The organism is Streptomyces sp. NPDC059909 (assembly GCF_042730885.1).
In the GTDB taxonomy this organism is placed as follows: domain Bacteria; phylum Actinomycetota; class Actinomycetes; order Streptomycetales; family Streptomycetaceae; genus Streptomyces.
In genome coordinates this window covers 1-51679 of the sequence record NZ_JBHWKX010000049.1, presented here as the reverse complement: position 1 = coordinate 51679, position 51679 = coordinate 1, and the positions used below count along the sequence as shown (strand labels likewise).

The 51679-nt window shown below is 70.4% G+C and carries 46 protein-coding genes and 7 pseudogenes; 26 read left to right on the top strand and 27 right to left on the bottom strand.

Annotated elements, in window-relative coordinates; all coding sequences use genetic code 11:
* Window positions 1–100: 100 nt before the first annotated feature.
* Together ACFV9O_RS27935 and ACFV9O_RS27930 are read right to left on the bottom strand one after the other, a co-directional pair.
* The gene (locus ACFV9O_RS27935; protein ID WP_385422485.1) at window positions 101–880 is read right to left on the bottom strand and encodes a hypothetical protein; all 780 of its coding nucleotides are present in this window, start codon (window positions 878–880) and stop codon (window positions 101–103) included.
* Complete coding sequence (locus ACFV9O_RS27930) at window positions 880–2184, bottom strand: VWA domain-containing protein (RefSeq protein ID WP_385422483.1); 1305 nt, start codon at window positions 2182–2184, stop codon at window positions 880–882. Before ACFV9O_RS27930 ends, ACFV9O_RS27935 begins: the two co-directional genes overlap by 1 nt.
* Before the next feature lie 155 nt (window positions 2185–2339).
* Here ACFV9O_RS27930 and ACFV9O_RS27925 point away from each other — a divergent pair, with 155 nt between their 5' ends.
* Window positions 2340–3953: a hypothetical protein gene (locus tag ACFV9O_RS27925; RefSeq protein ID WP_385422481.1), complete on the top strand. Its 1614-nt coding sequence runs from the start codon at window positions 2340–2342 to the stop codon at window positions 3951–3953.
* A 256-nt stretch (window positions 3954–4209) separates the two neighbouring features.
* On the top strand, window positions 4210–4683 hold the full coding sequence (locus ACFV9O_RS27920) for a carboxymuconolactone decarboxylase family protein (RefSeq protein WP_385422479.1): 474 nt from the start codon (window positions 4210–4212) through the stop codon (window positions 4681–4683).
* A 141-nt stretch (window positions 4684–4824) separates the two neighbouring features.
* Here ACFV9O_RS27920 and ACFV9O_RS27915 read toward each other — a convergent pair whose 3' ends face one another.
* Window positions 4825–6081 carry a ricin-type beta-trefoil lectin domain protein gene (locus tag ACFV9O_RS27915; RefSeq protein WP_385422477.1) on the bottom strand — a complete coding sequence of 419 codons (1257 nt, stop codon included), beginning with the start codon at window positions 6079–6081 and terminating at the stop codon, window positions 4825–4827.
* A 444-nt stretch (window positions 6082–6525) separates the two neighbouring features.
* On the opposite strand from ACFV9O_RS27915, the gene ACFV9O_RS27910 reads away from it, so the two are divergent.
* Window positions 6526–7266, top strand: coding sequence for a DUF1275 family protein (locus ACFV9O_RS27910; RefSeq protein WP_385422475.1), 741 nt, complete (start codon window positions 6526–6528; stop codon window positions 7264–7266).
* A 170-nt stretch (window positions 7267–7436) separates the two neighbouring features.
* Here the strand turns inward: ACFV9O_RS27910 and ACFV9O_RS27905 are convergent, their stop codons facing one another.
* Both ACFV9O_RS27905 and ACFV9O_RS27900 read right to left on the bottom strand, forming a co-directional pair.
* A complete protein-coding gene (locus tag ACFV9O_RS27905; protein ID WP_385422473.1) occupies window positions 7437–8255 on the bottom strand; it encodes a family 1 encapsulin nanocompartment shell protein in 819 nt (272 codons plus the stop codon).
* Complete coding sequence (locus ACFV9O_RS27900; protein WP_385422471.1) at window positions 8236–9306, bottom strand: Dyp-type peroxidase; 1071 nt, start codon at window positions 9304–9306, stop codon at window positions 8236–8238. Before ACFV9O_RS27900 ends, ACFV9O_RS27905 begins: the two co-directional genes overlap by 20 nt.
* Window positions 9307–9575: 269 nt before the next feature.
* Between ACFV9O_RS27900 and ACFV9O_RS27895 the strand changes: the two are divergent.
* Together ACFV9O_RS27895 and ACFV9O_RS27890 are read left to right on the top strand one after the other, a co-directional pair.
* Window positions 9576–9959: pseudogene (locus ACFV9O_RS27895) on the top strand (HD domain-containing protein); the annotation flags it as partial.
* Window positions 9947–10381, top strand: coding sequence for a hypothetical protein (locus ACFV9O_RS27890; RefSeq protein WP_385422469.1), 435 nt, complete (start codon window positions 9947–9949; stop codon window positions 10379–10381). The pseudogene ACFV9O_RS27895 and the gene ACFV9O_RS27890, both read left to right, overlap by 13 nt.
* 217 nt (window positions 10382–10598) lie before the next feature.
* Here the strand turns inward: ACFV9O_RS27890 and ACFV9O_RS27885 are convergent, their stop codons facing one another.
* The gene (locus tag ACFV9O_RS27885) at window positions 10599–10865 is read right to left on the bottom strand and encodes a hypothetical protein (RefSeq protein ID WP_385422467.1); all 267 of its coding nucleotides are present in this window, start codon (window positions 10863–10865) and stop codon (window positions 10599–10601) included.
* 228 nt (window positions 10866–11093) lie between these two features.
* Entirely contained in the window at window positions 11094–11903 is an 810-nt protein-coding gene (locus ACFV9O_RS27880) for an N-formylglutamate amidohydrolase (protein WP_385422465.1), read from the bottom strand.
* A 243-nt stretch (window positions 11904–12146) separates the two neighbouring features.
* Between ACFV9O_RS27880 and ACFV9O_RS27875 the strand changes: the two genes are divergently transcribed.
* From ACFV9O_RS27875 to ACFV9O_RS27865, 3 genes are all read left to right on the top strand, one after another.
* Entirely contained in the window at window positions 12147–15344 is a 3198-nt protein-coding gene (locus ACFV9O_RS27875) for a M36 family metallopeptidase (RefSeq protein ID WP_385422463.1), read from the top strand.
* On the top strand, window positions 15341–15814 hold the full coding sequence (locus ACFV9O_RS27870) for a protease inhibitor I42 family protein (RefSeq protein WP_385422461.1): 474 nt from the start codon (window positions 15341–15343) through the stop codon (window positions 15812–15814). The genes ACFV9O_RS27875 and ACFV9O_RS27870 overlap by 4 nt, the downstream gene beginning before the upstream one ends.
* Window positions 15815–16020: 206 nt before the next feature.
* Window positions 16021–16329 carry a hypothetical protein gene (locus ACFV9O_RS27865; protein ID WP_385422459.1) on the top strand — a complete coding sequence of 103 codons (309 nt, stop codon included), beginning with the start codon at window positions 16021–16023 and terminating at the stop codon, window positions 16327–16329.
* Here ACFV9O_RS27865 and ACFV9O_RS27860 read toward each other — a convergent pair.
* Window positions 16326–16481 (bottom strand): annotated as a pseudogene (locus ACFV9O_RS27860) (IS110 family transposase); the annotation flags it as partial. The gene ACFV9O_RS27865 and the pseudogene ACFV9O_RS27860 sit on opposite strands and share 4 nt — an antisense overlap.
* Before the next feature lie 189 nt (window positions 16482–16670).
* On the opposite strand from ACFV9O_RS27860, the pseudogene ACFV9O_RS27855 reads away from it, so the two are divergent.
* Window positions 16671–16826, top strand: a pseudogene (locus tag ACFV9O_RS27855) (RNA-guided endonuclease TnpB family protein); the annotation flags it as partial.
* A gap of 61 nt (window positions 16827–16887) precedes the next feature.
* Here the strand turns inward: ACFV9O_RS27855 and ACFV9O_RS27850 are convergent.
* The 4 genes from ACFV9O_RS27850 to ACFV9O_RS27835 form a co-directional block, all read right to left on the bottom strand.
* Window positions 16888–19707: an NHLP bacteriocin export ABC transporter permease/ATPase subunit gene (locus tag ACFV9O_RS27850; RefSeq protein ID WP_385422499.1), complete on the bottom strand. Its 2820-nt coding sequence runs from the start codon at window positions 19705–19707 to the stop codon at window positions 16888–16890.
* Between the two features lie 43 nt (window positions 19708–19750).
* A complete protein-coding gene (locus ACFV9O_RS27845; protein ID WP_385422497.1) occupies window positions 19751–21868 on the bottom strand; it encodes an NHLP family bacteriocin export ABC transporter peptidase/permease/ATPase subunit in 2118 nt (705 codons plus the stop codon).
* Window positions 21869–21984: 116 nt separating this feature from the next.
* Window positions 21985–22863, bottom strand: a complete 879-nt coding sequence (locus tag ACFV9O_RS27840; protein WP_385422457.1) for a hypothetical protein — start codon at window positions 22861–22863, stop codon at window positions 21985–21987.
* 94 nt (window positions 22864–22957) lie between these two features.
* The gene (locus tag ACFV9O_RS27835) at window positions 22958–23185 is read right to left on the bottom strand and encodes a type A2 lantipeptide (protein ID WP_385422455.1); all 228 of its coding nucleotides are present in this window, start codon (window positions 23183–23185) and stop codon (window positions 22958–22960) included.
* A gap of 579 nt (window positions 23186–23764) precedes the next feature.
* Here ACFV9O_RS27835 and ACFV9O_RS27830 point away from each other — a divergent pair.
* Together ACFV9O_RS27830 and ACFV9O_RS27825 are read left to right on the top strand one after the other, a co-directional pair.
* Window positions 23765–24220 (top strand): hypothetical protein, encoded by a 456-nt coding sequence (locus ACFV9O_RS27830; protein WP_385422453.1) that lies wholly within the window; start codon window positions 23765–23767, stop codon window positions 24218–24220.
* Window positions 24217–24756 (top strand): nuclear transport factor 2 family protein, encoded by a 540-nt coding sequence (locus tag ACFV9O_RS27825; RefSeq protein ID WP_385422451.1) that lies wholly within the window; start codon window positions 24217–24219, stop codon window positions 24754–24756. The genes ACFV9O_RS27830 and ACFV9O_RS27825 overlap by 4 nt, the downstream gene beginning before the upstream one ends.
* A gap of 6 nt (window positions 24757–24762) precedes the next feature.
* On the opposite strand, the gene ACFV9O_RS27820 is transcribed toward ACFV9O_RS27825, so the two are convergent.
* Entirely contained in the window at window positions 24763–26361 is a 1599-nt protein-coding gene (locus tag ACFV9O_RS27820; RefSeq protein ID WP_385422449.1) for a sigma-70 family RNA polymerase sigma factor, read from the bottom strand.
* Window positions 26358–26936, bottom strand: coding sequence for an NUDIX hydrolase (locus tag ACFV9O_RS27815; protein ID WP_385422447.1), 579 nt, complete (start codon window positions 26934–26936; stop codon window positions 26358–26360). Before ACFV9O_RS27815 ends, ACFV9O_RS27820 begins: the two co-directional genes overlap by 4 nt.
* Before the next feature lie 132 nt (window positions 26937–27068).
* Here ACFV9O_RS27815 and ACFV9O_RS27810 point away from each other — a divergent pair.
* From ACFV9O_RS27810 to ACFV9O_RS27795, 4 genes and pseudogenes are all read left to right on the top strand, one after another.
* A pseudogene (locus tag ACFV9O_RS27810) lies at window positions 27069–27841 on the top strand (VOC family protein).
* A gap of 523 nt (window positions 27842–28364) precedes the next feature.
* Window positions 28365–28625 (top strand): hypothetical protein, encoded by a 261-nt coding sequence (locus tag ACFV9O_RS27805; RefSeq protein WP_385422445.1) that lies wholly within the window; start codon window positions 28365–28367, stop codon window positions 28623–28625.
* Between the two features lie 86 nt (window positions 28626–28711).
* A pseudogene (locus tag ACFV9O_RS27800) lies at window positions 28712–28986 on the top strand (helix-turn-helix domain-containing protein); the annotation flags it as partial.
* Window positions 28987–29042: 56 nt separating this feature from the next.
* The gene (locus ACFV9O_RS27795) at window positions 29043–29276 is read left to right on the top strand and encodes a hypothetical protein (RefSeq protein WP_385422443.1); all 234 of its coding nucleotides are present in this window, start codon (window positions 29043–29045) and stop codon (window positions 29274–29276) included.
* Between the two features lie 11 nt (window positions 29277–29287).
* On the opposite strand, the gene ACFV9O_RS27790 is transcribed toward ACFV9O_RS27795, so the two are convergent.
* Window positions 29288–29854: a TetR/AcrR family transcriptional regulator gene (locus ACFV9O_RS27790; protein ID WP_385422441.1), complete on the bottom strand. Its 567-nt coding sequence runs from the start codon at window positions 29852–29854 to the stop codon at window positions 29288–29290.
* A gap of 50 nt (window positions 29855–29904) precedes the next feature.
* Here ACFV9O_RS27790 and ACFV9O_RS27785 point away from each other — a divergent pair, with 50 nt between their 5' ends.
* Window positions 29905–30867, top strand: coding sequence for an NmrA/HSCARG family protein (locus tag ACFV9O_RS27785; RefSeq protein WP_385422439.1), 963 nt, complete (start codon window positions 29905–29907; stop codon window positions 30865–30867).
* A gap of 124 nt (window positions 30868–30991) precedes the next feature.
* Window positions 30992–32089, top strand: coding sequence for an NADH:flavin oxidoreductase (locus ACFV9O_RS27780; RefSeq protein ID WP_385422437.1), 1098 nt, complete (start codon window positions 30992–30994; stop codon window positions 32087–32089).
* 326 nt (window positions 32090–32415) lie between these two features.
* On the opposite strand, the gene ACFV9O_RS27775 is transcribed toward ACFV9O_RS27780, so the two are convergent.
* The 5 genes from ACFV9O_RS27775 to ACFV9O_RS27755 all read right to left on the bottom strand — a co-directional run bounded on the left by ACFV9O_RS27775 (window position 32416) and on the right by ACFV9O_RS27755 (window position 37600).
* Window positions 32416–32790, bottom strand: a complete 375-nt coding sequence (locus ACFV9O_RS27775) for a winged helix-turn-helix transcriptional regulator (protein WP_385422435.1) — start codon at window positions 32788–32790, stop codon at window positions 32416–32418.
* A gap of 375 nt (window positions 32791–33165) precedes the next feature.
* On the bottom strand, window positions 33166–34062 hold the full coding sequence (locus ACFV9O_RS27770; protein WP_385422433.1) for an arylamine N-acetyltransferase: 897 nt from the start codon (window positions 34060–34062) through the stop codon (window positions 33166–33168).
* A 195-nt stretch (window positions 34063–34257) separates the two neighbouring features.
* Window positions 34258–35457, bottom strand: coding sequence for an amidohydrolase family protein (locus ACFV9O_RS27765; RefSeq protein WP_385422431.1), 1200 nt, complete (start codon window positions 35455–35457; stop codon window positions 34258–34260).
* A 470-nt stretch (window positions 35458–35927) separates the two neighbouring features.
* Window positions 35928–36902: a hypothetical protein gene (locus tag ACFV9O_RS27760; RefSeq protein ID WP_385422429.1), complete on the bottom strand. Its 975-nt coding sequence runs from the start codon at window positions 36900–36902 to the stop codon at window positions 35928–35930.
* Window positions 36899–37600 carry a hemerythrin domain-containing protein gene (locus ACFV9O_RS27755; RefSeq protein WP_385422427.1) on the bottom strand — a complete coding sequence of 234 codons (702 nt, stop codon included), beginning with the start codon at window positions 37598–37600 and terminating at the stop codon, window positions 36899–36901. The genes ACFV9O_RS27760 and ACFV9O_RS27755 overlap by 4 nt, the downstream gene beginning before the upstream one ends.
* 73 nt (window positions 37601–37673) lie before the next feature.
* Between ACFV9O_RS27755 and ACFV9O_RS27750 the strand changes: the two genes are divergently transcribed.
* Complete coding sequence (locus ACFV9O_RS27750) at window positions 37674–38300, top strand: TetR/AcrR family transcriptional regulator (protein WP_385422425.1); 627 nt, start codon at window positions 37674–37676, stop codon at window positions 38298–38300.
* Between the two features lie 338 nt (window positions 38301–38638).
* Here the strand turns inward: ACFV9O_RS27750 and ACFV9O_RS27745 are convergent, their stop codons facing one another.
* A complete protein-coding gene (locus ACFV9O_RS27745) occupies window positions 38639–39385 on the bottom strand; it encodes an SDR family oxidoreductase (protein ID WP_385422423.1) in 747 nt (248 codons plus the stop codon).
* A gap of 485 nt (window positions 39386–39870) precedes the next feature.
* Here ACFV9O_RS27745 and ACFV9O_RS27740 point away from each other — a divergent pair, with 485 nt between their 5' ends.
* Both ACFV9O_RS27740 and ACFV9O_RS27735 read left to right on the top strand, forming a co-directional pair.
* Window positions 39871–40629: a hypothetical protein gene (locus ACFV9O_RS27740; protein WP_385422421.1), complete on the top strand. Its 759-nt coding sequence runs from the start codon at window positions 39871–39873 to the stop codon at window positions 40627–40629.
* Window positions 40630–40797: 168 nt separating this feature from the next.
* Window positions 40798–41172 (top strand): cupin domain-containing protein, encoded by a 375-nt coding sequence (locus tag ACFV9O_RS27735; protein WP_385422495.1) that lies wholly within the window; start codon window positions 40798–40800, stop codon window positions 41170–41172.
* 232 nt (window positions 41173–41404) lie between these two features.
* On the opposite strand, the gene ACFV9O_RS27730 is transcribed toward ACFV9O_RS27735, so the two are convergent.
* The 3 genes from ACFV9O_RS27730 to ACFV9O_RS27720 form a co-directional block, all read right to left on the bottom strand.
* Complete coding sequence (locus tag ACFV9O_RS27730; RefSeq protein ID WP_385422419.1) at window positions 41405–42226, bottom strand: metallophosphoesterase family protein; 822 nt, start codon at window positions 42224–42226, stop codon at window positions 41405–41407.
* 292 nt (window positions 42227–42518) lie between these two features.
* Entirely contained in the window at window positions 42519–42926 is a 408-nt protein-coding gene (locus tag ACFV9O_RS27725; protein WP_385422493.1) for a hypothetical protein, read from the bottom strand.
* Window positions 42927–42931: 5 nt separating this feature from the next.
* The gene (locus tag ACFV9O_RS27720; protein ID WP_385422417.1) at window positions 42932–43402 is read right to left on the bottom strand and encodes an ATP-binding protein; all 471 of its coding nucleotides are present in this window, start codon (window positions 43400–43402) and stop codon (window positions 42932–42934) included.
* A gap of 209 nt (window positions 43403–43611) precedes the next feature.
* Here ACFV9O_RS27720 and ACFV9O_RS27715 point away from each other — a divergent pair, with 209 nt between their 5' ends.
* The 3 genes from ACFV9O_RS27715 (at window position 43612) to ACFV9O_RS27705 (ending at window position 45608) form a co-directional block, all read left to right on the top strand.
* Window positions 43612–44472: a helix-turn-helix transcriptional regulator gene (locus ACFV9O_RS27715; protein WP_385422415.1), complete on the top strand. Its 861-nt coding sequence runs from the start codon at window positions 43612–43614 to the stop codon at window positions 44470–44472.
* Window positions 44473–44709 (top strand): DUF397 domain-containing protein, encoded by a 237-nt coding sequence (locus ACFV9O_RS27710; RefSeq protein WP_384237117.1) that lies wholly within the window; start codon window positions 44473–44475, stop codon window positions 44707–44709. It begins immediately after the preceding gene.
* A gap of 89 nt (window positions 44710–44798) precedes the next feature.
* The gene (locus ACFV9O_RS27705) at window positions 44799–45608 is read left to right on the top strand and encodes an SAM-dependent methyltransferase (RefSeq protein WP_385422412.1); all 810 of its coding nucleotides are present in this window, start codon (window positions 44799–44801) and stop codon (window positions 45606–45608) included.
* Here the strand turns inward: ACFV9O_RS27705 and ACFV9O_RS27700 are convergent.
* Window positions 45601–47520, bottom strand: coding sequence for a M64 family metallopeptidase (locus ACFV9O_RS27700; RefSeq protein WP_385422410.1), 1920 nt, complete (start codon window positions 47518–47520; stop codon window positions 45601–45603). The genes ACFV9O_RS27705 and ACFV9O_RS27700 overlap by 8 nt on opposite strands.
* A gap of 79 nt (window positions 47521–47599) precedes the next feature.
* Complete coding sequence (locus ACFV9O_RS27695; protein WP_385422408.1) at window positions 47600–49060, bottom strand: glycosyltransferase 87 family protein; 1461 nt, start codon at window positions 49058–49060, stop codon at window positions 47600–47602.
* A gap of 224 nt (window positions 49061–49284) precedes the next feature.
* On the opposite strand from ACFV9O_RS27695, the gene ACFV9O_RS27690 reads away from it, so the two are divergent.
* The 3 genes and pseudogenes from ACFV9O_RS27690 to ACFV9O_RS27680 all read left to right on the top strand — a co-directional run.
* On the top strand, window positions 49285–50418 hold the full coding sequence (locus ACFV9O_RS27690; RefSeq protein WP_385422406.1) for a molybdopterin-dependent oxidoreductase: 1134 nt from the start codon (window positions 49285–49287) through the stop codon (window positions 50416–50418).
* Window positions 50418–50894: a hypothetical protein gene (locus ACFV9O_RS27685; RefSeq protein ID WP_385422404.1), complete on the top strand. Its 477-nt coding sequence runs from the start codon at window positions 50418–50420 to the stop codon at window positions 50892–50894. Before ACFV9O_RS27690 ends, ACFV9O_RS27685 begins: the two co-directional genes overlap by 1 nt.
* A gap of 95 nt (window positions 50895–50989) precedes the next feature.
* A pseudogene (locus ACFV9O_RS27680) lies at window positions 50990–51138 on the top strand (IS5/IS1182 family transposase); the annotation flags it as partial.
* A 275-nt stretch (window positions 51139–51413) separates the two neighbouring features.
* On the opposite strand, the pseudogene ACFV9O_RS27675 reads toward ACFV9O_RS27680, so the two are convergent.
* Window positions 51414–51679, bottom strand: a pseudogene (locus ACFV9O_RS27675) (hypothetical protein); the annotation flags it as partial.

The following is a 51679-nucleotide window of genomic DNA, read 5'->3' as shown; positions in this document are numbered from 1 at the left end:
TAAGAATCCCTTGTCTACGTGGTGGGGGAAGCTCGTCCCTGGGGCGGTCGGCCCCCCCCTCTCCTGGTCCCCCCCTTGGGGTCCCCGCGCCCGTACGGGGTCAGGCCCCCGGCGGTACCTGTGCCGGGCGGCCGTTGCCGCGGGTGAGGCGGTAGCCCCAGATGCCGGCCAGGGCGGCGAGTGCCGCGCCGGCCGCCGTCCACAGGATGCGGGACGACCACCAGCCGGAGGCCCAGCCGCCGTCCGGCTCGACCTTCGCACCAGACGCGGGCACGAGCGGTGCGGCGAGCTTGCCGTCGACCGCGGCGGTGCCCCCGGCGTCGGACGCCGTGATCTCGACCGCGGCGTCGACCGGCTCACCGAGGTCCTCGGCGGGCGCGTCGACGACGGTCAGGCGGACGTAATACGCGCCCGGCAGCGGGTCGTTGGCCCATGGCTCCGACCAGGCCCGGACCGTACGCAGCGCGCAGGAGAGCTCGACGGAGGTGGCCTCGGCCGGGGCGGCCTTGGTGTCGCTGCCGTAGCGGCAGGCCTGACGGCGGCGCAGTCCGTCGTACACGTCGAGCCGCCAGGCGTGGGTGCCGTGGCGCGCCTCGGAACCGGGCAGCTTCACCGTCGCCCGCACCGTTGCCTGCTGTCCCGCGTCGGCCGGGAACTGCCAGTAGAGGTAGTCACCGGTCGACGCCTGGGCCGTGGCCCGCTGTCCGGGGCTTACGACGGTGGCCGTACGGAAGGACGTGCCGGCCTCGGTCGGCGCGGCGGCTTCCTCGCCCGACTCGGAAGGGGACGGCGAGGGGGTGTCCGCGGCGGCGGTTCCCGGGAAGGTGAACAGCGCCGTGGCGGCAAGGAATGCCGCGGTCAAGGTACGTACCGTCCGCATCAGTTGGTCCTCCAGACGGCGATGCGCCAGCGTGAGATCCAGCCCCACAGCAGACCGGCCACGAAGCCGGCGAGCGTGAGCAGGCCGAGCAGCCACCAGCCGCGGCCGAGGCCGAAGAAGGCGATGTCGCCGGCGTCACGGGGGCCGTCGACCACATCGATCGTCAGCTCGACGGGCAGACCCGGAGCGGTCCTGACGGAAGCCGGGGCCGAGAAGGAGTTGCTCACCCGCAGACAGACCGTCTCGGCGGCGGGCTTGACGTCGTCGTCGGCGTCCACGTCGTCGATCTCGGGCTTCGGGTAGCGCAGCCCCGTCGAGACGACATCGGTGCGCCCGTCGCCCGCGGCCTCGCCGCGTACGATCTCCCGGCCGCGCAGGGTCGATGCGCGCAGCAGCACACCGTAGTCACGGTTGACGGCACGGTCGGCGGCGATGCTCACCGAGGCGCGCAGCTCCTGCCCGGGCAGCAGGTCCACCCGGTACCAGCGGTGCTGGCCGAAGGTCTCACGGTCGGCGTAGAGACCGGCCTTCAGCTGAGGGGCGTCCTCGCACCGGTCGGTGCCCTGCGTGGCGACCGGGGTGACGACCGGCTCGGCGGCACGGTCGACCAACTGGCTGACCCGATGGGACAGTTCGTCCTTGTGCTGCACCGAGGTGTACGTACCGCCGGTGGCCTCGGCGATGCACATCAGCTGGGCGCGCATCTTGGCGTTCGGGACCAGGCCGAGCGTGTCGATGGTGATGTTGATGCCCTTGGCCGCGATCTCGCGCGCCACCTCGCACGGGTCGAGCGGCGCGCAGGTGTCCTCGCCGTCCGTGATGAGCACGATCCGACGGGTGGCGTTCCCGCCCTCCAGGTCGTCGGCGGCACCCATCAGAGCGGGCCCGATCGGCGTCCAGCCGGTGGGCGCGAGCGTCGCCACCGCCGTCTTCGCCTCGGTCCGGTCGAGTTCGCCGACCGGGTAGAGCTGACGGGTGTCCTTGCAGCCCTTCTTCTGGTCCTTGCCGGGGTAGTCGGCGCCGAGCGTGCGTATGCCGAGGCGGACCTCTTCCGGCACGGCGTCCAGCACTTCGTTGAAGGCCTGCTTGGCCGCGGACATCCGCGACTGTCCGTCGATGTCGCGGGCCCGCATCGACCCACTGACGTCCAGGACGAGTTCGACCTTGGGTGGTTCCTTCGCGGCCGGCTCGTCGGCGGAGCCGCCGGAGTCCGCGAAGGCGGTGGCAGGGGCGAGGCCGCCCCCGGTCAGGGTGACCAGCAGCGCACCGCACAGCGCGGCCGCCAGTCGCTTTCGTATGATCATCGCCGGATCATAGTGATCGCGGGGAGCGCTGCCCAATTCCGCGCGTACGTTCGCGAGTGCGGTCGGCGGAACAACGCGACGAACCCGGGGTATCGGGGACGGAACGGAGCCCCAGGGGCGAGGATTGGTCCCTCTGACCGGGCCAGGGGGGAAGCATGACCCATCCGTTGATCATTCGCCGTGTACTCGGTGACCGTCCTTTCGCCGAGGTCGGTGAGCCGAGAACTGCCGCAGAAGACCCTCGGCACGGCCACATCGTCGTGGGCGGGAACATCGGAGCGATCCGGTGGCCGTCGCTGGGAACGGCCGCCATCGACCGGTGGCCTCAGTACCGGATCGGCGTGTACCGGGCCGACGACCTGAGTTGCCGCCATCTCCACCACTCGTACTGGCCGGTGAACTCGATCGACTTCCATCCGTCCCTTCCGCTGGCGGCCGTCGGAACCGGCCGCTACGACGGCAGCTGGGATTTCGACGGAGAACTGCTCCTGGTGGACCTGGAGTCGGGGACGGTGACGACGGCGCTCGAAGAACGCCGAGAGGTGCTGGCCGTCGAGTGGCTGGACGACCGGAGGCTGCGGCTCCAGGTGTCGCCGGAGGACCGCGACTCCGACCATGCCTTCACCCATGCCTTCGAGACCGTGATCGAGCGTGAGGACTGGTCCGCGGCGGCGGACCGCATCATCGGGTACCGCCAGTTGATCGGTCCGCGCGTGCGGCGGGTGCATCCCCCGGATGCGGAACATGCCCACGACCTCCTGAGGGATCGCGGCGCCGGCGCGACGGTCGGTTGGACGCTGCGCCGACAGGTGTGGGCGGCGGAGACGCTGGACGACGGGCGGGTACTGGCCGCGCTCCAGGGTGCGCGACTGGAATGCTGGCGTCCCTCCGGCGAGCTGCAGTGGGCGGTTCCGGATCTCGACGGTGGACGGCAGATCCACGTCTGCGCCGACCAGCGCTCGGCCTGGGTACACGTGCGGCACACCGGGCGCCTCACGGAATCGGGCTGGCGGCGGGCCGGCAACCTGGTCCAGCGCATTGCCCTTGACGACGGGCGTTCCCTCGAAGAGTTCGATCCCGGCCACGCCGTGACGTTCACCGCCGGTCGCGGAGGCTGGCTCGCCGTCCGGGAGGCCTGGCCCGCGCGAGACCAGGGGCAGACCGTTCTCCTCACGCCCGACAACACCGAGGCGGCACGTTTTACCCTGCCGAACCACGACTTCTTCGCAGCCCGACGCGGCAGCGAACCGCTGTTCGTCCAGCGCCCCGAGGGACAGGCCGCCTCGGGGCGTCAATGGGTCGTCGCCATCGCCTTGGAGGAGACGGACGGCAGTCCGTCGGTCCGCCGGCTCTTCCCCCTGGAGTGGGACGGCGATCGCACCATGCACCTGTTCGCGGGCCCAGGTATTCAAGTGGGCAACGACGCACTGATATACGCGGCCACCCTGCACGACCACCGCGGGCTGCTCTCACAGAACTCGTTCGTGGTCCGCCGCCGCCTTGCGGGCGGCGCACCGCAGTGGGTGTACGGAACCGACCAGCCGGTCACGGCGCTGGACGGCGACGACGAGACCGTCTTTGCTGCCCACCGGTCCGGGAGGATCGTGGCGATCGACGCCAGCAACGGCAGCCCCCGCTGGGAAAGAGATCTCCATGTTGCAGGCCTGCCCGTGGTGCCCCTGTCGCTCACGGTTCCCCGCGCCGGCAGGCTCCTGATCGGCACGGTGGACGGACGGATCCTGGACTGTGAGACGTCGACAGGGCCCTGACCCCGGCCAGTGCGCTGCCTCAGGCCCGTGACCACGGCGAACGCGGTGTGCTCGGGGGTCGCCCCCGTACGCGGCCACGCAGACCTCACCTACGCCGCCCCGACTGCACCGGCCACCCGAACGTCGTCGTGGGTGGTCCCCCTGCCCCCTGCCGCGGTGCGACAGGGGAGACGCACGTCACATTCGACCCTGTCACGTCTTGGCGAGCCGTTCCGTCAGAGAGGTGTAACCACCAACAACGGCAGAGGAGCTCACCATGAGTGCTCGTTTGAACCTCTTCGGCAGCCCGGTCGCAGCCAAGTTCCTGAAGCACATCGTCTCGGCGGGCAAGGTGGTCTCGGACTCGACGCTGCCGGCCGCGACGCAGGAGCTGGTGAAGATCCGCGCCAGTCAGATCAACGGCTGCGGCTTCTGCACCGACATGCACACCAAGGACGCCGCGCACGCCGGGGAGACCTCGACGCGCCTCAACCTGGTCGCGGCCTGGCGGGAGGCCACGGTGTTCAGCGATGCCGAGCGCGCCGCCCTGGAGCTGACGGAGCAGGGGACCCGCATCGCCGACGCGGCCGGCGGCGTCACGGACGAGGCCTGGGCGAATGCCGCCAAGCACTATGACGAGGAGCAGCTCGCCGCCTTGGTGTCTCTCATCGCCCTGATCAACACCTTCAACCGCGTAAACGTCGTCGTCCAGCAGCCCGCCGGCGACTACCAGCCCGGCCAGTTCGGATAACAGGGAGTACCGGAGTACCGGAGTACCTGGCCGGGACCCGCTGGTGCCGTCTCGCACCAGCATCAGAACAACGCCCCGGGCCTCTCGCGCCGGACCCGGGGCGTTGTTCCGGTACGCCGTTGGCGATCCGGCACCGATGCCCTATGACACCAGTGCCCACTTCTGGTTCGCCCCGCCCGAGCACGTCCAGATCTGCGTCGGTGTCCCGTCCGCCGGGTTGTTGTCCAGCACGTCCAGGCACTTGTTCGCGGGCAGGTTGACCAGATCGTCGGTCGAGGCGTTGTACGACCATCTCTGCGCGCCCGTGCCGTTGCAGTCCCAGAGCTGGACGCGGGTGCCGTCGGCCGTGCCCGCGGCGGCGGCGTCGAGGCACTTGCCGAGGGCCCGTACGGTGCCGTCGGTGCCCACCGTCCAGCGCTGGGCGGCGGTGCCGTTGCAGGTGTAGAGCTGGACGCGCGTGCCGTTGGCGGTGTTGGCGCCGGCCACGTCGAGGCACTTGCCCGCGAGGCCGCGCAGGGTGCCGCTGGTGCCTCCGCCGCCGCTGTCGGAGGAGGTGACGCGGACGTGGTCCACGACGAGCTGCTGCGGGAAGACGGTCGAGCCGTCGGGGTCGCCGGGCCAGTAGCCGCCGACGGCGAGGTTGAGGATGAGGAAGAACGGCTTGTTGAACACCCATTGCCGGCCGCCGAGGTCGGCGGGAGTGCGGCGCTGGTAGACGTTGCCGTCGACGGACCAGGTGATCGAGTCGGGTGCCCAGTCGACCGCGAAGGTGTGGAAGGCGTCGGCGAAGGCCTGGCCGCCGGGCAGGGTGTACGCGGCGCCGATGCCACCACTGCCCGAGTAGCCGGGGCCGTGGAGGGTGCCGTGCACCGTGCTCGGCTCGAAGCCGACGTTCTCCATGACGTCGATCTCACCGCTGGCCGGCCAGCCGATGTCGCCGATGTCGTGGCCGAGCATCCAGAACGCGGGCCACATGCCCTGCCCGCGCGGGACCTTCATCCGGGCCTCGACATGGCCGTAGGCCTGGGTGAAACGACCCGCCGTGTTCAGGCGGGCCGAGGTGTACTCGCACCGTCCGTACCAGCACTGGTAGTTGCCGGGGTTCTCGCGGCGGGCGGTGATGACGAGCTGGCCCTGGCCGTTGAGCGCGGCGTTGGCGTTGCCCGCGGTGTAGTACTGACGCTCATGGTTGTTGACGTTGTCGCCGGTCTCGATCTGCCACTTGGAGCCGTCGACCGCGGCTCCCGCCGGACCGTCGAAGTTGTCCTCGAAGTTCACGGCTTGAATCGTCGGGGTGGGAGCGGCCGTCGAGCTGGGCGCCCAGCTCAGTGCGGCCGTGAGCGCCGCGACCGTCAGGGCGAAAGCGCGGAAACGGCGCCTGTGCCTCCGTAATGACATGGGGGGAGCCTCGATTCCTGGTGTGGGGACGCCGGCCCGACCGGGGGAGCGGTGGTTGGCGATCGTGCACTGGTTGGCGGGAAGTCCGGCGCTGGTCTGGACCAGCCTTCAGGGAGTGAACTCTCTTGACGGGTCCCTGTCAACGCGTGCGGCCGGGGGTACGCGCCGGTAAAGGCCCGGGCAGGCCGAGCGCCCCGTGCGGTCGCATCGATGAGCTGAGAGCGCTCTCCGGATTGGTCTACCACCCCCACCCCACCGGGACAACCGAATGCGGGCGCATCCGGTGCCACGGACCCGGCGATGCCCGGTGTCGTCCGCCACGGCCCCGGCGCCTGGAGTGCAGACTCGTCGGGACGACCGCGAAGGGGCCGTCATGAGAGGGAGATACGGCATGCGACAAGCGCAGATGAGCGACGGACCGTCCCTCCCGGAGCACCGCGAACCATGAATCGACGCAACGATGCGCCGGCAGGTGGCCGACCCGACGGCACACCGGCAGAACCGGGCGTGGCGGTCCTGCCCGAGCGACAGGTCGTACGCCTCCTCGCGGTGCTCACGGCAGCGGCCGGCAGCCTGGACGCCGTGTGCGTAACCGGGCTTGACGGAGTGTTCGCCAGCGTCATCACCGGCAACCTCGTGCAACTCGCTCGTGCGCTCGTGGCCCTGGACGGCCGACTGGCAGTGGGAGCGACGGCGGCCGTCGGGTGCTACGCCCTGGGCGTCGCGGCCGGCACCGCGGGGCTGGGCCGTCACAGCGCGGGTTGGTACCGGCGGACCAGCCTGATCGTGACGGCCGAACTGGCACTGCTCGCCGCCGTGGCCGGCGGGTGGCGGGCCGCCGAGGGGCATCCGGGCGCCGGCACCACCCTGCTGCTTCTGGCGGTGGCCGGCGCGGCGATGGGGGTGCAGAGCGCGGTGACGAGCAGCTCCGGTGTGCGGGGTGCGTCGACCACCTATCTGACCGGTACGTTGACCGGCCTCGCTGGCACTCTCGGCGGTGCGCCGCACGGTTTCGCCGCTGCGGCTGCCGCCCGGTTGGCGGCGTTCCTGTGCGGCGCCACGGCCGGCGCACTGCTGCTGCGGTTCGCGCCGTTGTGGGCGCCGATCCTGCCGATGGTGCTGGCCGGTACGGTCGTGGTGGCCGCAACGGCGTTCACTCGTGCACGGGTGAAGGAGCGCAGATGATCAGCGGCAGCGGTCGGTACGGACTCGGAACACCGCCCCGCACCATCCGGGCCGCCGTGCGGCGCCCGCCGTGGGGCTGTTCCGCCTGCTTGCCGACCCCCGCGGTGATCACCACGACGGTGGCGCGGGTGTCGCCCCGGTCACCTACGTGCCCCGGTCACCTGCGGACGTCACACGGCGGACGGCGGTGACGACGCTTCAAGGGCCACCACGGCCTCACTCGTGTACACCAGGAACGTCAGCGTCTCCTGGAAGTACAGCCGTATGCTCCTGTCGTCGTGCGACAGGTAGCCGATGGACACGTCCTGGCCGAGGTGCAGTTCGAAGTCGCCGCCCCGCGTGGACAGCAGAAAGGCACCGTCGATGGCAGGCGCCCAGATGATCTCGCCGTCCAGGAGCCGGGCGATGTGCTTGATGATGGGGTAGCCGTAATCGGCGGTCTCGCTGACGGCGGTGTACGCCTCGGCACTGAGCGCCAGGGTGTACGCGCCGCCGACACCCGCCAGCCGCAGCGCGGTCACGGCCTGGCTGATGGCGTTGGGGTACTCGCACACTTCGGCCGGCAGGGTCAGGGCGGGGTTCGACGAGCTCTCGCGCAGGCCTGCGATGCCCGCGGCCGCATAGCCTTCGAACACCGCGCGGTCCTCGGCGAACGCGATCTGCCGGGCAGCGTCCTTGACCGGCTGCCAGTCCGCGTCCTTGGCCCCGCGTGCGACGTCGTCGACCTGCCGGCGATCGACGGTGAAGGGAACGCGGAGCTCCACGATCGGCCGCGAGCGGCGCACGTGGGCGATGACCCCCTCGGCCGGTGCGTCCACGGCGTCCAGGTGCCCGGTGTCCACCGCGGACAGTTCAAGACCGCTCGGCTCGGGAACGTCGACGATCCGTCGCGCGGCCACGTGGCGCTTGAACGTGCGTCGCGCTTCCTCCTCCAAGTCGGCCCAGGCGGCAGTGGAGATGGGTGCCAGTTCACGGTGCAGATTGTTCATCGGCGGTGCTCGCCTTCATGTCGCCGATCCTCAGGGAAACGTCCGAGGGGCGCGCTCGGGCGTCGGACACCGTCGCCGTGTGGGCCTCGGAGTACGCACCCGTGCCGGGCGGATCGGGAGGATTGTCGAGGAAATCGGCGGTCGGCACGTAGAACAGCGATCCGGTGACCGCGGTGGAGAAGTCCAGGATGCGGTCGTGGGACGCCGGCGGCTCGCCCAGGAACATGCGCTCCAGCATCGTCTCGGTCACTGCGGGGGTACGTGCGTACCCGATGAAGTACGTACCGAATTCGCCCTGTCCGACGCTCCCGAAGGGCATATTGTCCCGAAGGATCTCGTGCTTCGTGCCGTCGGGGTCGACGACGGTGGTCAGGGCGACATGGGAATCGGCCGGTTTGACCTCGTCGTCCAGTTCGATGTCGGACAGCTTGCTCCGTCCGACCACCATCTCCTGCGCTTCCACCGGCAGGGCGTTCCACGCCTGCAGATCGTGGAGGTACTTCTGCACGATCACATAACTGCCTCCCGCGAACTGCGGGTCCTCGTCGCCGACCAGGACCGCCGCACTCGCCGCCCGCCCCACCGGGTTCTCGGTTCCGTCGACGAATCCGAGCAGGTCACGCATGTCGAAGTACATGAACCCGTGCACCTCGTCGCGCACGGTAACGGCACCTTGAAGTCTTTCCATGATCTCAGCGGCCAGCCCGAAGCACAGGTCCAGCCGCTCGGCACGGATATGGAGGAGCAGGTCACCTGGCGTCGACACCGCCCGGTGCCTGGCTCCGACCAGTTCACGAAAGGTGTGCAGCTCCGCCGGGCGCGGCCCGGCGAACAAGCGACCCCAGACCTGTGATCCGATGCCGGCGACACAGCTGAGCATCCCGCTGGTCGCCCGGAAGCCGAAGGCCCGCTGCAGTCCCGCCAGGTCGGACAGCAGCTTCCGCACCCCGGGCTCGCCCCCGGGATCGACCGTCACCACCAGAAAGATCGCCGCAGACGTCACGGGGGACAGCACCGGCTGGGGAACCGGCTCCTCCGGGAGTCGGGCCATGGCCATACCCCTTCCGGTCGTCGCGAGCGGGGCACGTCGGCACGGTCGAAGTCGGCGCATGTCCCCCCGGCGCTCCGCACCGTCCTGGGTGCGGACGGATCCCCTCGGCCGATCGGCGGGAGGAGGCCGACAAGCGGTGGACCTGCCGGGAAATGCCCTTTTCACTGTAAGGCGGGCACTCCAGCACCTGCCACCGCACCCAGGGTGCGACGGGTGCGCGAACGGTGCGTGTGGCCGGGTGCGTGTGGGCCGGGTAGTAGCGTGGCGCGGTGTCCCCGCCGCCACCCGACCTGCTCTCCCGAGCCCTGCGCGACCCCGTCGACCCGCCTTTGCGGCCACTGCCCGGGCCCGCGGAGCAGCTGCTGCGCAGCGTGCAGGCCCCGCCTTGCCTGGCCGCCCATCTGCGGGCCGTCCATGACGTCGCCCACCGACTCGTCGAGTGGGTCGCCGGCCGGTATCCGAACCTCGTCGTCGACCGCGAGGCCGTGCTGTTCGGGGCGGCCACCCACGACATCGGCAAGACAGTGCACATCGCCGAACTCTCCGGTCCCGGAGCCCGGCACGAGGAAGCCGGGCGGCAGCTGCTTCTGGACCACGGTTTCGCGCCGCACCTGGCCCGGTTCGCGGCGACCCACCCGTCGTGGACGGCACCGGCTGCGACCACGGCGACGGATCCGACCCCACCCGCGACCACCTGCTCACCCCGAAACAGATCCTCACCGCCGTCACCCTCCCGGATCCGCTTCCCGGCGAACGGGCCGCCTACAACCGGGCCATCAGCCGCGCCAAGGCGGAATGGCCGCTCGTCGAAGCGGTGGCCCGCGCAACCGTCTCCGACAGCATCGTCACCACGGTCGCGGTCGCCGCCGGCGGTATCGCCCACACTCCGCTGCGGCTGCCGGAGGTCGAGGAAGCCCTGCTCGGACGCGAGGCGACTCCGGAGAACCTGCTCACCGCCGTGACCGCAGCCACCGCCCGCTGCACGCCCCTGCCGGGGACCCGCTACAAAATCGAGCTGCTGCGCGACACCGTGCTGGACGTGCTCGAAAAGGCGATCCACGGCGAGCGTGCCTGACACACGCTCACCCCGAGCCGGTCCCGCTCGCCCCGCTGCTGATCGCCTGCGATCCGGCAGGCAGAGGAGGCATCCGCACGCGCCACCCGCACCGTCTCCACCGGAACCTCCCCCGGCTCCCGCGGCTGCAACGACATCGACACCCTCCCCATGCGACAACGTCGGCCTTCAAGACCACAACCACGTCTTGAAGGCCGACGTCACGCAGGGAGCCGGATCAACCAACAGCTGTCGGAGGATGGGCACCGGCCCTGGGACGGTGGGCCGACGGGCGCCAGTTCCCCAGGGCGTCGCGGCGGAGGAGGAGGACCTCGGTCCAGGTCTCGTCGAGCAGCGCGTACTCGCGCGCTTCCCGCTCCGGGAGGGAATTGGCCAGCCGTGCCGCAAGCTGCCGGGCGTTGTGCTCGTCCTTGGCGCCCCGGACGACGTAGAAGTGCCTGACGGTCCGCTCCGTACCGGTGCAGAGGCGGAACCCACCGTCCACAGATGATCGATGAACAAGAGACCGCTCCCTTCGGCGGCAGATGGTCGTCCTCCGCTCTTGGGGCCCGTAGCGCTCACGCTAGTGACTGGCCGAAATGCGCCACAGGGGCTGGATTGACAAACAGCAACGGCTGCTGCGCGATGCCGGGGCTCGGAGGCTCTCCGGTGATGACGTCGGTGCAGAGCAGGGCCATCACCTTGGCCGGACCCTCACTTCGCTGTGCGGGCTCTACCGCACCGATGGCCGCGACACCGCGGCCACCAGTTCCGCGAGTGCCACGGCCAGCGCCGTGATGCCGGGGCCCGCGGGCCCGCCGGGCTCGCGCATGTAGACGTCGCGGCGGATCTCGATCATCAGGGCGCTGACGCGGTCGTCCTTGCCGTAGTGGTCCAGGGGGACGTACGTCCCGGCGAAGGGGGAGTCGATCCCTGTGCCGCCGAAGTTCCCGAACGCGCTCTCCGCCCGGGCGAGAAGCCACGCGGGCGTGTGGAAGGAATCGGTGCCGAGGCAGATCGGCGGGCGTGGGCCATCGCCGTGGAGCTCGTACGGCAGCCGCTCGGTCGGATACGAGTGCACGTCGATGACGACCGCCCGCCCGGTAGCGGCGAGCCGGCCGGCCACCGCTGACGTCATCGCGTCCGCGTACGGACGGAAGTAGCGGTCGATCAACGGCTGCGGGTCGACGTCCGCGGGCCGGAGTTGCTCGCGGTGCGTGGTGCGCGTGTACACGGCGCCCATGCCGACGGCCAGCATCTCCTCGCGCTCGTCGGGGAACCGTTCGGGGTCGACGACGAGGCGGGAGAGGTTGTTGACGAACCGCCAGGGCGTGACGGGCGCCGCCTCGGCGGCCGCGGCGGCCAGTTCCGCGGTGTGGGCGTCGGTGATGTGGTCCAGTTCGCGCTCGAGAGCGCGGTCGTCGAGGACGATGCCCTGCCGGACCGTGGAGGGTACGGCCCGTGCGGAGTGCGGGACATGGAGGAGGACAGGGGAGTCGTCCGCGCCGGGGACGAGCTGGAACGCCTCGGGTGTCTGGTTCACGCGGGTCTTCGGTCCTCTCTTCGTACCTGCCGACAACTGTACGTACGGCCCGAAGTCGAAATCCCGTCCGAGGCGAATTCTCGCCAGCCTCCCGTGGACCCTTCCTGTGGTTTGTCATGTCCACATACCGTTGCCCGGGGTCCGCTGCCGATGGACCCGGATCAGTCAACGGGGGAACGGGGGAAGGCGATGCTGTCCACGCGCGCACGGGGTGCCCGGGCTCGGGCATTCATCCTAGGGGCGGTGTTATTGGCGCTGCCGGCGACGACGGTCGTGCCGGTGACCACCGCCACGGCCGCCGACCGGGCGGGCCGGGAGGACAGACCGGCCGCCGAGGACCGGCAGGACAGGCCGTATCCGAACATTGACGTACGAGGCGACGAACGCGTCCCGCCGCAGGCCGGACAGCTGGGCGCGGCACGGGAGTTCGACGGCGCCGCGGTCCGCTGGGGGCGGTACGGTACGCCCCGGCTCGTGTCGCCGCTCGGGAAGGGCAAGGCGCTGAGCGCCGCCAGAAGCGGCGATCCGCAGGCCATCGCGCTCGCGTTCTTGCGTGAGCACGCCGCGCTGTACGGACTCTCCGCGGCCGACCTCGACGGCCTGGAGGTCGTGAAGGCCTACCGGACGAAGCACAATTCACTGCAACACGTGTTCATCGGGCAGACCGACCGGGGCGTCCCCGTGCACGGCGCGCGGCTCCAGGTCGCCGTCGACAAGCAGGGCCGTGTCGTCACCGCCACCGGAAGCCTCGTACCGGATGCACACGCACGAGGAACGGCCGAGCTGGACAAGGGCGCCGCCGTGCGGCGGGCAGCCGGCGCCGTCGGCACGGACGAGCCGAGGACCGTCACCGCCGAGCGCGTCACCTTCCCGCTCGCGGACGGCACTGCCCGGCCCGCGTGGCGGACCACGCTCACCGCCGACAACGGGCATCTGTACGACACCGTCGTCGACGCGGAGAGCGGCAGGATCCTCCTCCGCAACGACCTCACGCACAACGAGGGCCCGGAGGGGCGCGTCCACACCGGTCAGAACCCCGACGTCTCGGACCAGCAGACCGTGCCGTTCAGCGGTCTCGGCCGGTCCTGGGTCGACGGCAGGACCACACGTGGCAACAACGCCGAGGCCTCGCAGGACCTCGACGCACCCGAGTCGCTCGGCCACCAGCCGCAAACCCCGCCGCAGGGCGACCCGGCCTATCAGCACTTCGGCTACACCTTCACCGACGCCTACCGCACCAGCGGCGGCACGGACATGACGACCGACCGGGACGCCGTCGTCACCCAGGCCTTCTACTACGTCAACAGGGCGCACGACTTCCTCTACGAGCTGGGCTTCGACGAGGCGTCGGGCAACTTCCAGGAGGACAACCCCGGCAACGGCGGAGCGGGCGGCGACCGGGTCGACGTCTACGTCGACTACCAGGGCAACAGCCAGGACCCGGGGGACTGCTGCAACGCCAACTTCTCCACGCCGGCCGACGGCGCCAACCCGACGATGCGCCTGTTCGTGTCCCGCACGTACGAGGGCAACGGCTTCCTCGACGTGCACGAGAGCATGGACGGCGAGACCGTCATCCACGAGTACGGCCACGGCCTGTCGAACCGCCTGGTCGGCGGCGGCGAACTCGGAGGCGGCGTGCAGGCGGACGCCCTCGGCGAGGGCTGGAGCGACGCGCTGTCGACGACGTACTTCAACGATCCGCTCTTCTCGGAGTACGACAACGGCCGCCCCACGGGCATCCGGCGCGTCCGCTACGACCAGAGCACCCTCACCTACGGCGACCTCTGCAACGAGGGCTGCGAGTCGCACAACGACGGTGAGATCTGGGCCACCGTCCTGTGGGACATGCGCAGCGCGCTGATCGGCGCGCACGGCTACGCCGCGGGCAAGCGCCGGCACGAGCAGCTGATGGTCGACGGGATGAAGCTGACCCCGTCCACGCCGGACTTCCTGGACGCCCGCGACGGCATCCTCGCCGCCGACCGCGCCGACAACGGCGGGGCCGACCAGTGTCTGCTGTGGGGTGTCTTCGCCCGGCGCGGCATGGGTGCGGGCGCCACCTCGCCCAGCCAGGGCCAGGCCAACCCGGCCACCGACTTCCCGGCGAGCTGCCGTCCCACCGCCGACGCAGGCGGTCCGTACACCACCAAGGAGGGCACGGACGTACGGCTCGACGCGAGCGGCAGCACGAGCCCCGGCGGAGGCGAGACGTACGCCTGGGACTTCGACGGCGACGGTGCCTACGACGATGCCACCGGCGTCAGCCCGGTGTTCGACCGCGTCGGCCAGGACAGTACGTACACCGTGGGCGTGCGGGTCGGCAACGCGGCGGGAGCGGACACGGACACGGCGACGGTGACCGTCACCAACGTCGCGCCCGCGATCAGCTTCACCGTCGCGGGGCCCCGGGAGGAGGGCGGCAGCCTCATGGTCAGCGGTACGGTCACCGACCCGGGCTGGCTCGACCCGCTGACCGCCACCATCGATCCCGGTGACGGCAAGCCCGTACCCCTGCCGGGGCAGCTGGAGAACAACCGGCCTGACGCCACCCTCACGTTCAGCAGGCAGGTCGTCTTCGGCGACAACGGCACCTTCACCGTGAAGGTGTGCGGCAGCGACGACGACACCACGACCTGCCGCGAAGCCGAGATCACCGTCGCGAACGTCAACCCGACAGCGGCGATCGACACGTCGGCGGCCGTCCAGCTGGCCGGCGGCAGAACGCTCGTCGTGCACGCGGGGGAGGACAAGACGTACGCCGCGCGCGTGACCGACCCCGGCAGCGACGACGAGACCATGACCTGGTCCTGGGGTGACGGCTCGCCGAGCACCGCGACGACCTCGCTGGTCAACCCGCCGAACCCGGACCCGGCCCGCAGCCCCAGCGTTCAGCCGCGCGATGTGACGGACTCGCAGGCGCACACGTACGACAAGCCGTGCCTGTACAACCTGTCCTTCACCGCCCGCGACGACGACGGGGGCACCGGCACCGACGGGATCCCGCTGATCGTGCAGGGCAACGCGCCGCTGTCCCTGCTCGCCGACGTCTGGTACGTCAAGTACCTGACCGGGGACCTCACCGGGCTCGGCAAGGAGCGGCTCGACTGCTACCTGAAGATCGTCGAGCACTCGAGCGCGGTCTTCTCGGAGATCGTCGACGTGTCCACGCAGGAGAAGGCGGCGAGCACCCTCTTCCTGACCCTGCTGAACCCGAAGCGGGCCTTCGACCGTCAGCTCCTCGCCGCCTGGCTGAACTTCGCCAACGGTGCCTTCGACGCGGACGAGCTGGTCGACACCGACGGTGATCTGAAGGCGGACACTCCGTTCCTGGAGGCCGTGCAGAACGCCGAGAAGGTACGGCTCGACCCGGACGCGACCAATGCGGAACTCACCACGCAGGCGGGCATCCTGACCTGCATCAACGTCCCGCTCGTATGACACAGGCACGTGTGCTGCGTGCGGCCGCCGTCACCCCGGTTCTCGGGGTGGCGGCGGCCGCCTGCACGAACGAGCCGACTCCGAGCAGCACCTCCGCGCTGCCCACCCCCGTTTCGACCACGCCCCCGCCGACGGCAGTCCCCCCGACAACACTCGCGCCGTCGCCCTCGGACTCGCCGTCCTCGGCCACTCCGCCGCCGACCGTCCTCACCGAGGCAGACAGCGGGCTGACCGTGACGCTTGCCGTGGGAGCGACGGTGCCGCTGAGACTCGACAGTCGCCTGCAGTGGGAGACGCCCACGGTCGACGGTCCGGGCGTCACGCTCGTGCCCGTCGCCTACAAGTCCGATCCCGGCTATCGCGAGTGGGAGATCCGCGCCGAGCGCCCGGGCGAGGTCGTCGTACGGACCACCGGCCCGGGGCCGTCCGGCCCGCGGGAGCTGCGTATCACCGTCCGCGTCATCGGCTGACGCCTCCGGCGGTGTGCGGGGGTGGTTCCATGCCTTTGATCAAGCTGTTCGTGTGGTCGTTCGGGGCGTCTGGAACGATGTGCTCGTGCATGCTGATGATCAGGTTGACGAGGGTGTTCCTGCGGAGCTCGCGGTGTTCCTCCGGGAAGCTGTCGACGGCCGCCCGGTGAAGATCCTCCTTCCGTCTGAGGGGGTGCGGCGGGCGGGTGTTCTTCGTGCTGGTCAACGCTTCCGGAGCGGAACGGGAGTGTTCTGGTTGCGGCAGCCGTGCGTTCGTCGCGGACAGCGAGGAGTACTGGAACGAGGAGTCCTGGGAGGACGACGAGCCCGGTGCGGCCGGTTGCCCTTGCGGGGGTGAGGAGTTCGAAGCTGCGGTCGCGTTCTTGCTTGGCGACGACGGATCAGTCCGCTGGGTGACCGTGAGCCTGCGGTGCATCAAGGACGGATTCTGTGGGGTCTATGCCGACTGGAAGATCGACTACGGCCCCACGGATCACCTCCTGCCCATGGTCTAGGTCTGATGGGCGACGGCCCGGACAGGCTGAGGTTCGTAGAAGGTCCCGTCGCGGAGCGTCGCGAAGAGGACGTCGGCCCGGCGTCGGGCGAGGCAGTGCAGGGCCTGGGTGTGGTGCTTGCCCTGGGCGATCTTCTTGTCGTAGTAGGCCCGGTGTGCCAGGGCACAGAGCTGACACATCCACGTTACGGAGAGCTCTTCCGGCTCGCGTGAAGCCGGTGCTCAAGCCCCTCTTCAGCGGTCCGTCGATGCCTCCGTAGCCGGTGACACCCCCCAGGCCCTAGCTTCAACAGCGGGGAGCAGTCATGCCGACCCCGGAGGCCAGGCGCCCCGTTGCGGGGACCGCTGGGTGAGCGCACCTACACCTGCACCGCGTGCGGAGTCTCATCCCCGAGAGACAAGAACTCCGCCCGCGTGATGCTCGTCCGGGCAGGTCTGACCCCGGCCGGCGCTGATCGCACAAGACCCGACGGGACGCCGTCCCGTAAGGCAGCGTGAGCCAGAAATCCCCACTCAGCCCTGAAGAGGAGAATCCCCTCCGCTTCAGGGAGGGGAGCAGTCAAATCATCTGGCGCCGTACCAGCCCGTGCAGACGTCCGCTCGTGTCCGCCAGGAGCTGGGCCGGTGGTCCCTCCTGCACCACTCGGCCGTCCGCCATCACGATGACCCGGTCCGCGTCCATGACCGTCGACAGCCGGTGGGCGATCACCACCCGCGTCGCCCGCAGCGCGCGCGTGCTCTCGGTGACGATCTTCTGCGTCGCGTTGTCCAGCGCGCTCGTCGCCTCGTCGAAGAACAGCACCCGCGGGCGCCTGATGAGCGCCTGGGCGATCATCAGGCGCTGGCGCTGGCCGCCGGAGACCGCGCCCGATCCGGCGATCATGGTCTGCATGCCCATCGGCATGCGGCGGATGTCCTCGGCGAGGCCCGCCATCTCGGCCGCCTCCCACGCCTCTTCCTGAGTGAAGGGCTCCGCGCCGCAGATGCAGTCCAGGATCGAGCCGGTGAAGGGCTGGGCGTTCTGCAGGACGACACCGCACTGGCGGCGCACGGCCGACTGGTCGAGGGCGGCGAGGTCCTGGCCGTCGTACAGGACGCTGCCCGACACCGGCTTGTCGAAGCCGATGAGCAGGCGCAGCAGCGTGGACTTGCCGCAGCCGCTGGGACCGACGATCGCGACGAACTCGCCCGGCCGCACCGCCAGTGAGACGTCGTCGAGGACGAGCGGGCCGTCGTCGGTGTAACGGAAGGACAATTTCCGTGCCTCGATCGCCCCGGAGAGCGTCCCGGGCTGGGTGCTGGCCCCGCGGACCTCGGGCGCCTCGTCCAGAACCGGCTTGATCTGTTCGAACATCGGCAGCACGGCGGCGGCCGAGACGAGCGCACCCGTCAGCTGGGTCACCGACGCCAGCATCATCGTGACGGCGGTGTGGAAGGTCAGGAACTCGCCGGCCGTGAGGCTGCCGCGCGCCGGACCGGCCAGCAGCATGAACATGATGAGGGCGCACAGCGGCAGATAGACGGCGTCGAGGACCGTGGTCAGATTGCGGATCCGGCCGGCCCGCTGCTGCAGTTCGCGGCTGCGGGCGAACTGCTTCGCCCACGCCGCGTACGCGAAGCTCTCCGCCGCCGCGACCCGCAGCTTGGGCAGTCCGCGCAGGGTCTGGAACGCCTGGTTGTTGAGCTTGTTGCCGAGTTCGACGAGACGCCGCTGCCAGCGCAGCTGCCACAGGCCGAGACCCAGGAACACGAGCCCGATGACGATCAGCATCCCGATCGCCGCGAGCGCGAGCGGAACGCTGTACGCGAGCAGCAGCACCAGGTTCATCGTCCCGACGGTGCTCGCCTGGACGACCACGGGGCCGACGCCCGACAGCAGGCGGCGGATCGCGCTGATGCCCATCGCCGCGCTCGCCAGTTCTCCGGTGGAGCGCTCGGCGAAGAACTTCGTCGGCAGCCTCAGCAGCCGGTCCCACACGGCCGGCTGCAGCGTGCTCTCGATCCGGCCCTCCATGCGCAGGATGGTGAGGTTCTGCAGCAGCATGAAGGCCGCGGACACGATGCCCGCGACCATGACGGCCACGGACACCTGCACGATGAGGCCGGCCTCGGCGTTCGGTACGTACACCCCGAGCACCTGACCGGTGGCGATCGGCACCAGCGCGCCGAGGGTGACCGTCACGAGGCCCGCGATCGCCAGGTTGCGCACATCGGGGCGCGTGCCGCGCAGACTGAAGCGCAGCAGCCGCCACGCGTTCATCGGCCGCTCCGGCAGCGGCCGGTAGAACATGACCGCGCGCGGCTCGATGTCCTCCGCGTTCTCCTCGTCGATGCGGATCCGCGAGCCGGTGGCCGGGTTGACCGCCTCGTATCCGCCGCGGCGCCACAACAGCGCCACCGGTGCACCGGACTTGGCCCGATGGCCCACCAGGGGACCGCTGTTCTCCTGCCACCAGTCTCCGTCGAGACGGACCGCGCGGGTACGGACACGGGAGGTGAGGGCGATCCGCTCGACGGCGCTGATGCGTTCGTTCACCGGCCCGCTCCGGGCCGGTTCCGCAAGCGTGATCCCCGCCTCCGAGGCGACCAGCCGGCAGACGGCGTACGCCGCGTCGTCGGAGGCTCCCGACGACCGGCCCGCGGCCGACGTCCGGCGCGAGCGGCCGATGGAGGCGAGCAGCGCCTGGTCGGCGCCCGCGCGCACCGCCTCGCCCGCCTTCAGGCCCGCCGCGGCCCGGTCCTCGTGGGCGCGTTCGAGCCGCTCGATCCAGCGATCGAGTCCCGACAGCAGACGGAACTGCTGGTTGACCATCTGCTGCCACAACGCGCTGTCCACGAGCAGGTCGGCGGCCGCCTGCGCGCTGAACGCGGCACCGTACTGCACGCTCCCGGGGAAGACCGGCAGCCACAGGATGTCGTCGTCGGTGACCGTCTCCTCGTCCGTCGTCCGCCCGTCCAGCGGTGCTTCGAACAGCACGCGCTGGCCGCGCCCGACGCCGAGCGCGAAGGCGTGCTCCAGCAGGCTCAGCGTCCCGTCCTGGCTGTCGTACTGACTCTGGTACGGGCTCTGGTAGGACCACTGGTCGGCGTACTCCTGCGGCCGGTACAGCTCCCGCAGCGGGATCCGGCGCAGCGCGCACCCCTGCAACGGCCTGCCGACCAGCGTGTGCCGAGGCCCCTCGACCGGGCCGAGCAGCAGCGTGCCCGTCTCCAGGCGGCCGAGGAAGTGCCAGTGCCCCTGCTGGGCCGCGTCGACCGCGAACAGATCGAGCGCCCCGCCCACGACGAGCCACAGCACCTGTGGCCCCTCCAGCGACATGCTGCGCAGGCCCGAGCAGTCGACCGGTGCGCCGAGGCCGCCGAGCGCGGCGAGCACCATGTCGTCGGGGCCCGTGGGCGCAGGGTGCTGTACGGGGATCAACTCAGTGCTCCTTGACCAGTTCGGCGTACGCGCCCCCGTGCGCGACCAGCTCCTCGTGCCGGCCGCGCTCCATGACGGAGCCGTGGTCGAGCACCACGATCTCGTCGCTGTCGCGGACGGTGCTCAGCCGGTGGGCGATCACCACGCAGGCGCAGCCGCGCCGGCGCAGATTGTCGATGATGAGCTGCTCCGTCTCGGCGTCCAGAGCACTGGTCACCTCGTCGAGGACGAGCACACTGGGCCGGCGGACCAGCGCCCGCGCGATCTCCAGGCGCTGGCGCTGCCCGCCCGAGAAGTTGCGGCCGTCCTGCTCGACCCTGCCGTGGATCCCGCCGGGCCGTCGCGCGACGACGTCGTACAGCGCCGCGTCCGTGAGGGCGTCGACCACGGCCTCGTCCGGGATCGAAGGATCCCAGAGCGCCACGTTGTCGCGCACCGTCCCCTCGAAGAGGAAGACGTCCTGGTCCACGAAGGACACGGAGGCCGCAAGTGCGCCGCGCGGAATCTCGTCCAGGCGCTGCCCGTCGATCCGGATCGTGCCCTCCCACGGGCTGTAGAGCCCGGCGATGAGCCGCGAGACCGTGGACTTGCCGCTGCCCGAACCGCCGACGAGCGCGACCTGCTGCCCCGGGCCGACCGCCAGGGAGAAGCCGGTGAGCAGCGGCTTGTCGAGCGGGCTGTAGCCGAAGGTGATCTCCTCCAGCGTGACGTGGCCCATGAGCCTGCGGGTGCTCGCGGCCGGCTCGCGGCGCGTGTACAGCGAGTCCGCGGGGAAGTTCTCGACGTCCTTGAGCCGGGCCACGTCGGCCGCGAAGTCCTGGATGCGGGACGCCATGCCGTTGAGGCGGGTGATGGGCGCGGTGAAGCGGGTCACCAGGGCCTGGAAAGCGACGAGCAGACCGATCGAGATATGGCCCTCGACGGCGCGCAGCCCGCCGATCCACAGGATCAGCGCGCTGTTGAGCGTCGCGAGGGTCGGTGCGACGACGGCGAGCACCGCGCTCGGCACCCCGAGCCGCTGCTGCTCCTCCAGGGTGGTCGCGTGCTGCCCGGCCCAGCGGCGGAAGTAGCCGTTCTCGCCGCCGGTGGCCTTCATCGTCTCGATCAGCTGGATGCCGGTGTACGAGGTGTTCGTCAGCCGGGCGCTGTCCGCGCGCAGCTTCTGCGTACGGGTCGCCCGCAGCCGTACGACCACGCGCATCGCGACCACGTTGAGCAGCGCGATCAGCACGCCGATGACGGTGAGTTGTGGATCGTAGGTCCACAGCAGGACCGCGTAGAGGATCACGACGATCCCGTCCACACCGAATGCGGTGAGGTCCCGGGCGAGGGTCTCGGCGACCGCGTCGTTGGACTGCAGCCGCTGGACGAGGTCGGCCGGGCTGCGCTGGGCGAAGAACGTCACCGGGAGCCGCAGCAGATGCCGGAAGAAGCGGGCACTGCCCAGGGTCGACGAGATGATGCGGCCCCGCAGCAGATTCGCCTGCTGCAGCCCGGTCAGGACGGCCGTCAGGGCGACCATGGCGGCCATCGACGCGAAGAGGACGCCGAGCAGCGACGTCTGACGGCCGACCAGGAACATGTCGATGTACGTACGGCTCAGCGCGGGCAGCGCCGCGCCGACCGCGACGAGGAGGAGGCTGGCGAGGAGCGCGGCGACCATCGTGCCGGTGGTGCCGCGCAGCCGGGCGGGGACGGATCGCAGGACTCCGGGCCGGCGGCCGCCCTTGCGGAACCCGGCGCCGGGTTCGAAGACCAGGACCACGCCCGTGAAGCTGGTGTCGAAATCCTCCGTCGGCACGAAGCGGCGGCCCTTGTCGGGGTCGTTGATGTGCACGCCCCGGCGCCCGAAGCGGCGCCCCATGCCGTCGTAGACGACGTAGTGGTTGAACTCCCAGAAGAGGATGGCGGGCGCCTGCACCCCGGCGAGCGCGGCGGGCTCCATCTGCATGCCCTTGGCCTGCAGGCCGTAGCTGCGGGCGGCCTTGAGGATGTTGCTGGCCCGGGAGCCGTCGCGGGACACCCCGCAGGCGATGCGCAGCTCTTCGAGCGGCACGTGCCTGCCGTAGTGGCCGAGCACCATGGCGAGCGTGGCGGCGCCGCATTCCACCGCCTCCATCTGGAGCACGGTGGGGGTGTGGACGGCCTTCTGCTTCGCGGGCTTCTGCGGCTTGGGGGCGCGCCGCGGATTCGTGTGCGGCGCGCGGGCGCGGCGCCTGGTGGGGGACGGGGCGGTCACGGCAGCAGCCAATCGATCGGACGCTGGTCGGCCAGGTGGACGGCACCGGTGGCCAGGGTCATGGAGCCGATCGCGTACGGCGGCCCGTCCTGCGACGACCATGCGTAACCCGACTTCGTACGGGGCGAGCGCTCGAGCTGCACCAGGACGGGCACCGGCCTGCCCTGCTTCGAGAACTGCTCGGCGAGCTGGCCGTCACCGAGGAAGCCGGTGATCTGCCGCCGCGTCTGCGAGGTCCGGCCGACGGCCTTGACCCGGCCCCGCAGCACTCCGTACTGCTGGGCCGGCACGGACTGCACGCTGAGGTCGACGCGGGCGCCGACGGGGACGGTCGAGCCGTTGTCGGCCGGGAGGTAGAGCATCACCGTCAGAGGGGCGTCGGCGTCGTCGACCCGCTCGACGACCGCCACGTCGGAACCGGTCGTGACGACGGCGCCGATCGTGGCGACGAGCGAGGTCAGGCGTCCCGCGGCGATGGTGCGGACGACGGTGTCGCCCTGGGCCTCGGCACCGGTCTCGCCCTGTTCCGTGCCTTCATCCGTCTGCTCCGCCGGCTGCGTCTGCGCGGTCTGCTGGGTACGGACCTTCAGGAGCGGCGCACCGGCGGGCAGGCGCTTGCCCTCTTCGGCGAGGACTTCGGTGACTTGGCCCGCAACCGGACTCTGCAGGACGTAACTGCCCTGCCCGTGCGTAAGAATGCCGGGTGCCCTGAGAGTGGACGAAACGGAACCGGTCACGGCCCAGAAACACCCGACCGCCATCGCGACAACGGTGACGGCCAGGACGATCCAGCCCTGCGGCCGGGCGAAACGCACCGGCAAATCTATTTCTTCGGGCGATTGCAGCTTGGAAAGGGCGTTTTGGCGGAACTGCACGTACTTCTTCCCTCGACTGCAAATGTCCGTGTCAGGGTATGATGACGCGATGAGCCCCGGAACCTTGACCGTTCCGGGGCTCACTCATGCGGTCTCAGAGGCTGGCGGCGTAGCCGGTGATAGCGGCCGAGTTGAGACCGGCGAACGACTCGACGGCGCCGAGGGCTCCGGTCGCGACGCCGGAGACCGGGGCGATGGAGTCGAGGGTGGCCGTGACGTTGCCGACCGCAGCGCTGGCAACGGCGCTGTGCAGACCGCCGGAGACGTTGTCGAGGTCGGCGTCGGAGATCTCAGCGGTCTCGACCTGGGGGGTGAAGTTCATGAGGAAGCTTCCCTTCATGTGGATATCTCTCAAGGGTCACGGCCGGGTTCGCCGGAAACGAACCGGCCGCGTGAGCGGGCGGGTGCCCGATGAATCGGGAACCCGTGGTGCAACTCCCGCGGTGCGCAGGATCAAAGCACGCCGACGCGCTGCTCAGCCAATCGGACAACTCCCGGTCAGGGCCTCATCGGTCACGGAATTAAGTTCACGTGCAGGCGCGTCCACGTCTTCGTGTCGTCATCTTCACAAGCTTCACGGGCCGAATTCTCTTCGGGTGGTTCCAAGGTGCGGCGTCGAATCGGACACTCCCGCCCCAATGGCCTGCCACGGCGCCAACCAGGCCGGGAAAGATGAGGGACGGTCAGCTGTGGTGCATCGGTTGAGTGTTCGGTGTGCAGGTTTGCGGAAGATAGCGTTCCAGTGCTGTCTGAGATGGGGCGTCGGCGTCGCGAACGGGGCCGGTCGGCTCCGCGCACGGCGCGCCTCGGCGACGTAGACGTACGCGGGTGGAGGATCGGTGGGGCGACGGCCCGGATGTGAACCGCTCGGTGCCGCCCCGCTCCGTGAAGAGGTTCGGCCATGAAGCTGTTCGACGACCCGCTGTTCCCGATGCACGTCGAGCGTGCGCCGGGGCTCATCGGCAGCGGTGGCGCCTCCTACGGCGAATGCCCGGTCACCGCCGGGCGGATCCCGGCCGGCGACCGTGATGCCTGGCACCGCGCCTGGTGGGCCACGGCTGCCCGCGTGGCCGCTGCGGCCGAGGACAGCGCCGCCCGCGGGCACCGGGTGTGCGCCGCGGAGGGCTTCGGGCGGGCGACGACGTACCACCGCATGGCGTACCAGCCCCTGTTCGGCTCTCCCGTCGACCCGCGGCTCGCCGAGTCCTTCACGCGTCGCCGTCATGGGGTTCGTCCGGTTCCGGGCCGGGGACGGAGCCCCGGGCCACTGCCAGACGTGGAACCGCTCTCGCTCGACCAGCGGGTCTTCGACCGGCTGGACACCATCATCGACGGAGCCCGAGGAGGCACCCCATGACGACCGAGCACGACCCGTCGGAACTGGAGCGTGTCTGGGAACTCCACACCAGCAGCGAGTTCAACACGCTCGACGTCGATGCCACCATGGCCACGATGACGGACGCACCCGTCGTGCTGCACGTGCCCACGGCCATGGGCGCCCGTGGCGGGGCAGCCGTGCGCGACTTCTACCGGCGCTGGTTCATCGGGCACAATCCCCAGGACTTCATGATCACGACGCTGACCCGCACCATCGGCGCCGGACGCATCGTCGACGAGATGCTCGTCTCCTTCACCCATGACGTCGAGGTGCCCTGGGTCCTGCCGGCGGTCCCCCCGACCGGGCGGCCCGTCGGCATCGCGGTGATCGCCGTCGTGTCCTTCAACGGCTCCCTCATCGCGAGCGAACACATCTACTGGGACCAGGCATCGGTCCTCGCCCAGACCGGACTCATCGATTCCGGCACGATGTCACGGCTGCCCGTGGTGACCGACCAGCGCGCCACACTGACCGACGGCCCGCTCAACCAGCTCACCGGCCACGACACCCCCTAGCCCTCGTCAGAGGGCCGTGCCGAACGCCTGCGTCCACCACGGTCCGCCCGACGCGTCGTGGATGCCCACGCCCAGCTCCTTGAAGGAGCAGTTGAGGATGTTGGCGCGGTGGCCGGGGCTGTTCATCCACGAGTCCATCACCGAGGCCGGGGTCTGCTGACCCCTCGCGATGTTCTCGCCGTACGTGCTCCAGCGGTAGCCGGCCGCGGTGATGCGGTCGCCGGGGTCCTCGCCGTCCGGGTTGGTGTGGTCGAAATAGTCGCGGGCGGCCATGTCGGCGGAGTGGTTGCCGGCCGCCGTGGCGAGCTTCTCGTTGGAGCTGACCGGCCCGCAGCCGGCTTTGGAGCGCTCGGCGTTGACCAGGGCGAGGACCTGCTGGGCGGCACCGCCCTGCGTGGGCGGCGCCGGGTCCGGCGCCTTCGGGGTGGGCTTGGGCTTCGGCTTGGCCTTGCTCGGCGTCGGCGTCGGCGTCGGGGTCGGCTTGGCCGTCGTCCTGCTGGGGGTGGGCTTCGGCGAGGAGGAGGGGGAGGCGGAGAGCGACGGGGACGGCGACGGGCTCTGCGAGGCCGACGGGAGCGTGGGTGAGGCCGGAGCGGCCGCCGTGGACGGTGCCTCCTCGTCCGTCTCGGGGCCGGTGAGGAGGTGGACCGCACCGCCACCGGTGACCAGGACGGCGACCGCGGCTGCCACGGCCGTGGTCCGGCGGCGGCGCCTGGCCCGCTCCTGGCGGGCCCGGGTCCGGGCGGAGGGGTGAGCGGAGGCGCGGTCCGAGGCGGAGACAGGGGCGTGGGCGGACGCCGTGGTGACCAGGTCCGGCGCCGACGCGAACGCGCCGAGCGACGCCGCCACCGGGACGAGCGCAAGGCCCACCAGGAGGCCCTCCGCGGGGACCAGCCCGGACCAGTGGCCGGCACAGACCGTGCAGTCGCGGGCGTGGCGGGCCAGTCGCTTGCGCCAAAGAGCCGAAGGTATGCCGTCCCAGCCGGCGGCTATCTCCTCCAGGAGCACACAGCGCGGGTCGGCGGCCAGGGCGCGGACGACGACGCGCGCCGTCTCCAGCTGCGCCTTCATGCGCTGTACCCGTACCGCCGTGTGCTGCGGCGTCAGCTCCAGCGCGGCGGCGACCTCGGCGCGGGACAGCTCTCCCGCAGCCTCCAGCCACCACAGGGACAGCAGCGCCCGGTCGTCCTCGTCCAGCCAGCGGGTGGCCTCGGCGGTCTCGCGGCGCTGACCGGAGAGACCGAGGCGGGTGATCGTCAGGTCCACGAAGTCCGCGCCGGGATCGACGACTTCGTACGCGTCCTCCAGATCGCCGCCGACGGATATCGCCCCGGACCGGCGCTCACGCCAGTGGCCGCGTATCTGGTTCATGGTGATGGCGACCAGCCAGCTGCGGAAGCTGTCCGGGCTGCGCAGCCCGTCCAGGCCGCCGAGGACACGGAGCATGGTCTCCTGCACCACGTCGTCCACGTCCGCATGGCCGTTCAGCGCCCGGCCGACGATGTTGTAGACCAACGGAAGGTACGCGGCGACGAGCCGGTCCTGCGCGTGCTGGTCGCCGGCCTGCGCGGCCATGATCATCGCGGCTTCGCGTTCGCTGCTCACGCTGTGTCCACTCTCTTCCTTGGCTGGGGCGTGTCTCCTCCGACAATGGGGAGACGCCCCGCCTCCGCCCCGATAACAGAAATCGGATAGGAGTACGCAGGAACCTCCGGAAGTGTTAGATCGGACCGCCACGCCCGCAGCACCGCGGCCGAGGGGAAGAACAGCTCGGCGGGCAGCGCGTCCGGCCGGTGCCACTCCCAGCGCACGATCTTGTCGGGCTCGGTGACCTCCGGCTCGCCCTCCACACCCGAGCTCAGGCCCGCGGCCGAGATCCGGGGCATGCCCCGCTCGCCGTCCAGCACGACCGCGACGATCCGTACGTCGTCGGCCCGCACCCGCAGCCCCGTCTCCTCGGCCAGCTCACGTGCCCCGGCCTGCTCGAAGCTCTCACCCGGGTCGACCTTGCCGCCGGGAAGCTCCCAGTGGCCGGTGTGGGCGAGGCCGAGGAGGATCCGGCCGCCCGGGTCGACGACGATTATGCCGATACCGGTCATCCCGTTGGCGGTGGGGAACGCCCGCCCGGGGTGTTCGCCCGGAGTGCGGCTCAGCGTGTCGTTCGGGGAGTGGGTCACCATCGGCCCTTCGTGCGGTCACGCCGCACCCGGCCGGGCACGGCGGTGCCCGATCGTACGGCGGACGCACGGGTGGCCGCTGTGATGTACCCGGCATAGCGTGCTTGCAGGGGACCCGGCCCCGGAGGTACGACCATGAAGACGTCCCGGCCCGTCATCGGCGGACCCTGCTGGGCCGAGCTGGGCACCAGCGACATGGCGGCAGCCCAGGTTTTCTACGGCACGGTCTTCGGCTGGCGTATGGCGACCGACGAGCGGGCCGAGGCTGGCGGCTACACCATGGCGCGCGTCGGCGGCGCGACCGTCGCCGCACTCACCCCCCTCTACCAGGCGGAGCAGCCCACGGCCTGGACCATCTCCTTCGCCACGAAGGACACGGACACCACCGCGACAGCGGTCACCGAGGCGGGCGGCAGGCTGCTCACCGGGCCGATGGACGTCTTCGAGGACGGTCGGTTCGCCGTGGTCGCTGACCCCGAAGGCGCGGTCTTCTCGCTCTGGCAGGGCCGCAACTTCGCCGGGGCCGAGCTGCTCAACGCGCCGAGTGCGCTGGGCTGGGTCGAGCTGCTGACGCGTGATCCGGCCGTGCGAAACGGTTCTACAGGATGGTCTTCGGCTGGACCGTGCACGTGTCGGAGCACTACACCCAGTGGGGTATCGGCGGCGACGACTTCGGCGGCATGGTGAAGATGCACGACGAACGCTTCCCGCCCGAGGTGCCCGCCCACTGGCTGCCGTACTTCGAGGTGACGGACGTCGACGCGACCGCGCACACGGCGACCGATGCGGGTGGTGGCGTACTCCTGGAGCCGATGGACATGGAGGGCGGGCTGCGGTTCGCGGTGCTGCACGATCCGCAGGGCGCGGCGTTCGGGGTGCACAAGCCGCCGCTGACGGCGAAGGTCTGACCGGCTGACCGGCCGGTGCAGCGCCTCGGCCTTGTGGGTGGCCATGTCGACGCCGCTCGGGCAGCCGGACGAACACCCCTTGCACGCCAAGCACAGGTCCAGCGCCTCACCCACTTCCGGGGAACTCCGTCCGTGCACCAGTGACCCGTTGACCATCTCCTGCAGGACCCGCGCCCGCCCGCGCGTGGAGTCCACACGAAAGCCTCTCTGGCGGGCGGAGGCAGGCCGCCCCTGCCGGCGGATCAGCCCGACCGTCCGAGGGTCGGCAGCCCTCCAGAGAGGGGGCGCGTTGTTCGGGCTCCGGGTGGCTGCTGGCCACGAGTGCATTCGACGGCTTGGCACGGCTGGTCGAGGTCGTGGTCGGCTGTGCCGTCACGTTGGGGCTGATGCTCGCCGCGCGCCGTTTTCTCCCCTCGTCGGCAGGGGTCCATTCCCCGCCGACCGACGTCGGCGGTTCAATCAGATCAACGGTGTCCAGTGGCTGCTGATCGTCGCCATCGCCGTAGTGTGCGCTCGCGCCGGGATGCCAGTGCTCATTCCCCCGATTGTCGTTGGGCTCCACTTCCTCCCGCTCGCAGCGGTATTCGAGCAGCCCCGGCTGCGGGTGCTGGCGGCCCTGTTGATCGCGGCCGGAGCATCGGGCATGGTCGTGTGGCTCGCGAACGGCCCGGACAAGACCGTTCGCTTCATGGTGGGCCTCATCTCCGCGCTCTGCCTGTGGGGCATGGCGATCTGGACGGTCACGGGGGCGGCATCCTCTGCCGAGCGTGGCGTGAGGGAGTGAGGGTGCCGGCGGCACGTGATGGGCATCCTGTCCGGGCGGCAGAGCGAGTACGTGTACGCGATATCGATGACGACGAGGGCCGTCGGCTGCTTCGGATCATCCGCCGCGGCTCCGGGCCGGTAGTGACCTGGCCGCGGGCCCAGATGGTGCTGCTGTCCGCGCAGGGCATGCCGGTCCGAAGGTCGCCGAAGTGACTTTCACCAGCGACGACCGGGTCCGGGATACGATCCACGGCTTCAACACCGACGGCTTCGCCACCCTGTATCCGAAGTACGAGGGCGGTCGGCGGAAGCCCTTCACTCTGCCCGAGCGGCGCGAGATCAAGAAGATCGCGAAGTCCAAGCAGACCGGGCATGACCTGCGCCTACGCGCCGTCGTCGAGAGGGGGAACGTTGCCTAACTAACGCAGAAATCGGGGTGCTATTCCTGCGGCTGGTGCTGACGGCCGCCCTGCTGCTGACCCAATTGCTGGCCGCCGGACGCGTCGACCTGATCAGACTGCACGAGGGCTACTGGGAGGAACTGCCCTTCGGGGCGATATCGACGCGGCGGGTGCTGCCCTTGCCGTTGGTTGACGCCGTGTCCATGCTCGTGGGCTCTGGATGTGTTCCCGCGGGGAGGTCGACGGCCGAGCCGAGTGACACCGGGTGACCCGCGCGCAGTCACTGGCCGCGGTCGGCAAGCCCGTACATCGCCGTGGAGAGCAGGCGGGCGGCCAGGTCCGAGGGTTCGACGGACCGTTCGGCCGCCCAGGCCAGCCCGAGGGCGAGTGCGATGACCTCGCTGACGGTCACGTCGTTCCGGACCGAGCCGGCTTGTTGCGCGCGTTCCAGCAGCCGCCCGGCTGCCGAGCGCATCTGGGCGCAGGAGGCATGCAGTCCTGATTCCTCGTTCGCCAGGGCATTCATGATCGACTCCGGCAGGCCCTGATATGTGGCCGCTCCGGCAGTCAGTTCTCCAAGCCACGTCAGGAGTGCGTCGCCCGGCACGGGTGAGGTGAGCAGGCTGTCGGCCCGAGTGCGCAGTCCGTCGAAGTTGGCGTTGAGCAGGGCTTCGAGCAGTGCTTCACGGGTGGGGAAGTGGCGATAGAGCGTCCCGATGCCCACGCCCGCGCGACGGGCGATGTCGCGCAGCGACGCGTCCGTACCGTGCTTGGCGACGGCCTCCCTCGCCGCGGCCAGTACCAGGTCACGGTTTTTGCGGGCATCGGCACGAGACGTCTGCGGCAAGATCAGCACCTCACTCGAAGCGGAGCAGTGCTCCATTGACTACCGGAGCAGTGCTCCGTATATTCGCCATTCTACCGGAGCGGCGCTCCGGTAGCACGCGCCACAGCACTGGAGAACCCATGAACCCGACAGCCAAAACCATTCTCGTCACCGGGGCCACCGGCCAACAGGGAGGCGCCACCGCCCGGCACCTGCTCGCCGACGGATGGCGGGTGAGGGCACTGGTGCGCAATCCGGCCGGCTCGGCGGCGCAGGAGCTGGCCCGGATCGGCGCCGAGCTGGTCCGCGGCGACATGGACGACCGCAGGTCCCTGGATGTCGCCGTCCGGGGCGCGTACGGAGTGTTCAGCGTGCAGCCCGCCCTCATCCCGCCGGACTTCGCCGAGAATGAGCTGCAGCGGGGGCTGAATGTCGCAGAAGCCGCGCATGAAGCCGGTGTGGAGCATCTCGTGTACGCGTCCGTGGGCAGCGCCGATCGGGACACCGGCATCCCGCACTGGGAGATCAAGTGGCAGGTCGAGCAGCGCATCCGCGCTCTGGGTATTCCCTCCACGATTCTCCGCCCGGTCATGTTCATGGAAAATCACGCCGACCCGACGTACGGCCTGACCGGGGAGCACGCGCTCATCCCGACGATCCCTTCCGGCGCCACCGTTCAGCTCATCGCCCTCAGCGACATCGGCGCATTCGCCGCCCTCGCCTTCGGCGACCCCGAACAGTACCTGGGCAAGGCGATCGAGCTGGCCGGCGATGAGTTGACCAGCGATCAAATCCTCAGCGCCATCGCCCGTGCCACCGGCCGCACGTTGCCGCTTCCCCCCGGTCGCAGCAAGCCTGCCGCTTCGCCGCCCGTCGCCGGTCGCGCGGAGGGGACGTTCTCCTTCGCCGGCTGGCAGGCGGACATCCCGGCGCTGCGGGCACAGCATCCGGCCCTGATGGACTTCGACACCTGGCTGGCACGGGAGGGCAAGTCCATGATCGAGGCGCTGCTCGACCGCTCGGGTACCCGCTGAACGCCCATTGCAGTCCGCGGATTGCACACAGCGCCCCCAAGGCAGCCCACCGCTGCGCCGGCCTGCGGGCCCTCCATCCCACCCCTGTACACGATCCACCTGCACACGCTCAAGGAGCAGCACAGTGACAACCTCTGCAGCCGGGGCCCTGTCCCGGCCATTCAGTCTGGGACGGCTGACCGTCCCCAACCGGATCACCATGTCCCCGATGACCCGGTCCTTCTCGCCCGGAGGAGTCCCGGGCGAGGACGTAGCCGCCTACTATGCGCGCCGCGCCGCAGCCGGAGTGGGGCTGATCATCACGGAGGGCACGTACGTCAACCACCCGTCGGCCGGCGATGACGCCGCCGTGCCCCGCCTCCACGGCGAGGAGCAACTCGCAGGCTGGAGCAGGGTGGTCGACGCTGTGCACGCGGCGGGCGGACGCATCGTGTCGCAGTTGTGGCACATCGGCATGGTGCGCGAACCGGGGCAGCCGCCGTTTCCCGACGCGCCTCCGATGGGACCGTCCGGCCTCACCCTCACCGGCACGGAGGGACGGGGCCGCGCCATGACCCGCGCGGACATCGACGATGTCATCGGCGCCTTCGCGCAAGCGGCCTCGGACGCCGAGCGGATCGGCTTCGACGGAGTCGAGATCCACGGGGCGCACGGATACCTCATCGACCAGTTCCTGTGGTCCTACACCAACCGGCGTACGGACGAGTACGGGGGCGACGCGGTGGAGCGGACACGGTTCGCCGCCGAGGTCGTGGAGGCCATCCGGGAGAGGGTCTCGTCGGACTTCCCGGTGATCTTCCGCTTCTCTCAGTGGAAGGCCAGCGACTTCGATGCCCGGCTCGCTGACACCCCCGACGAGTTGCAGGCGGTGCTCGCTCCTCTGGCCGATGCCGGAGTCAGCGCCTTCCACGCCTCCACGCGGCGCTACTGGGAGCCGGCGTTCGAAGGGTCCGACCTCAACCTTGCAGGCTGGGCCAAGAAACTCACCGGCAAGACGGCCATCACGGTTGGCTCGGTCGGCCTCAACGCCGACGTCACTCAGGGCAGCGCGGGGGTGGCCGGGCTGGAGCCGCTGGCCGAGCGCCTGGAGCGCGATGAGTTCGACCTCGTCGCGGTCGGCCGGGCACTCCTGGTCGACCCCGAGTGGGCCAGGAAGGTTCTGGACGGCCGGGTCGACGGATTCATTCCGTTCACACCAGAAGCGGAGGAGACGCTGTTCTGACCTTTCCCCTCCCCCGACAGCCGGGTGCCGCCCGCCGGTCGGCATCCGGTTTGATTCCCGTTCCCTCACCTCCGGCCCGACGCATGCGGTTCGGCGCCCCATAGCCAACGCGGTCACTGCGCCGTCATGGGTCGTGCGGTGAGCCGCCCATCGCGAGGTCCGGCTGGAAGGTCACGAAAAGCCTCCTCAGGAAAGACTTGACCCATGTCGGCTCCGCCCATCGGTACGCTGGACCACTGGGCTGTGTGCATCGTGAAGGCGCAGGTCACGGCTCTGGCGTGCGCGCGCGACAAGGCGTAAACGACAGAGCCAACACGCTCGGTCGTCTACGGCCGAGAAGTTGACGGGATGTCGCCGGTAAGGTGCTCGTCGGCCCAGCGGCTGAGCTCGCGTAGTGCTGGACATACGGCCTCGCCTGCCGCAGTCACGCTGTAGTTGACCCGTAGTGGTGGCTCGGGATCGACTTGGCGGACGACCAGGCCGACTGCTACCAGTTCGGTGAGCCGATCTGAGAGCATTCGCTCGCTGATTCCCGGTATGGCCCGGCGTAGCTGGGCGAAGTGCGCCGGTCCCTGTGTCAGCACAGCCAGGACAAGCCCGGTCCATCGCTTGCCAAGCAGGATGAACGCGCGTGTGAGGGCGGGATCCACCCGTCTGGACGACTCGCCCGCGCATCGCTCTTGCTGTGTCCTGCTCACCATGGTGTCGGGCGTCCTTTCCTTGCCTTGTGAAGCCCTTTGCGCCGTCGCACACCGAAGGCACTGAGCGGGCTTGATCTGCACGGCCTGTCGTGTGCCGGGGGAGCAGCAGGTTGTTCACCGTTGCGACCTTGATTCGGCGGATCTCCGAGCGTGCGGGACCGACGTCCTTGACCCGGCCTTGGGCGAGATGGCCTGCCACGGAGGAGACTTGATCTGCTTGCGGAGCTTCTTCTGGTTGCCCTTGACGGACACGATGTGAGCCTGTGGGGCACGCAGGTGGTCGGCGTGCTCGCGTTGGGTGTGCAGTGCGTCGGAAGTGACCATGACTTCGGCCAGGTGGGCCACGGAATTGACACAACGTCGACGGCAAGGTCATCAAACCGTAGCCCACACAACGTCACCGACTGGTGGATCCGGGCTTGGCGCGGGTCGCCTGCCAGACCGTGTGGGCGGCGCGTACCCTCTCCCACAAAGCGATACGCTCCGCGGGATCTGTCTCGTCCAAGGTGATGCCGAAGGTGTCGGCCAGGACGCGGAACCACTCGTCGGCGGTGGACAGTTCCCGCTGCGTGCCGCGCTGTCGTCGGTGGTGCTCAGCACACAGCCCCGGAGTTGGCCGACGCCGTTTGCGCGTCGGCGCATTGCCGAGGCGGTTCGGACGAACTGCGAGTCTGGCGAGGTGGACATCACCGCATGGCACTCGGCGAAGTCGGTCAGTGCAGCGGGTGCCATAGTGAAGTCCATCCCCGCGAAAGCGCCGCGCTCGTCGTGGTCGAACCGCCAGCCGCCCGGCTCGACCTGCGACGGCCGGAGCCTGTATGTGAAGGGCCCCTGCCGGAAGCTGCCCGCGCGCAGAGGGATCGGTTCGTACAGGGCATCACCGAAGCCGACATCGACGACCCAGGTCTGGCCCTCGCAGTCCACGGTGAGCACGAGGTGTCCACCGGTGGCGCCGGGCGGCGGTGAGTCGGGGGTCGAGTGCACTCCGCCCCGGTGCAAGGTGACGTCGTAGCCGAGCGCGATCAGCAGGGTGGCGAAGGCGCCGTTGAGGTGGAAGCAGTATCCGCCGCGCCCTTGCAGGATCCTGGCTATCGACTCGTGAGGGTCCACGGTCGTCGGCCGACCCAGGTGGATCTCCAGGGTTTCCCAGGGCACTTGTTCGACATGGGCCCTGTGCAGCGCCCGCAGCCCGGTGGCCGAGGGCTTGCGGTGTTCGTCGAGAGCAAGGCCGAGACGCAGCAAGTAGGGGGCGATGAAGGGTTCAAGGGGCATGACCGAATACACCTCAGCCAATTGAATGTGACGGATTGTTGCGAGTGGCTCATCTGTAGCGCGGTTGCGCGGGAACGTTCGCGGGTGCCCCGGCACAGCCCGGGCCGTCCAGCGGGCTTGCCGCTGTTGGAAACGGCTTCCTGGCGAGCGCAGTCGGCCCGGAACTGTCGGCGGGTGTCAGCGGCCGGAGGAATGTCAGCGCACTCGGGTCCCTGCTCGGAAGACGGCCTGTACGTCCAGGACGGCTGCAGGGTCATGCTCGACGTCGCCGTTGACGACCAGGATGTCGGCGTCGGCACCGGCGGTGATCCGGCCCTTTCGGCCCTCCACACGGCACAGGCGGGCCGCCAGGCTGGTCATGGAGATCAGCGCGTCCAGCGGCGCGACGCCCAGCCGTGCCAGGTCGGCCACGCCGTGGGGGAGGACGTTGTGGGGCTTCCAGGGCCCGATACCGGCGTCCGATCCGATGACGACGTTGGCGCCGTGCTTGTGCAGGTTGCGGTAGGTGTCCAAGATGGCATTGACGTGCGCGGCCATGACATGTGCGGCCATGCCCTTGGGCGGCTGCACGGCTTCGCCGGGGTCCATGCCCAGCGTCAGGCTGACGAATGTTCCCGTTCTCACGATGGCGTCGATGAGGTCGGCGGTCTCGGAGGCGATGCCGTCAGCGGTGAGGAAGGAGACGTGCTCCAGGCTGTCGACGCCCGCTTCGACGGCGTCTCTGATGGCTTGGACACCATGGGCGTGAGCGGCCACCGGCAGGCCGAGGCGGTGTGCTTCGTCCACGAGGGTACGCAGGTCCTCCGGGCCGTACTGTGACGCGTGCGGCGGCACGGAACCGGGTGTCATGTGGCCGCCGCTGGCCATGATCTTGATGACAGCACAGCCTCGGGTGTGATGCTCGCGCACAGCGGCTCGCAGCGCTTCGGCGCCTTCGACCTCGCCGCCGAGGAAGTGGCAGTGGCCGCCCGGCGTGGTCAGCGGCGGGCCGGCGGCCAGGATCTCCGGACCCTGCTCCGGGTGCTGGGCCGTCTCCTCCACCAGGGCCAGCGAGAGGTAGCCGCGGTCGCCGAGGTCGCGCACGGTGGTGATGCCGGCCAGCAGAGCGGACCGGGCCGCGGCCCGCATGTGCGCAAGCAGGTCGCTGTCGGAGGTGGCGGCCAGGGAGGTCACGGGGTCTGGGCCGGCGTCGAAGGCGAGGTGGACGTGGGTGTCGATGAGGCCGGGCAGCAGGCAGGCCGAGCGGCCGAGGTCGATGACCTGAGTGCCATCGGCGGGCAGGGCGCCGGTGCGGTCCACACGCAGGATGCGGTCGCCCGAGACGTGCACGGTGGCGGGGCCCGACAGGCTGAAGCCGTCGAACATCGAACCGGCGTGTATGGCAAAGGAATTCATCAGATTTCTCCGATCGGAAAGTGAGTGTCACGCGGCGATCCGCCCGGTGACAGGAATTCCGCGCCTTCGAGAGGTGGTGCAGCGCGGTGGCCGGCTCCGCAGCCGCGCGCAGCCGGCGACCCGGTGCGTCAGGTCGGTAAGGAGGTCGGCTTCTTCTCGTCAGTTTTCGGACGAAGTCGGATCTGGTCTGTTCAGGCAGGTGCGGAAGACGCGTGCTTGGCAGGAGCTGGTCGACTCGTGCCGGGCACCGGGTCGTCCGGACACCGCCAGCGGAGCAGCAGCAAGCGGTGTGCGCTCTCAGGGCGGTGCCGGCGTCGAGCGCAACGCCGTTGGGGTCCGGGCGCCGGGCGGGTGGCGTCGAGATTCCATAGGCGGGCGGAGACGTCGCCCTGAGTCCGGCCGTCAGAAGGGGCGGCTCCGCAGGCCGTCAGGGCTCTCGGCATCGCGGGGCGGCCCCGTGGCCTTCCGTGTCAGTCCATCGGGCCGCGGGCGAGGTGCTGGAGGCGGTCGGCTGTGCCGTCGCGACGGGCGCGCCATAGCCCGTATTTGGCCAGCAGGCCGTTCGAGACCGTCAGGAGTGTCTTGTACGGTGGCGCTGCCAGGCCCTTGGTCGTGTGGGGGGCGTAGCGGGCGCCTTCGTCGGTGACGGTGAGCCATCCGGTGAGCGTTCGCATGCCCAGCCCGACGCACTGAGGCCGGAAGGTATGGGCGAGGAAGCCGGCTCTGCGCCCGCCTGGCGGCAACAGCCCGGGTGGCACGTCGAGGTGCAGTCCCGCAGTGTCGTGTCCGGTGACCGCCACCGGGACGATGACAGGGAAGCCGTCTGCGCCGCGGTAGGCCAGCAGTCGGTGCGGCAGCCCGCCGATCTGCCGGGCGACCGCGGCGAGGTCGACGCGCGGGCCCGTACCGTTCTTCGGTGGCTTCTGCGCGTTCGGTTGCTCGGGCCAGGCGGCGCCGGTGACCGTCATCGCTCCGCGGGCCGCCAGATCGGGCCAGACGGTGACGCGCTCGACCTCGACGTCGACGAAGACGCGCTCCTGGTGGTACTCGCGCAGCAGCCAGTCCCACATCGGCCCGCGTCTGGTCTCCCCGAGGAAGGGCTCCGAGGCCCGCATCAGTTCCGTCAGGCGCTCCGGTGACGGGCGCAGATCAACCGACGCGGTGCCCTGCGCGAGTACGTACGAGCTACTTGCGGCGAAGCCGTGATCACGCGTGTGGTAGGCGAGCGAGACGTGCGGGTCCCCAAGGATGCGTTCCAGCTTCTTCGGGAAGCCGAGCGAGGTGGTGAAGCCGACAAGGCCCGCCTGCCGGTCTGCGAGGCCTACCGGCGAGACGCTGGTGACCACGGCGCCGCCGGCCGGGGTGATGTAGGCGGCCGCGACCGTGAGGTCGCCCCTGATCACGGCGTCCGCCGCGTCCGGCCACCGGACAGGGGTGGTGGTCATGAGCCGGTCCCGCGCAGGATCCGCAGGTCTTCCGTGGCCTGACGGCGCATGGCAGGCAGGAGTGGGCGTACCGGCTCCGGCAGGCCCGCGAGCACCAGTTCCACCTCGGCGGGCGTGCCGACCTCGTCGAGGAGGCCGACCATGAGGTGTCCGGCCACGGGCGGCGTGGTGGCGATCACCCGCTGGGCGAAGTCCTGCCAGTCTTCGGGGCTGATGTGGTCGCGGAGCGCGGGGAAGAGCACCGGCTCTTCGTGGGCCAGGTGGTCGTGCACGGTGTCGCGCACCGCGACGGCCGCGTCCCGCAGAGCGGCCCGGACTCCGTCCACCGCACCGCCTCCGCCGAGGCCCGTGCCGACGGCTTCATTGGCCCCGTCCTCGACCTCGTCGCCGGTCATGTTCACCGCGGCCAGCAGGTCGAGCGCGGCGTCCAGGCGCTCGTGCTCCTCGCTCAGCACACCGAGCTCGTGTTCCGTGGCCGACGCCGCCGTGACGATCCGCGGCCACAGGTCCTCGTCCTCGGCCTCGTGGTGATGGCGCAGGTTCGCCACGAGGAAGTCACGCAGCTGCGCCAGTGCGCCGAGCGGCACCGAGGGGCGGGCGGCGGCCTCGGCCAGCAGGGTGGTCGCAACGCGATGCACCTGATGGGCAAGGCGGGTCTCAACGACCGCCGCAGATTCTTTAGAAGACTCCATAGTCATGGAGATAAACATATTCATTGAATGCCCTTATCGTCAATATGGTGACTCCTCGTGCGGGGGGTAGGATGCGCGGGTGACCACTCGGAAGTACCACTCCCCCCGCCGCACCGACGCGGCCACCGCCACACGTGAGGCCATCCTGGGCAGCGCACACAGGCTCTTCCTGGCGCGCGGGTATGCCGGGGTCACCATCGGGGAGATCGCGGAGGCGGCGAAGGTCGCCGTCCCGACCGTCTACAGCAGCGTGGGGAACAAGCCGGGCATCCTGACGGCTCTGCTGGAGCCGGCCCTCACCGACCCGGACATCGCCGACAACCTCGCCGCCATCGATGCCAGCGACGACCCGCGCACCGTGATCGAGCTGACCGCCGAGGGCACCCGGCTCACCCACGAACGCCACTGGGACCTCGTGTACGGGCTCTTCTACCGCGACCCGCCGGGGGAATCCGCCGTCAAAGCGGTTCTGGACAGGGGAGCCGACGACTACGTCCAGGCGCTGACCCGCGTGGCCGACCGCCTCGTGGCGCTCGACGCGCTCCGTGCCGACGTCTCCCACGCGGAGGCCGTCGACATCCTCTGGTTCCACCTCGGCCCGCACGCCTGGATGACCCTCGTCGGCGAACGCGCCTGGCCGTTCGACCGCGCCCAGGCCTGGACCGCCCGCTCCGCCTGCCAGGCGCTGCTGAAGGACTACGACTAAAAGGTCGCCTTCAAAGAACGTTAGCTTTGTGGATCAGGTGCCGGGGCTGACCGTGCGCTACCAGCGCCGCACGCCGCTACTGCAGCAGATGGTCGAGGAAGCCGGTGTGCCACGACGTCCCCGATCACCCTCGTGCGACCAACATCGAACGCATCTGCCGCCACTGCGGCAGGATCTCGGACCAGGACACCACGAGCCCCGCCCGCAGCCCGGAACCCGGCTGGCCAGCGACGCCACCAGCCGATCTCCCGGCGCAGGTCCACGTAACAGCGCAGCTGTACGTCGCCGGGCTCCCGCGTGGACCGGCCTGCCGCTGCGGTCGTGCTGGCCGGGTGAGACTATTGCGGCTTTGCGAGCCACTGCTCGAAGGTGGTTGGCGCGATGCGGGCGCCCTCGCCGGGCAGGAGTACGTCGCCGGCCATGTCCGAGCCGAACAGCGATGACCACGTCGGCACGAGCTTGACCGCGTGTCCGCGCGCGTCGTTGGTGCGCCGGGCCATGTCCACCAGGTCCTGCGGCTCCGGGCCGGCGACATCGCGGTAACGCCCCTGCGGTGCGCCCGTGGCGATCTCGGCGAGGATGTCGCCCACGTCCGCGGGCGCGATCGGCTGCACGAGCAGCGGTGCGATCGGCGCGACGCCGTCCTGCTCGGTCCAAGTTGTCACCATCGCGGCGAAGTCGTGGAACTGCGTGACAGGAACGATCGTCCATGGCACCGGGCCCTCGGCCACGAGGCGCTCCTGCTCACGCTTGCCGGCCATGTGTGGGTTGCCCTCGACGCGATTGACGCCGACGATCGAGAGCAGCACATGGTGACGGACGCCGGCCCGTTCCTCGGCGGCGAGCAGGTTCCGGGTCATGGTGCCGAAGTACGCCACCGCCTGGTCCCGGTTCTCTGCCTGGTGGTAGCTCGTAGCGTCCACGACGGCGTCGACGCCGGTCAGTGCGGCGTCCAGACCGTCCCCGGTGGTCAGATCCACGCCGAGTGAGCGGCCGATACGCACGACTTCGTGGCCGGCCTGTTCCAGGGCCGCGACTGTGCGGGCCCCGATGTTCCCGGTTGCGCCGGCGACGGCGATTCGCATGGTGATCCCTCCTCTGCTCGTGCCGCCCTTCCCAGCGTCACCCTCAGCGGCCATGACCACATCCCGGCAGTCGGTGTCGCAGCAGCCGTGCCGTCCACCGATGGCCCTCGCATCCGCTCATCTCGACGGACTGTACAGCGCGGGCAGCGCGGCAGCAGTGGACCGGGCCAACGCGGCGCTGAGCGCGTTCACCGCCAGGTACGGCACCAAGGTCCCGGGCGGGCGAGGTCGTCTTCCTGCCCGAACTGCCGGTCCGGGTCGACAAGGTCAAGCTGCGGAGTGACGGAGGTACGAGCCATGGGCGAGCTGGGGCCTGGACCCAGCGCCAGCGCTGACACCTTCCAAATCTTCCGCGACTTCCCCGACGAGATCGACCGCCAGACCGAGTCGGGCCTGGCGGTCCGCCGGGCGGTCGGTGGGGAATCCAGCAGTATAGAGAGTCATATTCATTTTAATGACTTATCGTCAATATCTACACTGCCTCGGTGATCACTCGGAAGTGCGCCTCCCTCCGACGCGCCAACTCGGCAACCGCCACGCGTGAGGCGACCCTGGGCAACGCGCACCCGCTCTCCGCGGGCTGGGCTGGCACGAGCGCGGACAACGCGCCGGTCGAGTCGTCAATGCGGCTCTCGAAGGTGAGACGCTCCGCGACGTCCGCGGTGTTGTGCTGCCGACAATGCGCGCCGGACACGGTGGCGCTGGGCCAGCCGACGGGGCGGTTGATCGCTGACCGGGTCCAGGCGTCGGACCGCATGCGCGCCCTGCACCGCACGTGGGAGACGCTGGGCCCGGATCCGCTGCCGGCGGCTCTCATCCTGCTGGAGCGGCTGCGGGCGGCACCCACTCGACGTCCTCTCGACACCGAGCTGAACCGCCGGAACCCGTACGCGCCTTTCCGGCACGCCGCGGGAGGAAGCCGCATTCCGCCACAGGCTCCTCACCACCCTGACTCCAGCAAGCACACCGTCCACGACGTCCTGGACCAGGCAAGCGACCTGCACGAGAGCGAGACCGCCACCGTCCTCGAGGACACGCACGCCTTCGCGATCGTGGCCGCCAGCTTCGGTCACTGCCGCACGCTGCCTTCCGCCGGCACGGTCAGGGCCGCCTCGGCCCCGGATGCGGAGGCGGCCGGCCGGAGACACCCTGGTCTGGGGTGCTGTCTGTACGAGGCACACGTCGCACGGCGTGTCGCCGATGCGGGCCCGAATCGTGTCTCCACTGCGAACCACGTTGTGTGAGCCCGGAATTGACGGACACGGTCAACTCCGAACGAGCCGACGGTGCACCTGCCCAGGAGGCGGTGGCCGACACGAGATTGTCCGTTTCGGGCAGGCTTACGGAGGTGTATTGCAGTGTCGGAGAAGGACTCAGTGAACGAGACGGCCGAGCAGGAGTTCGGACCCAAGATGCTTGCGGACGTCCAGCCGCCCTTCATCCCCGAGGGCGCCTCGGGGATGACCATCCTCGTCACGTGGCCTCCCGGTCACCCCGGCCTTCCACCGCACCGCCACGCGGGGCCGGCTTTCGGCTACGTGATCGAGGGCGCGGTCCGCTTCGAGATCGAGGGTGAGCCGGAACGCGTGGTCACCGCCGGTGAGACGTTCTGGGAGCCGGGTGGCGACGTGATCCACTACCAGGACGCCAACGCTCTCTCGGACGCGTCGACCAAGTTCGTCGCGTTCATGCTGTGCGAGCCGGGTCAGCCGATGTACACGCTGGTCGACGAGGACGAGCTGAAGCAGCGGGCGCACCTGCGCGCCCCGCGTCCCTCCGCAGGCTGACGGGGCGAGCGCTTTCCGGGCGCAAGACTGTCTCGGAGGCATCCGTTGCGTGGTCTGCGGACCGGCTTGCCGCAGGACGACCGGCACGGTCTGGATCGGCCGGCAGGATCCGAACCTGCGCGCACGGTTCCGAAGACCTTGGGGTCCGTGGCGTCGCTGTTGGTTACAGGGCCCGCTTCTGCGTACTCGACGGCCCGCCTTGGGCGCTGACGTGCTGTCTGCTGACCGCGGGTCAGCGCAGCACGGTCGTGGGCCGGGCGGGCCCACGACCGCGTGGCCGCCACTCGCGGGGATAGCCCACGGACACCTCGTGGAACGGCACTCCGTCGTGCCGGGTCGTCCGGGGAATGTGCAGATGCCCGTAGACCATCGCCCGGGCCCGGTACCGGACGTGCCAGTCGGCCGTCTGTTCCGTCCCGCACCACAGCGCGAACTCCGGGTACCTCAGCACCCGCGTCGGCTCGCGCACCAGCGGATAGTGGTTGACCAGTACCGTCGACAGCTCTGCCGGCACCTGGTCCAGGCGCGACCTGGTCAGCTCCAGTCGTGCCCGGCACCACGCGTCGAGGCTCGGATACGGGTCCGGGTGCAGCAGGTGCTCGTCGGTGCAGACGACATGCGCGCGGTGCGCCTGGGCCAGTGCCTCGTCCTTGGTGGCCGTGCCGTCGGGGCGGAAGGTGTAGTCGTACAGCAGGAACAGTGGGGCGATCGCGACGGACTGTCCGTCCTCGCCCGTCCAGAGCGGGTGCGGATCCTCCGGCGTCACGACGCCGAGCTGCCGGCACATCTCCACGAGCAGGTCGTAGCGCTCCACGCCGCGTGCCTGGACCGGGTCGGCGGACACGGTCCACAGTTCGTGGTTCCCCGGCGCCCAGACGACCGTGGCGAACCGGTCGCGCAGCATCCGCAGGGTCCACTCCACGTCCTGCACGAGGTCGCCCACATCGCCCGCGACCAGCAGCCAGTCGTCGTCGGAGTCCGGGCGCAGGGCGTCGACGTGCTTGCGGTTCTCCGGGTGGTTGACGTGCAGATCACTGATGGCGAGCAGAGACATCGAACCCCCGTGAATGGACCCGACCGGACACGTTGCGCCGATCATCCCATCGTGGGGCGCCAACTGTCCGCCACCACCACCCCGTTGCGCGGGGCGGACCCGGGCAAGGGTGGAGTGAGGCGGAGTGAGCTGGGGCGGCGGCGGCCGCGGGCTTTGTCCCCGCCCCGCCCCTTCCCGTACCTGGGCCGGCCCCCAGGCCCCGTCGGTGTGCCCGATACCGGTCGGTGGGCCGGGGCGTCCGTCCGCGAACGCCGGCGGGCTTGGCGTGTGCCGGGGCCCGCCACTGCCGCGCTCAGGCTCCCTGCGGGCTGCGGAGGCCGTAGCTCGCCCACGCCGGCGCCGTACCCGTGATCTGGCAGATCATGAGGTAGAGCGGGATCGGCGGGGTGTACGGGCTGGGGTCGTCGGGCCAGTGGATCAGCCGCGCCGTCGAGGTCGGCACATACGCCCCGCGGGAGTAGTAGGAGGGAAACGGCCAGGTCAGCTCCACGTCGGAGCCCGTCGGCACGATCCACCACCACCAGTCCGTGTCCGAGTAGACACAGCCCGTGTGCGGCAGGCGCATCAGCATCCGCCGCCCGTGTCGCGCGGGCACCCCCACCGCGTCGCAACCCAGCGTGGTCGGCAGACCGGCCGGTACGTCCAGCTGCGGGCAGCCGTCCCCGCCCTCGTCCCGCCTGCGCGAGAGCAGCCCGGCCATCGTCCTCAGCACGGACGCCACGCGTCGAGCGCCAGCTCGGCCCACACGATACGGCCGGGTCCCGGCTGGGCGTCGTGCGCTCCCCAGGCGCTGCTCACCGCGTCCACCAGCAGCAGCCCGCGGCCGCGCTCGTCCTCGGAGACACGGCACAGGCGCGGCTCGCCGGGCGGGCAGCCCTCGTCCTGTACCGCTATGCGCAACTGGCCCTCCGTGTCGCGCAGTTCGCACAGCACGCGATCGCTCGCGGTGTGCACAACGGCGTTCGTGAACAGTTCGGACGCGACGAGCGCGACCGTGTCGAGGGGGTCGCCGCCGATGCCCCAGCGCTGCATCCGCTCCCGTATCAGCCGCCGGGCCCGTGCCACGGAGTCGGTGCGGCCTGGCAGCTCGAAGCCGAAGCGGCGAATCGCCGGAACCGCAGACACCGGAGCGTACGGACCGACGAGCTGGGGGCTGAGCGCGTTACCAGGTGCCACGACCAATCCTTCACGGTGGGGAAGCAGTGCCGAACATGCCTCTCCCCGGGCAGCGGCAGGCCTCGTGAACTGGTTCACCGGGTCACTCTCCACCCGGCGACGACACTTGGCAAGAGGCACTCTGAAAATTGCAGAGTGTCGAGTTCTGGGGGACAGTGGCATGGCACACTCGTCGGGACATCGAGAACAGGGCGCTGGGGAGGTCTGTAGTGAGCGAGCCGCGGTCCGCCCCCACCGTGGGACAGGTCGTGCTCGGCAAGCGACTGCAGGATCTGCGGGAGCGGGCCGGCCTCAAGCGCGAGGAGGCCGCCAAGGTCCTCCGCGTCGCCCCTGCCACCATCCGCCGGATGGAAATGGCCGAGGTCGCGCTGAAGATCCCCTACGTGCAGCTGCTGCTCAGGGCGTACGGCATCACCGACGACGAGGCCGACGGCTTCGTGCAGCTCACCGAGGAAGCCAACAGGCCGGGCTGGTGGCAGCGCTTCCACGACGTCCTGCCCGGCTGGTTCAGCATGTACGTCAGCCTGGAAGGTGCCGCCAGCCTCATCCGGGCCTACGAGCCGCACTTCGTCCCCGGGCTGCTGCAGACCGAGGACTACGCGCGCGCCGTCATGCGCAGCGGTGCCCTCGGCGGCACGAGCGCCGACGACATCGAGCGGCACGTCGCCCTCCGTATGGAGCGACAGGCCCTGCTCACCAGGGCCGAGGCCCCCAGATTCTGGGTGATCGTCGACGAGACGGTGCTCCGCCGGCCGGCGGGAGGCCCGCAGGTGATGCGGGCCCAGATCGACCGGCTGCTCGAAGCCACCGCGCTGCCGAACGTCACCCTTCAGGTCGCGGAGTTCGCGACCGGGCCGCACGCCGGCACGTACGGACCGTTCGTCCTCTTCCGGTTCGCGGTGCCCGAGTTGCCCGACATGGTCTACAGCGAGTACGTGACCGGCGCGGTCTATCTCGACGCGCGCCCCGAGGTGGCCTCGCACCTGGAGGTCATGGACCGCATGGCGGCCCAGGCCGCCACCGCACAACGCACGAAGGACATCCTCCGGGGCGTCCGCAAGGAGCTGTGAATGGATCGCATATACAACGGCATGCCTGCCCGTGAGCTCGGCTCGGAGGGGTGGCACAAGCCGTGGAGCGGCGGCAACGGCGGCAACTGCATCGAGGCCATGAAGCTGGCCGACGGCAGGGTCGCCGTGCGCCAGTCCGCCGACCCTGAAGGCCCCGCCCTCATCTACACGCACGGCGAGATCGCCGCTTTCATCCAGGGAGCCAAGGCCGGTCAGGCAGACTTCCTCCTGACGTGATCTGACCCGGGCTCAACATCCCGTGCAGCACGTGCTGTTCGTTCGTCCTCTTGTCGCACCCACCCGTCGCAGACCCTTGGAGACGCCAGATGACCGGGCAAGACCCCGCCGCCGTACGGATCGACACCAGCAAGCCGCACCCGGCCCGGATGTACGACTGGTTCCTCGGCGGCAAGGACAACTACCCGGTGGACGAGGAGATGGCCAAGCAGCTCCTCGCCCTCGACGCGCGCGGACGTGACATGGCACGCGTCAACCGGGCCTTCATGCACCGTGCCACGCGCTGGCTGGGCAAGAACGGTGTGCGCCAGTACCTGGACATCGGCACCGGCATCCCCACCGAGCCCAATCTGCACCAGATAGCCCAGCAGGTGGCCCCGGAGTCCCGTGTCGTCTACTGCGACAACGACCCGATCGTGCTCGCCCACGCCGAGGCGCTGCTGCGCAGCACCCCCGAAGGCGCCACCGAGTACATCCAGGCCGACGCCCGCGAGCCCGAGGCGATCCTGGAGGCGGCCGGCAAGGTCCTCGACTTCTCGCAGCCGATCGCCCTTTCGATGCTCGCGCTCCTGCACTTCGTGGACGACGAGGACGGGGCGTACGAGCTGGTGGACCGGCTGGTCCAGCAGCTCGCACCCGGCAGCCACCTCGTGCTCTCCCACACGACGGGCGACTTCGACCCCGAGAAGGCGGCGCAGGCCCGGGCGATGTACAAGGCCCGCGGGCTCACCCTGCGCACCCGCTCCCGCGAGGAGTTCACACGCTTCTTCGACGGGCTCGAGCTCGTCGAGCCCGGTGTCTCGCTGACGGCCGACTGGCACCCGGAGCTCGGTGAGGTCATCGACGTCATGGGCGACGACCCCATTCCGGGCTACGCGGGCGTCGCGCGCGTCAGCTGACGCTCCCTCCGGCAGGCAGCAGGGTGACGAGGAAACTTGTCGCCCTGCTGGTGTTTCCGGCCGAGTCGATCGTCCGGTGCTCGACGGTGTGGGTGCCGTAGTCGGGCGTGGAGTCGTCCCACGGGACGGCGCGCGGGGTGCCGAGCTTTCCGTAGACGAGATCGTCGATGACGGTGCCGGTCGGGGTGAAGCGGAACGGTGCGTCCGCGTCGGTCGGCCAGCCGTAGTACGTGTACCAGCCGTCGCCGTCCACCCGGAACTGCGAGACGACCGTGCCGGGCCGGTCGTCGCGCGCGGTCAGCCGCATCGTGAACGGGCCGTCGTAGACGTACTCGGGCGGCCGGCCCGGCCGGTGCACCGTCCGTAGCGGCTCGGACAGTTCATACGACCCGGCGGCCGGGGCCGCGTCCACGGTCCAGCGCAGCGCGGACACGGACGATCCGACGATCCTGGCCGTGAGCGTGTGCGTCCCCGGACTCATCCGCAGCGCGCCGAGGTCGAGATCGCGGTCGTTGCCGGGGTTCGCGAGCGGGCGGCCGTCGAGGGACCAGCGGACGGCGTACGTCCGGTCGCCGGGGTGCGTCGTGTCGGCGTACACGACGGACGTGGACCCGACGGGTGCGCTGGTGTCGGTGTGGCCGGTGAACGCGGCCGGGACCGGGGTGTGCGGGGTCTGTACGGACGTGTCGACCGTCCAGCCCACGGTGCGGGTCAGCGCGGCGGACGCGCGGATCGCGGGGTCGCGGACGAACGGGGTCGGGTCGCTGACCGTGGCCGTGAGGGTGTGCGTGCCGCGGCCGATGCCGAGGCGGCGCGGATCGAGCGTACGGGCGCCGTCGGCGTGGTGCAGCCGGCGGCCGTCGAGCCGCCAGACGACGTCGAGTTCGCCACCGACCGGGTGCAGGGTGTCCACCCACACCGTCCGGTCGGCCCCGATCGAGGTGGTGGCCGGGGTGTGGTCCTGGACGAGGTTCACCTTCGCCGAGATCGCGCGGACCATCACCTCCCGCTCCACCTGGTCGAAGGCATAACCCAGGGTCTTCATGATCGAGTGCTTGCTGGGCCGCCACACACCCTTGGTGCTGTACATCCCGCCCTCGTAGCGGCCGATGACCCCGCCGGACTCGCTCTTCTCGCCCAGCCAGCGCCACCACTTGGCCCGCTGGTCGCGCATCTCCTCCTCGGTGAGGAGGGTGTGGTGCACGGAGGCGGGCTCGCCTCCGGTGTGCGTACCGCCGGGGACGCCGCGGCCGTAGTAGTCGTACTCGTCCTGGAGCTTGCCGAGCGAATGGCCTATCTCGTGCGGGGTGATGAGCGAGGAGAGGGCATTGCCGCCGGACGCGGTGGCGTACGTACCGCCCGCGCCTCCGTAGGTGTCGCTGTTCGCGAGCGCCACGATCTGGCGGTTGGCGCCCGTCGTACCGGTGACGAGATCCGCGAACGCGGTCGCGGCGCCGCTGTCGACCGTGAGCAGGCGCTGCACACTGCCCGGGTTGCAGCCGCCCCAGAAGCCCATGTTCAGCGGGGTGGCCCGGCGTGGAGCGTCCAGCGATGGGTCACAGTCGACACCCGACTCGGGGGACGGCACCTCGACCGCCCAGACGTTGATGTACGAGCGGTACGAGGCGAACGGCTCGGTGCTCCACAGCACGTTGAGATGCTTGTCGACGTCCGCGCGGAACTCGTCCATGCCGGCGGCCGTGTAGCCGTCGCCGAGGACCACGAGATTGAAGCGCTTGTCGGCCGGACCCGTGGTCTGGACGGGGACGACGGTGGCGTTCTCGGTCACGGGCGCGGCGGCGGACGCCGATGCGGAGGGCGCGGTGCCGACGCCGAGGAGCCCGGAGAGGAACAGGGCGCTCGCAGTGGCGAGCGCCATGGCTCTGGAAAAGCGTATGACGGAGGTGTCCATGGGGCGGGAGCGTAGGGATTGGTTCAACGCGCCGTAAAGACAGTCGAGTTGGCCATGGCGCCGGTCCCGGCGCGAACCGCTACGGCCGGATCGACCGGGCGGGCCCCGTGCTGACGCGGTCGTCGTGACGGCCTGCCGAACGGCTGCTCGCACGCAGGGCGCAGCCGGCGAGCACCGCGCAGGCCGCGACCCCGTAGGCCGTGGCGCTGACGGTGTACGGGTCGGCGTCCGCGTGGACGGTGACGTACTTCGCGGCTCCCGCCGCGGCGACCCCCAGCCACTCCCACCGGCCGTCCAGCGCCACGAGCGCGATCAGCAGCAGCGCGTACCACGAGTAGGGAGGCGTCAGCAGCAGAAACGCGGTGCCGGTCACGAGCAGCGCACCGCTCCAGGGCCGCTCGGGATCCCCGCGCAGCAGGACATACGCGACGACGCACAGCACTCCGGCGGCCATGGCCCACGGCGCCCAGTCGTCGGGCATCACGAGACGGAGCAGGGCGTACCGGCTGCGCGACGCCGCATCGCCGTAACCCTCCTCCTCGACGTAGCCGGACAGATAGCCGAACACCGAACCCTTGGAGAGCAGCGCGTACGGCAGATACGTCAGCGCCACCACGGCGGCGGCCGGGAGCAGCACCGCGGCCGCGTCACGCAGTCTGCGGACGCCGGACAGCGCGCCCGGCAGCAGGACGGCGGGCAGCAGCTTGGTCGCCGTGGCGGCGCCGAGCAGGGCGCCGCCTGCCGCCTTGTGGCGGGCGACGACGGCAAGGCCGGCCACCCCGAGGAGCACGCCGAGGACGTCGGCGTGGGCGTTGTTCACCGCCTCCAGAGGAACCGCGGGGCACCACGCCCAGTAGACGGCCTGCCGGGGATCGCCGCCGCGGCGGCGCAGCACCAGGAGCAGCACGCCTGTCACCCCGACCGACAGCAGCGCGCCGCCGGCCTGGAGCGGTTTGTGGCGGGTGCCGTCCGGGGAGAGCGCATGCACGAGCAGGAAATAGCCCTCCGAGACCGGGGGATAGATGGTGGGGACGGTGGGCCGGTTCAGCCGGGTGCAGTGCACCTCTCGGTCCGGCTCTTGCCCCGGCTCGTGGCGTGCCTCTTCGGTCGCCTCGCCTTCGAGGGCGGCGATCCGGGCCCGGCCGGGACCCGCGCAGTCCACGCCCGTGGGAAACAGCCAGGGGTCGCGCAGCGGGGCGAGCGCGGGATGGGCGGGGACATGGTCGTACGGCGAGATCCCCGCGGCCTGCACCCGTCCGTCCCAGGCGTACCGGTAGATGTCGGTGCTGGTACGCGGGGGAGCGAGGAGCCCCGTGGCGGCGACGACGACGGAGCCGCCGATCACCAGCGCCACGGCGTGGCGGACCGGCACCTTCCGCAGGCACCAGGCCGCCGCCGCGAACAACAGCCAGCACGGCCCGTACCACCGGACCAGGCCGAGCGGGTCCGAGAAGTAGGCGTCCTGCCGGACGGTCACGGCGAGCACGGCGGTGAGGCCGGCGAGCAGGACGCCGGTGGCGAAGGTGCGCGGGGTGATCACCTGCTCAGCCTGGCAGCCGGGGCGCTCGCCGGACCTGCACCGCCCGGGGATGTCAGAGATCCGTAAGGTGCCCCGAGCGCGCCGGAGGGGGCTTCCGGGGGTGTGATGGAGGCATGAGGCTTCGACCACCGGCATCGGAGCGGTCCGCAGGGAAGCGGTCCGCCCCGAAGTGGCCGGCCATGCGGTGGCCGGCACTGAAGCGACCAGCACTGAAGCTGCCGACGATGAAGCGGCCGCCCCTGCCGTCGTTCAAGGGCCGCCTGCACGACCCCCGTACGGCGACCGCCGTCGGCCGCTGGCTCGGCGTCGCGATCGCCGTGTGCTTCCTCACCGGGCTGATCAGCCACTTCCTGCAGAAGCCGCCGGACTGGCTGCAGCCGCTCCTGCCGCCGCGCCCGGTCTGGGGCTACCGGCTGACGCAGGGCCTGCACGTGGCGAGCGGGATTGCCGCGATCCCGCTGCTGATGGCGAAGCTGTGGACCGTGTACCCGCGGCTCTTCATGTGGCCGCCCGCCCGGTCCGTGCGGCACGCACTGGAGCGGCTGTCGGTGGCGGTGCTGGTGGCGGCGGGCGTGTTCCAGCTGTTCAGCGGGCTCTTGAACATCGTGCAGTGGTATCCCTGGCCGTTCTCCTTCGTGCCGGTTCACTACGCCGTGGCCTGGGTGCTCGTGGGCGCGCTGCTCCTGCACCTCGCGGTCAAGGCCCCCGAGATCAAGGCGCACTGGAGCCGTCGCTCGCCCGGGACACTGGAGCTGCCGGCCGAGGACCAGCCGGACCGGCGTTCGTTCCTGGCGGGCGTCGCCGCCGCCGTCGGCGCGGTCACGCTCGTCACCGTCGGCCAGTCCCTCACTCCGCTCAAGCGCCTCGACCTGCTGGCACCGCGCCACCCCGACCACGGACCGCAGGGCCTGCCGGTCAACCGCACCGCGGCGGCCGCCGGGCTCGCCGCCGGAGTCCCCGCGGCCGGCTGGCGGCTGACGGTGGCCGGGCCGCGCCCGTACGAACTGAGCCTCGACGAGCTCCGGGCCATGCCCCAGCACACCGTGACCCTGCCGATCGCCTGCGTCGAGGGGTGGAGCAAGTCGGCCCAGTGGACGGGCGTCCGGATCCGCGACCTCCTGGACCGGGCCGGGGCGCCGCCCGGTGCGCTGCTGCGCGTGACGTCACTGGAGCGGCGCGGGGCCTACCGGATCATGGAGATGGGCCGGGGGTACGCACGCGACCCGCTGACGCTCCTCGCCCTGCGGCTCAACGGCGAGATCCTCTCGCTCGACCACGGCTTCCCCGCCCGCATCATCGCCCCCAACCGGCCCGGTGTCCTCCAGACCAAATGGGTCACACGGCTGGAGGTGCTGTGATGCTCCGCTTCGTGGCCGGTGCGGTGGGCGTCGGGCTGATGGGCTTCGGCGCGTGGCTGCTGTTCGGTGCCGGCACCGTGCGCGATCCGTCGGACGTCGTGGTCTGGCTCGCCGGGGCGGTCGTCCTCCACGACGGCGTCATCGCGCCGCTCGTCATCGCGGTGGGCTTCCTCCTGGCGGCCCTGCCCGCGCGCGGCGCACTCCGGGCGGGCCTCGTCGTCTGCGGAGCCCTGACCCTGATCGCCCTGCCGCCGCTGCTGCGCCCGGGCGCGCCGACGAACCCGTCCGCGCTGCCGCTGGACTACCTCCGCAACTGGCTGCTGACACTCGGCGTCGTGGCCGCCCTGACCGCCGCGGCGCTGCTGCTGCCGCGGGCGGCGCGCACGGTGTCGGGGTGGCCGGAGCGGCGGCGGGTACGTCGTGCGGAGAAGGCCCGCGCAGCGGAGGCGGAGAAGGCCGACGCCGAGAAGACCTAAGAGGTTGCGCAGATGGATGTGAAGTAACCCTGCAGTGGGACGGGCACAGGTCCTTGTCATGAAGTTCCTACGCTCTGTGATCGCATGGAGGCCCTGTGCCCGTGCTGCCATCATGGCTGACCGAGCCGCTCTGGGACGGTTCGCGACACTGTTGCCCGAGCGGCCGCGCTATGACCCAGGACATCCATCGGCCTGCCACAGGCCGCGGACAGCCGACCCGATCGTGTTCGGCAAGCTGCTGCGGTAGCCCTTGTCGGCCCAGCAGGCCACGTCCGCTTCGGCGAGGGCGTCGATGATGCCGTGGGCGCGGGTGGCCTTGATGTCGGGACACGTCGATGCCGGACGGTGGACGAGCACACGAAGTCCCTGGTGGAGAGGTATTTTTTGGTCGAAAACCCATCCACCAGGGGCTTCGCTGCCCTGTCAGCTCAACTGGCAAGCTCACGCGGCAGGTGACAAACCGCTCACTGGCGCGTGGATCGGAAAACGCCATGGAACACCCTCGCGGCGCGCCCGGGCCTACCCGCGAGTGGTGAAGCGGGCCTGCCACAGGTCGCGGAGCAACGCGATCTCGGCCATGTGGTGGATGAATTCGAGGTTGGCCCCCGACAGCACGGTGATGAACGGGTCGTCGGGGTCGGAGCCGTACGGGTACTGCGAGAAGCCGACCGTGTCGAGCTGTTCGTCGGTGGTGACTGGTTTGGTGGTCAGGCTGGAATGGGGATCCAGGCTCCTCGGCCGTCGAAGAGCTGGGTAACCACGTCGAGCAGGTTCTTGCCCTGTTT

Bases quoted from the DNA above. Each gene is read 5' to 3' on its own strand.
- ACFV9O_RS27935 (WP_385422485.1), bottom strand. From the start codon at position 880: ATGCGGACGGTACGTACCTTGACCGCGGCATTCCTTGCCGCCACGGCG.
- ACFV9O_RS27930 (WP_385422483.1), bottom strand. From the start codon at position 2,184: ATGATCATACGAAAGCGACTGGCGGCCGCGCTGTGCGGTGCGCTGCTG.
- ACFV9O_RS27925 (WP_385422481.1), top strand. From the start codon at position 2,340: ATGACCCATCCGTTGATCATTCGCCGTGTACTCGGTGACCGTCCTTTC.
- ACFV9O_RS27920 (WP_385422479.1), top strand. From the start codon at position 4,210: ATGAGTGCTCGTTTGAACCTCTTCGGCAGCCCGGTCGCAGCCAAGTTC.
- ACFV9O_RS27915 (WP_385422477.1), bottom strand. From the start codon at position 6,081: ATGTCATTACGGAGGCACAGGCGCCGTTTCCGCGCTTTCGCCCTGACG.
- ACFV9O_RS27910 (WP_385422475.1), top strand. From the start codon at position 6,526: ATGAATCGACGCAACGATGCGCCGGCAGGTGGCCGACCCGACGGCACA.
- ACFV9O_RS27905 (WP_385422473.1), bottom strand. From the start codon at position 8,255: ATGAACAATCTGCACCGTGAACTGGCACCCATCTCCACTGCCGCCTGG.
- ACFV9O_RS27900 (WP_385422471.1), bottom strand. From the start codon at position 9,306: ATGGCCCGACTCCCGGAGGAGCCGGTTCCCCAGCCGGTGCTGTCCCCC.
- ACFV9O_RS27870 (WP_385422461.1), top strand. From the start codon at position 15,341: ATGACACAGGCACGTGTGCTGCGTGCGGCCGCCGTCACCCCGGTTCTC.
- ACFV9O_RS27850 (WP_385422499.1), bottom strand. From the start codon at position 19,707: ATGGTGCTCGCCGCGCTCGGCGGCCTCGGCGCACCGGTCGACTGCTCG.
- ACFV9O_RS27845 (WP_385422497.1), bottom strand. From the start codon at position 21,868: ATGGAGGCGGTGGAATGCGGCGCCGCCACGCTCGCCATGGTGCTCGGC.
- ACFV9O_RS27835 (WP_385422455.1), bottom strand. From the start codon at position 23,185: ATGAACTTCACCCCCCAGGTCGAGACCGCTGAGATCTCCGACGCCGAC.
- ACFV9O_RS27830 (WP_385422453.1), top strand. From the start codon at position 23,765: ATGAAGCTGTTCGACGACCCGCTGTTCCCGATGCACGTCGAGCGTGCG.
- ACFV9O_RS27825 (WP_385422451.1), top strand. From the start codon at position 24,217: ATGACGACCGAGCACGACCCGTCGGAACTGGAGCGTGTCTGGGAACTC.
- ACFV9O_RS27815 (WP_385422447.1), bottom strand. From the start codon at position 26,936: ATGGTGACCCACTCCCCGAACGACACGCTGAGCCGCACTCCGGGCGAA.
- ACFV9O_RS27805 (WP_385422445.1), top strand. From the start codon at position 28,365: ATGCCAGTGCTCATTCCCCCGATTGTCGTTGGGCTCCACTTCCTCCCG.
- ACFV9O_RS27775 (WP_385422435.1), bottom strand. From the start codon at position 32,790: ATGGTGAGCAGGACACAGCAAGAGCGATGCGCGGGCGAGTCGTCCAGA.
- ACFV9O_RS27770 (WP_385422433.1), bottom strand. From the start codon at position 34,062: ATGCCCCTTGAACCCTTCATCGCCCCCTACTTGCTGCGTCTCGGCCTT.
- ACFV9O_RS27765 (WP_385422431.1), bottom strand. From the start codon at position 35,457: ATGAATTCCTTTGCCATACACGCCGGTTCGATGTTCGACGGCTTCAGC.
- ACFV9O_RS27760 (WP_385422429.1), bottom strand. From the start codon at position 36,902: ATGACCACCACCCCTGTCCGGTGGCCGGACGCGGCGGACGCCGTGATC.
- ACFV9O_RS27755 (WP_385422427.1), bottom strand. From the start codon at position 37,600: ATGACTATGGAGTCTTCTAAAGAATCTGCGGCGGTCGTTGAGACCCGC.
- ACFV9O_RS27745 (WP_385422423.1), bottom strand. From the start codon at position 39,385: ATGCGAATCGCCGTCGCCGGCGCAACCGGGAACATCGGGGCCCGCACA.
- ACFV9O_RS27735 (WP_385422495.1), top strand. From the start codon at position 40,798: ATGCTTGCGGACGTCCAGCCGCCCTTCATCCCCGAGGGCGCCTCGGGG.
- ACFV9O_RS27730 (WP_385422419.1), bottom strand. From the start codon at position 42,226: ATGTCTCTGCTCGCCATCAGTGATCTGCACGTCAACCACCCGGAGAAC.
- ACFV9O_RS27725 (WP_385422493.1), bottom strand. From the start codon at position 42,926: ATGGCCGGGCTGCTCTCGCGCAGGCGGGACGAGGGCGGGGACGGCTGC.
- ACFV9O_RS27710 (WP_384237117.1), top strand. From the start codon at position 44,473: ATGGATCGCATATACAACGGCATGCCTGCCCGTGAGCTCGGCTCGGAG.
- ACFV9O_RS27705 (WP_385422412.1), top strand. From the start codon at position 44,799: ATGACCGGGCAAGACCCCGCCGCCGTACGGATCGACACCAGCAAGCCG.
- ACFV9O_RS27700 (WP_385422410.1), bottom strand. From the start codon at position 47,520: ATGGACACCTCCGTCATACGCTTTTCCAGAGCCATGGCGCTCGCCACT.
- ACFV9O_RS27690 (WP_385422406.1), top strand. From the start codon at position 49,285: ATGAAGCGGCCGCCCCTGCCGTCGTTCAAGGGCCGCCTGCACGACCCC.
- ACFV9O_RS27685 (WP_385422404.1), top strand. From the start codon at position 50,418: ATGCTCCGCTTCGTGGCCGGTGCGGTGGGCGTCGGGCTGATGGGCTTC.